This window comes from Paenibacillus sp. J31P190 (assembly GCF_059692075.1).
In genome coordinates this window covers 519,042-574,577 of sequence record NZ_JCAUAS010000002.1, presented here as the reverse complement: position 1 = coordinate 574,577, position 55,536 = coordinate 519,042, and the positions used below count along the sequence as shown (strand labels likewise).

Below are 55,536 nucleotides of genomic sequence, written 5' to 3'. Positions count from 1 at the left end.
GTTCAGAAAAGGAAATTCAAGCTTGGAAAGATGCTTGCGGACAGTGGAATAGAGGAGAAAGAGTGGTTTGTGAAGGTTCTCATAGATGGTTGGTTGATTCCGAAGGAAAAGTTATGGGAACGGCAACCGTATCTAGTTTCGGAATTGGTATCTACTTTTGGGACGATGAGGAGGAAGAGAGCGCATGAACGATCACATGCTGAAAAATCACTTTAAAGGTTGGTCAGACGAACGTCTTGAGGAACAAAAGCTGAATATCATGTGCTTCGATGGCTCGAAAATTGAACTGGCTTGGATCGAAAGAGAAATCGAACGCCGTAAGGAGGCTGAGGAAGTTGCCTAGTGTTAGCGAGTGTTGTCACAGAACAGTTGTAGCCGGTTCATTCAGAGAGTATCCGTTAGGTGGTAGCACATGGTACCAGAGTTTTAAGGTGGACGTTTGCGAGTGCTGCGGCAAAGAGTGTGATGAAGTAGAAGCGTGTGAAGTTTGCGGAGTAGTTGGCTGTGGTGAATGCGATGTTTGAGGACCAGGAAGAGGAACAATACTGGCATGAGCATGAGCTGCCACGTAAGCGGCGTAAGAGTTACGACGATATCACTGAATCTGATCGAGGAGGTGATAACGATGAGTGAAGCAGACGTGTTTGCAAAGCTGAGATGGTACCAATTACGCGCAATGGAGTCACCGCTAGGCAGCGAGGAAAGAGTAACATGGACAGCTATTTTGAGGGATTTAGAGGCGCTTAAACAAAGATTGACCACTGCGTCAACAGTGGCCATTCAGGTAAATTAGTAAGTCTAGTTGATTCTTATTATATCCAGTGAAGGTGATTATATGCAAACAAAGATTAAAATTGCACTCGCCCATAAATCATACAGTGGCTCTTACATCAACAGAGGGGCGAATAACCTAACAACGGACCTCGACAAAGCAATCACCTTCTCAAGTGAAGAAGAAGCGTCAGAATGGCTTCTAAACGCGATATACGCACCCATAGACAAGGAATGTTACAAATTAGCGCAGATCGAGATAACAAAACGCGATTTAGAGGAGGACAAGCTTAATGGAGAACTACTTCGAGAAATTAGCTGAGATCAATGTAAATGAGCATGTCGAGAAGAAAGGTAAATTCAGTTACTTATCATGGGCATGGGCGGTTGATGTGTTACGGAAAGCTGATCCAACAGCTACATGGGAAGTAATCAGATTCAACGGAATGCCATTCATGGAAACGAAGTTTGGAATATTCGTTGAAGTGGCTGTGACGGTTCAAGGGATCACGCTCTCGCAAATTCATCCGGTACTCGACAACAACAATAAACCAATTGCTCAGCCATCATCATTCCAGATTAACACAAGCATCCAACGTTGCCTTGTAAAGGCGATTGCGCTACATGGGCTTGGATTATACATCTATGCAGGAGAAGACCTTCCAGAGGGCGCGGAGGAGCCTCAGAAGGAGCAAAAAACTGACATACCTCCTGGGACTCTGAAAGCTAAGTATCAAACTTTTAAAGGAAGTATGGAAGGTTTCGAGGACTGGGTTAAATCTCAGCAAGATAAGCGCCGGAACTTCAAAGATATGGAGAGCATTCTTACGGAAGCTTTGCTCAAGAAAGCGCAAGAACTCAAGGAGGCTAACTAACCATGAACAGTGTAAACCTAGTGGGTCGCTTAACACGCGACCCGGAACTTAGATATACAGCAAACGGAACTGCAACATGTGGATTCACAATCGCGGTGGATCGTCCAGTCAAGGAAAAGGAAGCTGATTTCCCATCAATCGTAGCTTGGAGGCAACTGGCTGAAATATGCGCAAACAACTTGAAAAAAGGCAGATTAGTCTCAGTAACCGGAAGAATTCAAACGCGCAACTACGATAACAACGAAGGCAAGAAAATTTTCGTAACGGAAGTTGTTGCTGATAATGTACGGTTTCTCGATTACGCCAAAGATGCAGAGAAACAACCAAGTGCTGAACCTGTATTCGAAGGCAGCAAGCCGGTCCAATATGATCCAGACGATTTGCCTTTCTAAGGTGACACATGAACGGATGGAATTAAATATAAAAAGATCACTGTGCGAAACCTAAAGCTCCGTACATTAGCTTAGTGTAAGCAAATAAAAAACGAGGAGCTGGCTAATATGCAAAAAGTAATCTTACCTAAACGAGTAGCAGAAGCAATTGAATCATTGAGAACAAGAGGAATCAGCAACAAGAAGTTGCTCAATTATCCTAGCCTAGTAGCACATGCAACATCTGATCCTTCATACCAAACTCTCTGCGATTATATATACCCTAATACAAACTTGAACGAGGATACACTCGAACTTTATGTGCAAGCCATCGCCGTTGGTTACATATCTGATAAATCACCGGAAGAAAAGTTAAGAGACTTTTACGAGTATCACAAAGAACGTCGCCTGCATGTTGGCAAAAGTGTTATCGAGGATACTCTCGAGATACTTGAGATCAAAGTGAAGGGAATTAACTCATAGGCCGAAGGCCTCCGAAACGACCGCATTACCTAGCGTAGCGGAGGCCGTATGAGATTTTTATTTTAGGAGTGAATACCTATGACGGAAGAACTAAAGCTATGCGAACACAACAATTACCATTGTTACCGATGTGAAGTGAAGTTACTGAAATTCGCGATAGATGAGTTAGAACAGCAAAATAAGCAGCTTATAGAGGCACTTAAATCAATAAGTGAGACTGAAAATAAGAGGATGGACGTAGTTCGGACAGTTTCTCAAAGAATCGCAGAGGAAGCCCTCCAACAAATACAAGGGAACAAATAAACCCTCTACGGCTGCCGTTTCACTGGGTAGTTCGGTCGGACTCGATGCCCTCCAACTTCAAAATCAAAGGAGATAAGAACGATGACAAGAGTGACATTTGAAGTAGGAAAGTTCTATGAGCATACAACGGGAGAAAAACTAGCAGTGATTTGTGAGGCAGAAACGACATTGTACGGGAAAACGATGATCGCGGAATCTAGCAGCATGGGAAATTTCATTTCAGTTGGTGGAACCGAAGATCACGGATTTAACTGGAAAGAAATCAGTCATGAGGAATGGATGAAAAACTTTAGTTTATAGGCCGAACAAGGGAAGGATGAAGAGAAATGATAGACAAACAAAAGTTACTCCAGTGGGTTGAGGATCAAAGGTACATATACGGAGATGCACCAGAAGAAGAAGATACGCCTGAGGAGATCGGAATGTGGAAGGGTAAGGTACAGCTGCTTAACAAGCTAGATATGCACATTCGCGCTGGCAGTCTCGATGTAGAGGAGGTTGCACATGAACGAAGTGAAGCGTCTAGCCCGTCAGCTGCCCGTACATAAGCTCCGAATGACACCTTGGGACTATGTTCGCTACTTTAGGATCGCATTGGCTACAGCCGTTTGGGAGCGTGGCAAGAAGATACTGAAATGGGTGGGTGCGGAGCTATGAGAGAGATTAAGTTTAGAGCATATAACATGGCAAAAGATGTTATGTACCAATGGGATGATCTGCGAAACAATTCACTCCAACTTTTCAATAGCAAGCACACTGTATCTTTGCAGTTCACTGGATGTTCTGATGCAAATGGAAAGGACATCTACGAAGGCGACATTGTTAGATCATTGCAATATAAGAAAGATGGTAGACCTAACGGATCTAGAGGAAGAAGGGTAGTTTCTTGGAGCTCAGGTCCGGGTCACATTGGATTCAATCTAACGGAAACAAGGAATTTGGAAGTCATCGGCAACATATACGAGAATCCAGAACTTATAAACTCATAGTAGGAATAGGGAGAGTTACTTCTCCCCCTCTACGTATTCTAGTAAGTCAGACAGTGGACATTCGAAATACTTGCACAGAGCATCAAGCGTTGAATAGTCGATCCTTACATTGGTCCCATCATAAATGCGGTACAGAGCTGGAGCACTAACGCCAATTTCCTTAGCTAATTTGTTAATGCTCCGGATCTTTTTATCAGCCATAAGCAAATGTAATTTATTCTTAATCATTTTCATCACCTAAATTTATCATAACCGTAACGAGTGAAAAGTAAATCAAATGAATATATTTTTAACGTTAACGTTACTAATTTAACGGTAACGTGATATAATTAAATCATGATATCAGATAAGGAGGACTTCACATGAAGGAAAAGCCGTTTTTACTAAGATTGGAACCGGACATGCATAAGGCTTTGAAAATCTACTGCGCTGAAAAAGGTCAGTCCATGCAGGACTTCATCATGAAAGCCATTGAGGACAAAGCAGCACAGAAGGTATTTACGCCAGAACGAACGGCGGTGTAAAAGTGGCCAAGGATATATTCTACTTTTCCCACGATTCTAACGCCAGAAGAGATCCTAAAATTACAGCAATGCGCGGTGTTTATGGGAGTCTCGGATATGCTTGGTACTTTATGTTTATCGAAATGATGCGAGAAGCAGATGGATATAAGTTGGAAATGAAAAGTAAATACGCTTTTAATGCGTACGCATCGGAATTTCAATGCGAACGCAATACGATTGCAGAATTTGTGCATGATTGTTTGACTGAATTTAACTTATTCACCTCTGATGAAACTCATTTTTGGAGTGAATCTTTGATGAGAAGAATGGACAAGGTCCATGAGAAGTCTCAAAAAGCTAAAAAATCTGCTGAAACTAGATGGAAAAAAAGCGACCGTAATGCGAATGCATCAAAAAGCGATGCTATAAAGGAAAAGAAAGAAAATGAAATAAAAGTAAATGAAATAAAAGAGAGGGATATGCCCTCACCCGATTCTAATCCTCATAAAGATCATCTTTTAAAACTTATTAACGAATGTGAAATAAAGGAATACAACCTTTACGACTTAGATGTCATTTACTCCTACATCGGAATTGTAGATATCGAAGTAATCGAAGCAGCGATTAAGAAGGGTCAGAAAAAGGAAAGTATCAAATACTCAATTAGAACCTTACAAGGCATGGTCAAAGACGGTATCACAAAAAAAGAACAGGTTATTCCTAGACCGGAGGTAGGAGAGTATGACGCTAAAAAGCATGAAGGACAGCTTCAATCTGGAAGCGCTCAGACAGAAAATAAGTCAATTACAGGTGGTGCAATCGGATGGCTCCCTTCAAAAGCAAAGTCCGATTCCGCAAATGTCGTACAACTGCATCAAGTGTCGGGATGAAGAGGGTTATGTCGTGAAGCTTGACGATGGCTTTGAAGTGTACAAGCAGTGTGATTGCGTGGATAAGAAAAAGATTGATCGAGCGTTTAAATCAAGCAAGATCACATGGGAGTTTCAGAAGAAAACGTTTGATAACTTTGGATTAGCTGATGTTTCTCCAGTAGTGAGAGACGCTTATCACTGTGCGAGACAATACCTCGTCGACTTTGAACAAATCAAAGGTGAGCGGCAGAACAGCATCGCGCTACTCGGTCGACCAGGATGCGGAAAGACACACATTCTCTGTGCAATAGCCAATGAGCTCATCTCGGAAGGTAAGAGGGTGCTGTACTTTCCATGGGTGGAAGGATTCAACGAGATCAAAGACGATCTGAGCATGACAGAAGAACGGATTAATCGCATGCAAAAGGTGGACGTGCTGTTTATCGACGATATGTGGAAAGGCAGAGAAAAGCCGACACCGTTCCAAATTGAGCAAATGTTCGCTGTGATCAATTACCGCTACATGGAGCATAAGCCTGTACTGATCTCCAGTGAGCGCGACATTGACCAAATGTGTGATATGGACGAAGCACTAGGAAGCCGTATCAACGAAATGTGCAAGGACTACCGAGTCATTCTCAAAGGCGGACGAGAACTCAACTATCGGCTTAAGGATGGCGCTTGATGGATGAATGGGAATTCGACGCAGAAGCATGCTGCCAAGCCATGGCCGAGGAAATGCAGTGGGAATATGACCAAATGATGCAAGAACGGCGAAAGGAGTTTACCGAATGACCAAACAACGTGTGTTGCAACGAATCAACACCATCATTGACGGTAAGTGCGGATCCTGCCCGAGACGAATAAGTTTTTACCAAAGCAAGGCTGACAGAGGTAAATTCAGCATGTTAGATACATTCTGCAATAAGCAATGCCATGTGGGTACAGAACTACAGATGCTCGGAAAGATGCTTTAACACAGGTTTTGTACGAAGTGCCATCGAGTCCGACCGAATTACTTAGCCGTAGGCGGAGGCCGACACAGGTTTTTGGAGTCCATAAAAAGGAGAGATGAACGATGAACAATCTTTTTAACATCGCAATTGATCCAGACATACCCCTTGAAGACCGTTACGCCGCAATACGAGTAATGCAGCTGATGCACGAACAAGACCCAAGAGACTACAGAACGATGGCTAAGCAAAGAGAGTGGAGACGGAAATACAGGAAACTACAAAAACAAGCATAGGAGAACGAAATGGATGATAAGAACTATGTGGAAATGTTCGCCGGACTCGGTGGAATGGGTTACGGACTAACGGAAGCCGGTTGGAAATGTGTCGGATATGCCGAATTAGATAAATTTGCTCATAAATCCTATGAAATACTACATGACCCCAATAGAAGGATGTGGAATAGATACAATGTCAGATATGTTTCAAATCGATCTCTTCGAAAGCTTAGGAGAAAGCGAGGATCAATACGTTTACTCGTTGCCGGATTTCCTTGTCAAAGTTTCTCAATCGCTGGCAATCGCGAAGGATTTAAAGACAGGACTAGAGGAACTTTATTCTTTGAAATCATTAGGTGGGCATTTATTCTCCAACCAGAGCATTTACTTCTTGAAAACGTCGAAGGACTACTCAACCACGACAATGGAGCAACTTTCGAGGTCATCCTCGGCGCGTTGGATGAGTTGGGGTACGATGCAGAATGGCAAGTGCTTAACAGCTCGGCCTACGTTCCTCAAAACCGAGAACGCATATTCATTGTCGCAAGTCTTAGAGGATCAAGTAGACGAGAAATATTTCCTTTCGGCGGAGAAAACGCAAACACTATCCAAGTCGCAGGCAGAATCGAAGGGAATCACGATCAAAATTCCAGAGTTTATGGAATTAACGGCTTAGCGCCAACTCTTTCAACGATGCAAGGCGGAGGGCAAGAGCCCAAGATTTCTATAAACGGAAGAGTGAGGAAGATAACGCCGTTAGAAGCATTCAGGCTGCAGAGTTTTCCGGATGAGTGGTACTACAAACTCAAGGAATCAGGTATAAGCGATTCGCAACTATATAAACTGGCAGGAAATGCAGTTACATCGGTAGTTGCTTACGAGATTGGTAAAAGGTTGATCAGTTAGGTTTTGCGCGTAGCGCCTCCGTCCGACAGCATAATCCTAGCCGTAGGCGGAGGCCGTATAGCGATTTAATAATCATTAAGGAGCTGATAACACATGAAAAAGAAACCACAGTACCAATTCAACAACCCAAGAACTCTGGAAACCAAAGGAACAGCAAACGGAGAGATAACCAGTTACATCATGGACCCCGTGGAATTAGCCAAGTATAGAGCGATGCCGAGACCTGATTGGGAGCTAGAGAAGAAACTGAACCGATCGTACAGAGGGGGAGGGGATATAGCATGACTATAGGCGTATACCACAAACATTGGCTGCTATTCGAAACGGACAACGAAACGAAAGCATGGGAAATGGCGCAGCAGTATTCGAAATGGTTTAGCAGAATCGAGGTGAGGAAAGTTGAATCAGACGCTGAGAGTCAATGAGTTTCCACCAACGCTGAATGAACTTAACAACCTGCACTACCGCAGCCGAGCTAAGAAGAAAGAGTACTGGGAGGAGTTGATCGAAAAGGAATGCCTGGTACAGCGAATCAAGCCAATGCTTAAGATATCCATCACCCTAGAGTTCTACTTCCCAGACAAGCGCAGGAGGGACCCAGACAATTACGGATTTGCATGTAAGTTCATTGCCGATGGATTAGTAAGAGCCGGGGTGCTGACAGACGATAGTTTCGAAGAGGTGACGGAGCTCCGGATAGTCAAAGGTGGTATATCGAAGCCGAAGCACATCCTAATTCACTTGATTGAGGTGAGCGCATGATCGAAGGAGAAGGTAACGCAGCAGTAGGGTTATTCAACGGAATCATACTATCGCTCATAATTTGGACAATCTTAGGAATGGTGGTGTTAGCAAGATGAAACCAATAGCCGTGGTGCACTGGACAGATAAGAACGAACTGGAAAAGCGCAAAGACTTTTATGACATGCTGACGTTATCCAATTTTGTGAACATGTTAAACCGTCAAAACTTGGTTTCCTGCACAGTTATGTGTAGCCTTCATGCAAAGATACCCACCAGAGAGCCTAGAAGCCACATTACAGCCGTTTGAATGGTGAGGACGATAATAAGTTAGTCGAAACTACTAAACGTCTGAGATAGGCGTATACGAGGTGATAGAGTGGACATTGCGAGAATATCAAAAGTACATGAGCAGATTACTAGGGATATCCTTTGGGCACATGAACAGGAAATACGAAGTTTGAGGGAAGAGATTGAGGCGCTTAAGAGGCCGACACCAGCTATCAGATTCCATACAAAAGAAGGTGAGAAACAGCTGGGAACAGCGTTCAAAAACGTTAAATATAATTTATACGATTGAGCGAGAAAAACGGAGAAAAAACGAGCATTAATAGTGGTTTTGTGGTATAATTGACATAATATAATATGTGAAAATATGGGAGGTAAACATGCAAACTTTACAAGAACAATTGGACGAAGTGACGAACCAAATTGCAAGCGAAACAGATCCTTCTGTATTAGCAGGACTTGAGCAAAAAAAAGCCGTTCTAATTATGAAGCTTGAAGATGAAAAGGTGACGCAGGAGCAAGAACGAGCTGCGCAGGTTAGAATTCAAGATGCAACAGAACAGGCTGCTTACTTCTTGGACAACCTTGTAATCGAAGGATTGACCATGCGTGAATTGTGCGTGGATGAGCCTCAGTATCAAATGCTCCGTATCGCGGTACAGAATAAGATCATCAACTTGGCTGAGGATTGCAGCAAACAGATCAGCGATGTGCAAGCTGAGGAAAACCTCCAGAGAGTTCTAATCAAACAGCAGTTGAATAATGCGCTTAAAAAGATCGAAGATAACGATAAAGAAGCTTACGAGGATCACGAAACAATCAAGCAGCTTCGCGTGGATCTGAGCCAATCACGAAGCGAGGTTGCGGATTACCAAGGGAAGTTGAAGAATGCCACGGATGAGATTGAACGCTTAAACAGTCACGTTGACGATCTCCGCAAAGAAATTGCAGTCGGTGCGCGTAATGCATATAAAGTGTCAGACGTTGAGCAAACGCAGCAGCTTAAACAATTGGCCGATCAAATCAAAGCAAGCCGCATTCATGTGTATGACGTAGTGCCTGACAATGAGATTAACCCGAAGAATTACACAGCAAAACGTGCCGATACAGGCGCAGAAGTTACATACAACTGGACGCAAGCGAAAAATTACATCGAGATCAAAGACCCTAACGAGGTGCAGCAGTTTCGAGACAAATACGCATCCAATCAAGAAACTGTTTCAAATCCTCCACTGGTTCAACCCGTTCAAGACAGCGTAACGCCACCGACAGCAACGGAGGCAATGTTTCCCGAGCTGCCCAGTGCAAAACCACCAGAAGTACCGGCCATACCAGTTGCAGTGGTTGAAGGACCATCTAGCGATAATGGACAAGGCCAAACGGTTGAAGAAAGAGTAGCAGCTTTGGAAAAGCGTGTGATTGAACTGGAGAAGGTTTGCAATGTGAATGAAGAGGCGGCCTAGTGCTGCCTTCTCTCTATAAGGGGAATGAACATGAATAGGACAACAGGAATATTCGTCGTCGATCCACCAGGAACTACAGGTGAAACATGCAAGTGTGGCAAAAATGCTATGTTCCTATTAGGAATTCACGATCACCAGATTCACGTATGCGAAGTATGTGCAGCGGAAGTGGCGAAAAGAATCATTGACGGACTAACTTAGTTGAGCGAGGTGATACAAATGAGCAAAGTGGAAGAATTACTCAAACGATATCTGCCCTACAAACATGCGGTAAACGTGTATGAGAGACACAAGCCCATGCCAAGCGCGGGGATAGCGAACTATTCAGGAATGCCAAGTGGATCAGGTGCACCGGAGAGATTCTTCTCAATCGTCGGTAAGCCAGCTGATATGGGATATGTAAGCGATGAGGACCACGAGGACTACCAGAAGTATAAAAACATTGTGGTAGAAATTGAGGGAGCACTCGAGACATTACCAGAGGAGCAATATTCCATCATCAAGCTGAAATGGATGCAGGATGTGACTCTGAAACAGATCGCAGAGCGTAAGCATTGCGGACTTACTACAGTCAAGAAGAATCACCGCTTAGCAATGTCTAGATTGAATGATGCGCTCAGATTCACCAAGCTAGAAGAGATAGAAACGCATGTTTTCGCTAAAACGAGTGCATTTTAATGCTTTATGCGACCTTTATCTGACCCTTACCTAAAGTATAGTAATAGTATCAGGAGAGTGTTGCTAACGTATTGATAGCTAAGTGATCAGTCGTGCGTTACAACTCTCTTGTTAAATTAACTGCATGGAATGATAAAAGGAAGTGCGAACCATATGGCAGATCTTTTAGATATGCTGTGTTGGGTAGCGCCTCCTTTTTTGTTTTGGTGGAATTGGTTTTGGTACGTTTATTATTTGGATGAAGAAGGTGAATGAAATACAAATATTAGCGCTATTCTTCTTTGTTATCATCATTTCCGTAAGAGAGTATTCACATTACATGGAGATAAAGCAACTACATAGCACCATAGATACATTGACGGATAAAGTGATGGCGAAAGATTTGGTTGAGTATAAGGAGCTTACACAGCCAGTTAAGACATATGAGCCTGTAGATCATAGTGAGGAAGCAGAATGGTTAAGAGAACAGGAAGAGAGGAAGGTGAGATAAATGGCATTGACGGATAAGCAAGTTAAATTCATTGATGAGTACATGATTGATATGAACGCAACCGCTGCATATCTTCGTGCTGGGTATAAATGTTCAGAAGCAGCTGCTCGTTCTAGTTCGTCGGATCTCCTAACAAATCCTAACATTTCCGAGGAGATCGCAAAACGACAACTAAAGATGCAAGAGGATTCAGGAATTAGCGTTCAATGGGTTCTCAATAACTTCAAAACAGTTGCTGAACGGTGTATGCAGGCCGAGCCCTTGTACGATAAAGAAACTGGAAATATCGTAGAATATAAATTTGATTCATCTGGAGCGAACAAAGCTCTCGAAAACATCGGCAAGCATTTGGGCATGTTCACCGAGAAAGTGAAGGTTGACGTGAATGGGCAGGTGAACCACGAGCATGAGTACCATATTGAGCAAACTATCACAGCGGACCCTGATACAGCCGAGCTCCTCAAACAACTCTACAAACGTCAAAGTTCCGCTTAGTCGTCAATGGCAGATACTCGCCAAACACGACTTTTCTTTTTTTATGGACTTCGACAGTGAGAACAGAGACGCTGACGGTAAGCACCTTGACGTTCTGGATGCAACCTTGATGAAAGTATCATCCGGCGAGCTCAAGCGCGTTATCGTGACAATGCCTCCGCGTCATGGAAAGTCGGAGCGAGTGTCGAAGAAATTCCCTGCCTGGCATATTGGGCGCAACCCAGCTGATGAAATCATATTAGCCTCGTACTCAGTTGACTTGAGTCGGGGCTTTTCTCGTATCGCTAGAGACACGCTGAATGCTCATAAGGGCGTGTTCGGTGTGAACGTGGACAAGAACAACCAGTCAGCAGAATCGTGGGGTACAGACGGTTATAGAGGCGGTGTAACAGCAACGGGCGTAGGCGGTACGATCACTGGTAAGGGTGCACGTATCGCTATCATCGACGATCCCGTAAAGAATGCTGAGGAAGCCAACTCAGAGGTAATGCGTGAGAAAGTATGGGACTGGTATCAATCCACTCTATACACGCGGTTGACTCCAGATGGCCGTATTATCGTGGTTATGACACGGTGGCATGAGGATGATTTGGTAGGCAGGCTGCTTAAGAAGGAAAAAGATGAAATCGAAAACGGCACTCACGTAGGCGAACGTTGGACGGTCATTAACTTTCCTGCTCTTGCCGAGGATGATGATTTACTTGGCAGAGAAAAAGGTGAGGCATTATGGCCTGAGCGCGGTTTTGATCGTGATCGCATGCTGCAGATATTTAGTGACGTTGGTCCTTATGTAGCCAATGCACTCTATCAGCAGCGACCAAGTGCAGCGGACGGAACAATCTTTAAGCGCGATTACTTCCGTTACTTCGAAGTCGAAAGGTTCGGTGATCACACTTATCTGCTCTTAGGTGGTAAGAAGTACGACTTCCGAGACTTATGGGCGTTTCAAGCAGTGGACACAGCAAATAGCATCAAGACGATCAATGATTACTTCGTGGTGTCTACGTTCCTTGTAACCAAGGACAATGATCTTCTGCTTTACGATGTATTTCGAACGCATATCGAGGGACCTGATCAGAAGCCACTACTCAAGGAACAATCCAAGCGGTATGACCTAGAGTTTCAGGCCATCGAGAATAAGACATTCGGCACGAACCTCATTCAAGAGTGCATCCGTGATGGAATGGTCATCATGCCGGTTGAGGTAGACACGGATAAGGTGACTCGTTCCCTCCCTATTGCTGCACGTTATGCAAGCGGTAAGGTATGGCACAGATCCGGAGCTCCGTGGCTTGCTGATTTAGAAGATGAGTTATTGTCATTCCCACGCGGCAAGCATGATGACCAAGTAGATACACTCAGCATGGCCGGCGAGCTCAGCCAAATGGGGCTCACATACGGCATACGAGACAACAACGCTTTATCGCATTTGAAGCGAGTAGATAAACAGTTACCGCATGCACTACAAGACAACAAACCGACTTCCGTATCATGGCATGACTTATAACAACTAGACTGGCAGAAGGAGGAAAAATAAGGAGGGCGGCTATGCCAAACGTAACAGCGCCGACTAGACAGATGGGTAATGGAGATGTAGTCACACAGTTCATTGATTCAGTCGGTACAACGCCAGTTACTTACACATACCCGAAGACACAAGAAAAGTTCATCATGAGGAATATGGGTCCAACTTCATTGAGTGTAACAATAGCAGGAGTAACACAGGTGATTCAGAGAGGCGAGAAGTGGCAGAAGATAGCTGACTTCACCTCATTCAGTATTAATGCAGTGAGTGGGCATGTGGCGTTTGATGCATGGGCAGACGAGAAAGGATCAACGTTTGATACGGCGGAGGGGCAGTACTTCCAGAGTAATGGTGGTGGGACTGGTGGTGGAAGTGGTGTCCTGATTTATGCGGATCTCACCGCTTTACAGGCTGCAATTCCAAATGGAAGTACAGCACCTGTATGGGTTATTGCTGATAATTGTTGGTACTACTGGAACGGTGTGGTTTTAGGTGACACCACAGCGCCAACAGTAACAGCAAACCCAGCAGCAGGAACATACATGGGAACACAGAACGTACAGCTTACAGCTAATGAAGCAGCAACAATATATTATACGACTGATGGTTCAACACCTGCTACTAGCAGCGCAGTTTACAGTTCAGCTATCCCAATTGCTGCTACAGGCACGATAAAAGCAATTGCCAAGGATACAGCAGGAAACACAAGCACACCTGTAAGTTTTGCATACACGATTACAGTTGTCACGATTCCTGCAACACCATCAACTCCTACTGCTACGGCTGGCAACAACAAGGTTGATCTTACTTGGACAGCGGTAAGTGGAGCGACGTCATACAAGGTATATCGAGGCGGCACGCTTCTCGCAAGCCCTGCGACCAACAGTTACAGCGATGCAACAGCATTAAACGGTACGACTTATTCATATACGATATCAGCGGTAAACAGCGCCGGAGAATCTGCTCAAAGTAGTTCAGCTAGTGCAACACCTGTAGTTGCAATTCCAGCAACACCGACAGGGCTTTCTACAACTGCTGGAGATACACAAGTGGCATTAACTTGGGCAGCCGTAAGTGGCGCAACTGGTTATAAGATTTATCGTGGCGGCACACTTCTCACAAGTCCAACAACAAACTCTTTCACAGATACAGGACTCACCAATGGTACGTCCTATTCTTATACAGTTTCTGCAACAAATGCAGCAGGTGAGTCTCCACAAAGTGGTGCAGTTAGTGATACGCCAGCAGTAATAGTTCCGAATTTACAATTGTATCTAAACTCTGCTGACTTGGTTGGTACAACAATGCCAAATTCTGGACCTGACTTAACTCAGGGTGTTGTTTGGCCTGATCGAAGTGGAAAAGGTAGATCTGTAACAATAACTCGTCAATACAATTGGTCGCCGTCACAATGGCCTACTTACACGACAGCAACAGGTTTGACACTGAATGAATTTAACTCCAGTGCCCTACCAAGCTTTGCAGAACTGAATGCCGGAATATTCACATGGGAATTTTGCGCGCAGATAGATGCGGCATCAAATGCGGACTATATATTCTTCAACTCTGGTGCAGGTGGAAACCCGTGGTTTAAACATAAACCAGCTGCTACAGGCGCTTTAAACTATCAAACTGGTACAGCTAACTATTACTTTGACCAAGCGCTTTCTGCTAAGTTAAGCGATGGACTTAGACACCATGTTATGTTCATTGCTGATGGAACAAACGTTACTGCTTATGTTGATAATGTGCAGGTTCACACTCACGCACAAGCTTCTGCAGGGCAAGGTTGGACTAACGTTAAAGTGGTGTTCGGTAAAAATGGTATGAGTTCTGGTACTTCGTTTATTAGTAAAATGACCGTAGTTAGATACTACGACAAGGCATTATCATCTGCTGAAAGAACCGCAAATTATAACGAGTGTATGGTGTAGGGGGTGGTGATCTAAATGGTGTGGGAAAAATCAAGTACTGGTAGCGGTCCTCAAGGACCACCCGGACCGCAAGGGCCGCCGGGTGGTGGTGGAGGCTCAACCTATCCCAATATGATTATCTATGGAACATGTAAATTCACCATCGACATGGGAACGAGAACAATCTCATGGACAGCAGGGGAAATTACTTCTCCTTACGCCACTTATTCACTCGTTGCAGGTTCCACAGGAGCGCTTTCAACTACTGTATGGAACACAGGTAACGTGCAACATTACCTAATCTGTTATAACCCTACATCTGGAACGATCGAGGTAAAAAAAGATTCAGATATGCCGACGTATACCGGATTGATTCTATTCGCATCAAAATATGCGGCGGTTTCCATACTCACATACCCGAAACACTTAGTAAATATAGCAATAAACGCTGATACAGTAACCACAGTGGATACGGCTAAAATTATTGGTCAGTATGAAATCGATATACGTGACATGGTGATTATCGGAGACAGTTTATCCGCGTTAGATCGATGGGCAGCAACTTTAGATAATTTGTTGTTCATCCCTAAAAGAACCAACTTGGCGGCATCAGGAACAAAAATGTCAACGTACATGTCAGGCATTTATGCTAACGCGAATATTACAGCAACCACACAACTGGTTTATATCATGGCAGGAACAAACGACTGTGGCTTCCAAGTTACAGTGGGAACGTTAAAGCAAGGCGCTCCCTACGATGTGAATACATTCTATGGTGCATACCAAACATTGATCGAGGGTTTATACGGTAAGAATCCAAATATGAGGATTATGCTTGGAGTTCCCCCTAGAGCATGGTTCCCTGCAGGTACAGACACGGGAAATCCAACCTACTCGGTGACCAACGCTCAACTTGCTCCATATCAGCAAGCTGTGAAAGACATTGCTAACTATTACGCTCTTCCATGCTTCGACACACCAAATGTAATGGGGATAAACGACTTTAATTATAATTCGTGGTATACGGATAAAATGCACTTCAATACATGGGGATATGAGAAATTGGGTAGAAGAATTGCTGAATTTATCATAGCCAATTTTTAAGGAGGTGACGAATGGAACAACTAAGCGATCAAGCGTTATTCTCGCAGATCAAGAGTCGATTTAAAGAGTCGTTAACATCACTCGCTCAGGACCATAAAGATTGGATCGAGTACGACAACCTGTATTTAGCCAAGCACTGGAACTCTCAGCGCGTATCGTGGCGGCCTGATCCGGTTATCAACTACATTTCCTACGTTGTAGATCAGAAAGCGCCACAGTTGACCAACAACTCGCCTACAGGTCTCATACTTCCAACGAGTCAAGGTGACGATGAAGTGGCGAAGATGTTCACGCAGGTAACTGAGGTGATCACGGATCGAGCTGACTTCGTAGATAAGCTGGATGAAGTGGTGAGAACTGGTCTATTGCTCGGTACGGGATGGTTTAAAGTCTATTGGGACAACTCCATTACCGGAGGAAGCGTTGCAAAGAAGAACCTTTACAAAGGTGACGTATGCATCGAGTGTCCCGATCCAGCAAACATTTACCACGATCCGCAAGCCAATGAGGTCGATGATTGCAGATATATCATCTATGCGATTCTCAAACCGGTCGAGTGGATTGAAGAGATGGCTAAGAAGATGTTCGGCAAGACGATCAAGGTTGAGCCTGAGCAGGAGTTTCAGACGGAAATATATGATCGTCCCGGCAAGAACGCACCTAAGCAGAATTGTGCCATGTGGTACGAGTACTGGACGAAGGATACAAATGGTGTGCATTGTACGTATGCAGCAGGTGGAAACATCCTTAAGCGTATTGACAAGGCATCGCCTAACGGTAGATACCCATTTGTCACGTTCATTCCTAAGAAGAAGCGCAAGAGTCTTTTAGGTATTGGTGAGCCGAAGAACTTGGTTAACAATCAGAAGCTACTTAACAAGCTCATTGAGATGCCAACAACATCGGCCATGTTCACATCTAACCCTATGTTAGTTGTAAAAGCTAACAACGGGATTGATTCTGAGTCGGTATCTGCAGTGCCGGGTAGAGTGTACACGGCGAGAGAGACCGAGGGAGCAATGGTATGGGTGCAGCCTCCTGCAAACGGGACAGATGTATATAAGCTGGTTGACCTCATGACGCAATACATCGAGAAGATTGGCGGCATCTACGACTCCAACACAGGAGCCACGCCAACAGGGGTAACAGCGGCAGCTGCTATTCAGATGCTACAGGACCAAGCGAGTATCCCAATCAAGGGTATCGGTCGTAACCTGAACGATACGATCAAGGATATATACGAGCTCATCATCGGATTGGTCAAAGAGAACTACACCGAGACGCGCTATATCCGCATCATTGATAACAAAGGCAATCCACAGTTTCAGCCGTTCCTTGGAGCTCAGTATGCTGAGATTGATCTTGATGTAAAAGTATCCGCTGGATCATCCACGCCAACGAGTAAGGCGTATATCGCACAGATGAGTGCTGATTTGTTCGCTAAAGGGCTGTTGCTACCTAGCGAATACGTGAATATGCAGGACGGCATCCCTGATAAAGACAAGATTGTACAGCGCTTGAGGGACAAAGAGCAGAATCAGGAGCCTCCGAAGGATGTTCCAAACATTAGTATTGCGTTCAAGGATCTACCGGCAGTCGCAAAAGCTCAGTTACTTGGTCAGATTGGTATCCAAGTTGATCCGCAGCAAATTATGAACGAAATGCAGTCTCAGCAACCGCAGCCGACCGTTCCGCAAGAACAGCCAGTTGATGTACATAGCCCAGCGCTTGAGTTAACGAAGCTACAACTTGAGCAACAGGCGAAGCAGGAAGCCCGACAGCACGACTTGCAGAAGATAGCCTTACAACATCAGTCTAACGCAGAGTTAAGCGCACAACAGCACCAGCAGAGCGTTCAATCGGCGCAGTTGCAAGCAGTGTTATCAGCAGCAAATCAGAAAGAACCAGTAACAAATAAATAACGGGCCATTGGTGAGAATCCAGTGGCCTTTGTTATACCCAAAATCATCCGAACTACCATATTCGGACAGGAGGAATCACCCATGAGTGAAGAATTCGCCAACCAAAGCGAAACAGTAGTAAACGAAGCACCTGTATCAACCGAATCAGCACCAGATATTTCTTCCCAATCATCCGAAACGCCTGTAACCACGCAGGAAGAGTACGACACGATCAAGTACAACAAGGAAGAGATTAAGATACCTGTTTCGGAGCGTCAAACGTACCTGCAAAAGGGCTATAACTACGATAAAGTGCAGACGCAGCTGGAGGAAACGAAAGCTCAAGCACAGCATTTGGAGTATCTAGCCGAGATTAACGGATTTTCTGATGTAAAAGAGTACATCCAAGCGATTGCCGAGCACAAGTCACAGCAACAGATTCGTGCAGAGGCCGCTAAATTAGGCGTAGATGAGCGAGTTATCAAAGAACACCTACAGCCAATGAAGCAAGAGTTAGATCAGCTTCGCCAAGAGCGTGAACAATTCCGCACAATGGAGCAACAAAGACAAACAAAAGCAGAGTTAGACCGCGTTATGGCTGCTAACCCTGACTTTGAACAGTATCTACCGAAGATTGAAGAGTTTTATCAGAGGGGCTACAGCATCGAGGATTCATATCGGCTAGCTTCGTATGAAGACAAACTATCGAACATTGGTATACAGAAAGAACAGGAAGTGCTTGCCCGGGTAACGGGTAGAGATGAAAAGCAAGTGTTATCAAGTAATGACAAACCAAATAACCTAGCGTTTACCCCGTCCAACATGTCGACCAAAGATATCATGGATATCTCAGCGCGTGTGCAACGAGGGGAACGCATCACATTCAAATAATAGGAGCTGATTAGCAATGGCAACAACTCAAACAACCGCGATAGTAACAAATGAAATGCAAACGTATTATGACAAGAAACTCTTGGCGCGTCTTATCCCCAACTTTATTCACATGCAATGGGGCCAAAAACGTCCGATTCCGAAAGCTGGCGGTAACACAATCAACTTCCGTAAGTTCGCATCCCTTACGGCTGCTACAACGCCAATGACAGAGGGTGTAACACCTGCCGGTAACTCCATTACTGTGACTGCATTGACTGCATCTCCTTCCCAATACGGTGACTTTGTGCAAGTGTCTGACGTGTTGGACCTTGAAGCGATCGATCCTGTATTGGATGAAATGGCAACTGTGTTAGGTGAACAAGCTTCCGACACATTGGATCAGGTGACGCGTGATATCCTTTCTGCCGGTACGACAGTGCAATATGCTTCAACAGCAGTTTCTCGCGTAACGGTAGCAGCTGGCATGAACTTGACTGTACTTGAGATTCGTAAAGCAGTCCGTACACTCAAACGTAACAAAGCTAAGCCTATCGAGGGCGGTGACTTCGTGGCCATCGTTGAACCAGGTGCAACATTCGACTTACAAGGTGACGCGAACTGGATCAGTGCTAACCAATACGCAGGTTCAAAAGCCATCTTTAACGGTGAGATTGGTCGTTTATACGGTGTTCGTTTCGTTGAATCGGCTAACGCGAAGAAATTCACAGGTGCAGGTGCATCGGGTATCGATGTATATTCCACTGTTATCCTTGGTGAAGGTGCTTACGGTATCGTTGACGTAGCAGGAAGCGGAGCTGTACAAAACATCATCAAACCAGTAGGTTCTGCAGGTTCTGCCGATCCATTGAACCAACGCGCTACAACTGGCTGGAAAGCACTCTTTACTGCAGTTATTCTTCAACAAACCGCAATGATTCGCATCGAACACGCAGCATCTTAATAACCAATCATAGAGGGGCTTCGGCTCCTCTAATCTAATTTATGGAGGTTTTTGACAATGGCAAAACCAGTTAACGAATCCGATATGGATCAAGTATCAGTAGACACAGGCGCAATACTTGCTGCACAACCGAAAATGAAAGTTAAGCTTTATCTAGCTCCAGAAGAAAAGTCCCGTCTACAAAGCGCGGTAGAAAACGGCGTTACCGTACCATGGCCGTCTGAAACAGTGATCGTTAACGGATACACATATGTATTGAAGCGTGGTCAAGAGTGTGAAGTACCGCAGACAGTTCATGAGATTTTGGAGCAAGCTGGGATGATCTAATCCCGGCTTTTTCTTTATGTAAAGGGGTGAAACGATGAACCTTGGAACAGCTAAAACAAAAGCATTACAGTTGATGCGTGAGTACTCAACAAATGGAATTATTAACTCAACATCGCAAAACGCAGACTATACGTTAGCATTTAACAACGCAGCAGATACCGCACAGAAGAAAATAGCCACGATCAAGAAAATTATAGCCATATACAGCATCAGTCAGAACCCTATTTTGAATCAGTTGGGGTTATTGCAAGGCTTTGATATACAGCAGCACCTTGACCAAGACTTGATTGACACACAGGCGACAGGATCACGCGCCTATTACTTCGAGGTTGACCGTCAATGTACGGTTTATATCGAGGAGAATGTGAGCGGTGTGTGGTCGATTCTAAGCACTATTACTGTCCCAAATACCGTAACATCATTCACGGCTTACAAAGGCCTAATAACCCCTGCCAATACGTCTAACACGGTTCGAATTCGTTTTAGCGGATCATACCCCTATAACATTCGTAATCGGTTTTTATGCCAATATACATTTCCAACGGTTAACGACATTCCTGACTACACGCCATACGTAAAATACACGGTTCCAGCTGACTTTATGAAGCTGAAAGGTGTTATACATCGCACAGATCCAAGGGTTTATACCCATTTGAGTGACTTTAAGTGGGAAGGTAAACGCACAATAGTTGTAAATTACTACTACACCGGCAGTTTTGACCTCGAATATTACAAATATCCGGTTGATATCACTCCTACAACAGATGATTTGTATGAATTTGAGGTAGATGTCGAGGCTTGCGAGGCTATTCCTTACTTCATGGCTTCAATGGCGTTGGTTGAAGAGAATCCGTCGATTTCAACGATACTTTTAAACCTGTATCAAGCGGAATTAGGCAACTTAGACCCGATAGATAGCGGAGTTTCAACGATCACACTAGACTCTAATCGGTGGTGGTGACATGTTTCGACCTACTACATTTAATGTACCGCCACAGCCGCCAAGCAATATTATCCGTATTAAGCGATTTAAAGGCATCAATCAGAACACCACACCGACACAGATCGACGATGCTGAGTCTCCGGACATGCTCAATAAGGTACTCGATACAGAGGGTGCATTAGATAGCCGGTTCGGATACTCGAAAGTGTTCCCGACTTCCTTAGGCGCTGGGCAGATTAACGGCATGTATCGCTTTAAAAAGCAAGATGGCACGATCTTCTTCTTTATCCATTGGGGGACCGCACTTTACACACAAAGCGGATCCGCGCAGCCTGTTTCCATTTACACGGGACTAGCGAACACAAAGAGCCGCTTCTTCACGTTTGGCAACTACTGTTACATCATGGACGGCACAAACTTTCTTCGAACCGATGGAGTCACGACCGTTGATGTATCGACTGTTGCCTACGTTCCGACGGTTACATTAGGACGTACGCCAACTGGTGGAGGTACAGCCAATGAGAATTTTAATCTAATTGGCTCAGGATTCAAGGATAGCTTTACTTCTCCTGGTGCGGTAACGGCCTATCAGTTATCCCTTACCAACCTAGACGCTACAGCGGTCACAGCGGTAGTTAATGGTGTGAACAAGGTAGAAACAACGGACTTCACAGTTAACCGCGCTACAGGGCTTGTGACGTTCACGGCAGCACCTGCAGCAGGAACTAACAATGTAGTCATTACCGCTTATAAAACTCCTGCAGGTTACGCTAACCGCATCAAGCAGTGTACAGGCTTCGAGATATACGGAGGCACTAACGATGCGAGGGTGTTTGTATTCGGTAATCCGAACTATCCGAACGCGCTAAGACGTTGTGGAGTCACAGACCCAACGTATTGGCCGGAACTCGCTTATGCCAACGTGGGAAGTGATGCAGGGGTTATCAAACGATTGGTGAAGCAGTTTAGCCGCTGTAACATCATCAAAGAACCCACGCCGAATGATACGACCATTTATAGCATGAGCTACACCACGGATAGCAATGGATTAGCGTTGTTTCCTATCATTCCGCTGAACTCCAGCACAGGATGCAACGCGGCTGATAGTATGCAGCTTATCGAGAATGTTCCCACGTTCCTTAGTCCTAAAGGCGCATACGAGATCACAGGATCCAATGTATCTGACGAACGTAATATTCAGCGGATCAGCGACGATATCAATCCTTCCTTACTTGCAGAAGCAAACTTACAAAATGCGGTGTCAGCCGACTTCGAGAAGAAGTACATTCTGTGTGTGAATAACAAAGCCTATGTGATGGACTATCGCATTCAATACACTGACGGCAATGGTGTTCTTAAGTCACCATGGTATATATGGGACAACATCCCTGCTTCCTGCTTCTTAGAGAAGGATGGGTACTTATACTTTGGCTCTAACACATCAGGGCTTGTATACCGCTTTAACAAGGCTACTGATGCCAATCCATATTCGGATGACGGTACCGCTATCAACGACTATTGGAAATCAAAGATATTCAGTTTCAACGATGACGAACACTTGAAGACGATTGAAAAGATATTTGTGAGTCTCAAACCGGCGCTCACAACGTCTGTTGATGTGTACTATTCCACGGATAAAGGTGGAGAAAGCGCGATGATTGCGAGTTCACGCATGGACTTGTTTGACTTCACCACACTGGATTTCAGCAAGTTCAGCTTTACAATGTCTTACTTTCCTCAAGAAATATCTATTAAATCCAAGGTTAAGAAGACGATTTACTTTCAATTGATACTCAAGAACCCAAGGGATAATGAAAGCATGGGGATTTTATCGACTGGCTTCAAGGTTAAGGGGGGGAGAGAAGTAAAATGACGTTAGCAACAAGGAAGATCAACGCATTTCTTAAAACAATCGGAATGTTAGCGGACCATCCTTCGTTAGGGAGCACCACACTGCTAAAGGCACAGTTTGACAGTTCCCCGGAGGAGTTACGGGTGGCCTTAAATGGACTCATTGACGACCTATTATCGACGGTAGCAGGTGCAAGCGGTGCGGAGAATGTGGCTTCTGCTCCAATTGCAGGGGTTGCAGGTGGAACTGCTAGCACAGTTTATGCGCAGATTGCTGATATTAAAGCACAGTTAACCGCAATTGTACTAAATCAGATACCAGACGGAACGATAACGGCAGCAAAGCTGGATACGACCACTCAAACTAATTTAATCGGCGGTCAAATATACACCTACAAAAACATGGGAGGTTTTTAAATGCCGGCAAACAGTCAACCAATCTATCCATTAACGCAAAATGTAAGTTGGGGCAGCGTAACAACAGCAAACACAGCAAAAGATGGTACAGGCGCAGTGGTCACCGTCTTCACCGCAGGGGCTAACGGTTCTAAGCTTGATCAAATCAAGGTGAAAGCAAAAGGCACAAACGTTGCTACAGTTCTACGATTCTTTGTTAACAATGGATCAGATCCTACTGTAGCAGCGAATAACACATTAATTCATGAAACAACAATCGCTGCAACGACTCTTTCTGAGGTTGCCGCTTTAGCTGATAATGACATTACCGTAATCAAAAACACCACGGAAACAGCCGTGCCTATTCCTTATCTCCCTCCTGGATACAAACTAAACGTAACCATTGGTACAACCGTTGCTGCTGGATTACAAGTGACCGTACACGGATCGAATTACTAGGAGGGGTTTACATGGCTCAATCTAGTTTCAATGGATTTGTTTCTAACAAGCTTAATAAGGGTGGCACAAATACAGGGGATGCAACAGCAACAGCGGCTGATATTGCAATCGGGAAGACTGCCTATGCAGTAGGTGTGAAGCTAACAGGTACAGGAAGCAATATGAGAACATCACAATCTGGTATCGTGACATGGACGGATACCAATCTAACGAAGGACATTACTATTTCTTCCGTAGTTACTGGAGATAGTGTAGCTGTTGTCACTTTAAACCCTCAAGGAACAACAGCGCAAAATGCCGCAATTGCTGCTACAATCATCAATTCAACAACCATTCGACTTACCAGAAATACCGGGGCTTCTCTAGGTACGGTTGTTATTTTTTGGGATGTGTACGAGTTTAATAATGTGAAATCCAAACAGACGGGAACTTTCACGCCAGGCGGCGGTACAGGTGGAGAAAGCGCACAGTCTGTAACGTCGTATAACGTCAATAAGGCTCTTTTGTTTGCTTCCTCGACGAATTCCAATGCATCAAATAGCGCACAAGCATTTATTACTGCAAACAGAACTGTAAACTCGACACAAATAAGTTTTGCGGGCGAGACAACATCAAGCATATATTGGCAACTTATCGAGTTCAACTAAGGAGGTACACCATGCGATACTTCGCATCGATAGGATCTAATTTTATTTGTCACGGAGTTCAAACATCTGAAAACGAGGTTATTTCAGACAATATTATTGAAATTACAACAGAAGTTGAGTCAGGAATAGATTACTTCGACTTCCTATTTAAAAAATATGAGAACGGTCAGTGGAGCGCGGAAAGGTTCCCTCCGCCTGTAGGCTCTACCGGTCCGTCAGCTGAGGAGCAAATAAAAGTTCTGGATGAACGTACGGTGGGTATGCAAGCAATCGACGATTTCACTCTTCAAGCACAAGCGACAATTGACGACCGCACACTAGGCATGCAAGCAATCGACGACTTCACTTTGGAAATGGTGACAGATCTACAAACTCAAGTGGCACAGCTTCAAGCGGATATCGCCCAACTCAAAGGAGGCGCTTAACATGTACGAATACCCTTACCCATATGATCAGCCTAACTGGACCGCAGGAGATCAACGTTATTGGTGCAAAATGGTGAACGTGTATAAATTCCCTGTAAGTCGTGCTCCGATTGTCTATCAGTACATCATAACTAGCGGAAAGTCGGCAACATGGGAAGCTGAATATGCGCAGTATCTAACTGAAATATAGGAGGTGTGACGTATGGCTACTTTCGCAGATTTTCCTGGGTTCGATCCAAGAGCTGCAAGTTTAAAGAACGCTGATGGTTCATGGGATTCAGGAGCATTATGGAAACAGATAGCACCTAAATTTAAGCCATCGTCAAATGATTCTATCAACAACAATCAAAATACGAGCAATGGTTCAGGCGGATCACTTACTGCTTCAGCCTCATATAAACCAGAGTGGCAAACAGGCACAGCTGTGCCAACTTCCGGGAATGGATCGGGAGGAGGCGGCTCCATCTCCGATCTGATTAACAACATGTATAACAATAATTACGCTTCCCAATCGCAAAAGTTAAAATCGGCACGTGATCAAGCCTTATCTGGTTTGGTTGGGCAAGAGGATGTCATCAATCAAAATAAAGTGAGCGGACTGAACAGTAATGATGTGATGGCGAATCAGCGCTTACAAGGTCTGAGAGAAGCGATGGCAAGCCAAGGACTCGCGAATGGCGGAGATAGCATATCCGGACAAATCGGCATCGGCACATCTCAGCAGCAGGGGGCAACAGAGGTTAACAATAACGCAACTAACCTTCTTTCCTCATTGATTGCTAAACGAAACGCCATCAACGACAACGCTTCTGCTGATGATCTAGCGTTGATGCAACAACTACAGGCTGCTAGAGATGGACAATTAGTAAATCAATCGAATGCGGATCGCACATTCAACTATCAGGCCGGTAGAGATGCTATAGGTGATTCACAATGGAAAAGTTCGTTTGACTTACAGAAAAATGGGCAAGACTTCAACCAAAATAGAACACTTAACCGCGATGCAGTTGGTGACTCTCAATGGGATAAATCATTTGGCATCCAAGAAGGTCAGTTGACTGGGGATTACGATAAATACGCAGCGCAAAAGCAGGAAATGGCAGCAAATAGTGCAAATTGGTTTAATGCCTCCGATGCAGATAAACAAAAACTTGCTGCAAGAAATCAACAGTTAGGCGCTCTCATCGGCGCTAAACAGGATGGTAGTGGTGATTGGGTCATGCCAAACTCAAGCACAAGAACACTCTCCGGTAAACAATTCGATTCACTGGAATCGCAACGTTTATGGGATAACGAGTTCAAAGGTAAGACGTTTGATTATCAGAAGGCCTCTGATCTATGGGAGCGGACGTTTAAGGAGAAGACGTTTGATCAGAATGTTAAACAGTTTGCGGCTAATTTAGGCCAAGATTACGCTAAAATGAGCCAATCTGCACAACAATTTGCAGCTGAAATGGCATTCAAGAATAAGTCTCTTGACATGCAGAACAATCCAAATAGTTTAGATAACAAATACAAGCAAGCTCAGATTGATTCTCTTACTACTAAAACCGATCAGTCAATAAATAAACAAACCCAGCTAGACGCTAAAAGTTTTGCGACTGAACGCGATGGGATGATAAATTCAATAAGAAACGGAAAACTTCCGGTAACTGATGCGATGGATCAAATTAATCAAGATGAGAGTTTGGGCATTTATACTACAGATTTAGCGGAGAAATTACGTACAGCATTACGAGTTTTATCTGGTTCGGCAGCCATTCCAAACGATCCAAAGAACAATATCCAAGTTGATTTAGGCGGATTATTTAGACCTAACAGCGGCGGTTCATCGGTAACGCAAAACGTATTCGGAGGGTGATTATATGCCATTTTCGAACTATAGCGATAAAAGTATCGGAGGAACTTCCCGATGGGGTGGTTCCTCTTCTTCTGATCAAGACTTTTCAACGTCATCAATCGAAAAACAGATTGGCAATGCAAACATGCGCATTCAAGATGCTGGATATACTCCAGAGGACGCGGATAAGCGAAATTGGTTTGAGAAACTTACTAATTTACCACAAGGACAGAATGGTTTCTTAGATACGCTTGAGATTTTAGGAAGACCCGGGAGTGCAATAAAAAATGTGTTGGATAAGTCAGTGCTGCAAAACACCAGCGATATGACTGCTGAGAATCCGTTAACAGCTGCTTGGAAGGGTTTTAGCGGTCAAGACAGAATAACTGGCGCGGAGTTGTCTAAGTCGATGTTAGGTGATAACGGAGGCGTTGGGAATTTCCTTTTAGGCACAGCGTTAGACATTGGACTTGATCCTGTATCTTACATTCCTGGCGGCGTGATTGCTAAAGGTGTTGGCGCAGTTGCTAAGCCGATAGGAAGCCTCGCCAAAGGCGCTTATAATGCCGTGGAGTCCGTTTCACCTGCATTACAAGGCATACGTTCAAACGTGCTAGAACCTGCCTTTAACGCGACTAAGGACACGTTAGGAAGGGCTTTTGTGCCGCAATATAAATGGGACGAAACCTTAACAGGCGGCTCGGATGATACGCTTAAGAATCTGTATCGAGATACAAACAATACTAAAGACTTCATGAACGAAGAATCTTTGAAGAATATCGGTAATATCGCAAAAACAACAGGAATTGATGCAGGAACAGACATTGGCCGGTTGATGGAAAAGGATTTAGTAGCGAATGGTCCTAGACCGTTTAGACAATTATCCAACGAACCAGAACATTTACAGGCTACGCAAGATTTAATAAATAGTAACGATGAATTACGCAAGTGGGCGACTGACAACGATATTCCAGTAGGTGAAATTGACGGTTACATGCGCCATATTTTAAGTCAAGAAGAACGGAATTTCCGCAAGACGACAATGGGTAAAAATATTGACCGTCCAACTGGTAGTTTGAACAATCCTGATAAGCACGTTTTAGATGGTCGTAAATATACAGGTAGCGCAGAGGACGCAAATGACCAAGTGGGAAGAAAGATGTTTGAAGATAACGCTTATTTCGCAACCGCCATTGGTCAAAAGAAACTTATTGATTATGGAAATGCAGTAAAGTTTCGCCGTGACATTCTCAGTAATCCTGAGTTTGCTCAAAAGTATACGAGTGGATCTGTCCCTGATCATCTAGAATTGATCGATACAAATAACTATAAATTCATGAAGAATCCAAACAATGCTCTGCCTGATGAAATAGGTGGTCAGTATGTCGTCACCAAAGGCGTTAAACAGGCGCTAGACCGCTATCAAGGACTTACCACTGATGAAGGTACAAAAGGCATGATAAAGGCTTACGATGCCTTGCAGAACACGTGGAAAAAGATGGCTTTGTTTAGCCCGGGCTTTCACATTCGTAACGTTGCAGGGGCCATGTTCAACAATACCGTAGCCGGTATGAACCCATACCAGTTAATCAAGTATACAAAGAAAGCTGGTAACGAAGTTTTCGACGCGATAAAAGGCAACGAAAGCGCCATGTTTAGAGAGTATCGCTCGCATGGTTTAGGCTCATCTAATCTTTCTAAGGTAGAGTTTGCGAGGATGGGTGAAGAACCGGAGTCAGCGATAATGAAGACGGTAGATAACATGAGCAAAACAGGGATGAGCAAGGCTATTAGCAAGGTTAAAAGCCCGTTCCAAACGTCTCGTGAGATTGGCGATACTGCCGATCAAGTCAATCGTTTTGCATTGTACAAGTGGGCTAGAGAAAGTAAAGGTATGACACCAGAGCAAGCCGCAGCCAAAGTAAAAGAGGTTCAATATGATTACTCTGATCTAACGCCATTTGAGCAAAATGTAATGAAAAGAGCGGTCCCCTTCTACACATGGAGCCGTAAAAACATTCCGTTTCAGCTCAAGTCGTTCGTCAACGATCCGCGCCCATACTTGGGAATCGACAAAATTAGTAAGAATGCACAAACCTCTGCCGGTCTAGATGAAAACAATATGCCTGACTTCATGAAAGAAAACTTCACGATACCGGTGAGTAAGAGCCAAATGTTAGGGTTAAACCTACCATTGGGTGATTTAACCAAGCTTACAAATCCTCTTAAATTGGCAGTTGATGGGATATCTCCACTTGTGAAAACGCCAATAGAACTTGCTACGAACTATAGCATGTTTAAAGGTAAGCCTATTGAAAAGTTCGCAGGACAAGACAAAAAGTATATCGGCGGTCTTGGTATCCCTGCCAAGCTAGATTATGCCATTCAAGCAGCTACAGGGCAGATAGGTAAGGGGCTTTCTGGGTATCTAGGAGACGCAGGAAATACGGATCTAGACAACAAATTCCGTACTCCATCATTAGGGTTATCCGTAGTTAAGCCATATGATGCTGAAAAATCAGCTTACTATAAGAAGTTAGATGAATTGAAGAAACTGCAGGACTTGATGCTATATATCCAGCAACAAACAGGAGAAAAGCCGCGAACAACAGCGGAGATAAAGAAAAGTGGCGGCTCGGGTCGGTGGTAATTACTTCTTCCCGAATAAACTATCACCGACAAGTCCACAAACGTAATATACGCAAAATCCAAAGAAAAGCATAGACACGCCTACGACAATAGTCCATAAGTCCTTACCAAATTGCACCACATAATCCGTTATCCATTCCAACATATGATCACCTCAAATCTAGTATATCACAACTAGAATTTGTCCTATGTCACAAAACTAAGCCACTCGCTAAGAGTGGTTTTTCCTATGAAGGGAGCTGATGCAATTGATTGTCTTTGATGAATCTATGGAACTGGAATCGGACGTGTCAGACATTACCCTTCAATTCATACAGGCTACGTATGGTCCTATGGTGAAGGATTGGCTTTTATTGCCCGGACCTGTTCCAATACTGGGGGTAGTAAAACATGTTGATAGAGTGGCTGTTAGAGCTTAAAGATAGCATAGATCGCCATGGCATACGGTGGGGGATTTTATTCGCGTTGTATGCAGTCTATCGCAAGGAACGGCGTAACTACCTCCTAGATAAACGTGACGAGGCCATTTTTCATAATCAACGTATCATCATGGAGAGATTGGAGTGTTCTGATCAATGGCGTGGACAAGTAAAGGCATCGAACTACGAGGATCTTCTGAACTTAAGGAGATCCTTTTCATCGTCACAAATGGATATACGCCAGGGAAACCAATTAAGGAGAGTGAGAAGGATGTTAAAAGCTCTACTATCAAGTTTCAGTAAGAAATTAGCAGCATTAATCATTGCGGCAGCAGTTACAGCACTTAACAATAAGTTTGGATTTGAACTCAACACAGATGCTATCTACGGCCTATACGCTGTGACCATCGCCTATATTGCTGGGCAATCGCACGTAGATGCTAAGAAAGCTATTTCCAAAGCGGCCAACTCTATAGCTGCAGCTGTAACGGAATCAGCAGCCACGACAGACGGTTCACCAATTCAAACAATTACCGCTATGCCAATGAGCTACAATGAAATGCTCCCATACCTTCAAGACATAAATAAAGACCTCACAGACGTGTATGACGCATTGAAAAGCGGTAGGTATAACGACCAGACACAACGTGCGTTAAACATTGCCATGACCGTACATGAGTACCTTAAAACCCAGAACAAGGGGGCATAAATATGCAGCAAAGAAACCCTCAAAACGCTCAGGGTATCGACGTTTCCCACTGGCAAGGGTCTATAGATTGGGCAAAAGTAAGAGCGGCTAATTACTCCTTCGCCATCATGAAAGCGACAGAAGGAACAGGCATGATTGATGATACCTTAGCAGTCAATGTCGTGGCCGCTAGGGAAGTCGGAATGGCTGTTGGTGTGTATCACTTCTGCCGTGCTTCCAACGTCTCAGAAGCCATTGCAGAGGCCAAGGTGTTTGGTAATGTGCTGGATAGTTTAGGTGGCATTGCAGCCATCGACATACCGCCTATTTTGGACATTGAGACTGTACATGCGAAGACTCAAGCGGAGATCGTTGCCATATCCCATGCATGGCTAGAGGCTATTGAGAAGCGTTTTAATGTGCGGGCAATGATCTACTCGTTCCCATTCTTCATGGATCAGTACCTTGACGAATCATTATCGAAGTATCCGCTCTGGTACGCCAATTACGGAGACACATTAGGCCAAGATCGATGCGGCTGGAGTGAGTGGACATTCCAACAATACACAGACAAGGGCGCGGTGCCGGGTATTAGCGGATATGTAGACTTGAACGAATACAAAGGGAGCGTGGAAGAGTTGATGAATCGTATTAGTGCTGAGGATGCGAATAAGATCATTGAACGATGGCTATCACATGCATATGAGCATGCATCTGAGGCAGATAAAGCAGAACGTCACAGGTTAGCAAATGAATTGCGAAAAGCTTCTGGACAACCTACACAATAAATGGTAATATTTAGTCAATCGCAAAGCATGCGTCGAAGAAGCCTAGTATGGGAAAGCATCCCTGCTAGGCTTTTTTGTGTTTAAAAATCCTTATTCTCCAGCATACTCCTCTGTATCACCACGACCTGACCGTCCTCGTAAATGTCCACAAAGTAGTCTACACCATTGTTGCGCTTATACGTATATACCGCATAAGGCCGTTCTCTGCCATTCCAGCCGAAGAAAGTGAGTTTGCCGTACCGGTTGAAGTAATCCTTTGCTTCCTCCAGCGATGTGAATTTAGGTAGTTTGGATATGTCTACGTTGCTTTTTTTCATCTAATCCTCTTTTAGAATTTCCTTAATTGTATCTAATGGACCGTATTCCATGCGATCATCCAAAACCTTTTTAGCGTAATCTAACGCTTCCTTTAACCGTTCTACTTCATTGAGTAGATATTCGATATCATCTTGCGTGGTTGAATCGTGTTCGCTAAACATTGAGTAAAAATAATGTTGTTTACGTTTTTTAATCTCTTCCAGTCTGCTCATTGGTTATCTGTCTCCTTTACCACTTTAACTGTTCCGCATTTTGGACAAGCGAATAACCAGACTTGTTTTCCATTTATCATCGTCATACCATTAACTGGGGAATTGTAAATATATAAATCAATTGGTAAAAACGGATCATCTCCGACATTTAATGTGATACCGTCGCCCCAGTCCTCTTGTTTGTGTTCGTATCCGCATAAACATTTCATATTTCATCATTCTCCTTTACCCAAATTTTTCTCAAATCCGTACCTGTTACTTCCTCGATCATATAAACCTTATCCAACGTAGGCAAGGACCCTTTATTCCACGCGCTCACAGTGGACTGGCTTACACCCATTTTTTCCGCAAATTCCAATTGACTCATATTTATATCAGCAAGCACAGCTTTAAGTCTGCATCGTAAAATCATCGTTATCACCTCTACATATATATTCGCCAAAAGACAAGTGAATCCTCTAATAAATAAAATAAAACTCAAATAAATTAAAGTGGACACGCATAGTTCGACAAGCTTCCCTAATATGTTATAACAAATGACTAACAAGGAGGCTATCACATGATCGTTGACGTTCTATTCGCGGCATTCCTTGCAGAGTTGGCGCGCGCTGCCTATTACACCAGAAAGGAGCAGAAGAGGAAGGAGCGCACACTGGACAGTTTCGGAGAGATCCTGCAGAACTCCAGCACAATGGAGGAGCTATCGAGTAACCTCTACGCTGACAAGGCGAATAACCCCGTGTTATACAAGAAAATCAAGCAAACGTGGATGATTAGGCTGTATAACAAATTGGCGAAGGAGTGAGCAACGTGGCTGAAAAAAGATTATACATGATGTGTCCATTCAGAAAAGAACTTGACGACGATATTAAACAAAAGTATTTCGCCATCCCCGAAGGTAAGCGATCAGATGCCCTACGCGATGCATTCCGACTATACTGCGGCATAGATAAGAAACTCGTATACGAAGCATCAGAGAAGCCGATCAAACCACCAGCACGACCACCGCTTATCACGAAAGGAGGGGTTACCAATGGAAATAGCGTTCACAATACTCGGACTTGGCGCCCTTGACGCGATTATCACCGGTGTTCTAAAGGAAGCTAAGCAGCAAAACAAGATAATCTTCGTGCGGATATCGATGTATCTCACTGTAGCTATAATCGTGTTAGTTGAGGTGTCAAAACTCATAAACTACGCGAGGGTGGTGTTTGGGATATGATCCTTTTTGCTTTGGGAGCTGCATGTATGGTGGCGAGTATAGGGAGCGCGGTGGTGCTCTCCAAGGCTGGGGGCTCGACTCCGAAAGATACGCTTCACACTTGCTTCACTCGGGCCCGACTATTCATCAGGCAGCGAAACGATAAAGATTGGGTGTACACGTACCCAGCGGTCAACGGGCATGAGGTGTTTGAGGATCGGCAAGAGTACACGTTTACTTTACCCATCGGCGTAGATCCAGAAAGGCTGCATAGGCATTTTTGGGTGTTTGAACAGGGGTACGGACCGCATATCGATATTACCGGAGACACCGCAACCTTTACTCTTAAGGTGTTTAACAAGGGGATAAGTCAGTTCTCTTACAACGTGTTAGACATTCCGTTAGATGGCATGCATCTACCTATTGTCGTCGGCCGATCGAGAGCCGGTTGGGAAGTATACGACATGGTGGAGAACCCTCATTTGCTTATAGCTGGGGAAACGGGCAGCGGTAAGAGTACGCAACTACGGGCGATCATTACGACGCTTATTCTGACGAAGACACCAGATGAGTTGGAGCTGTACCTTGCGGACCTAAAGCGAAGCGAGTTCCACGTGTTCAAAAACTCTCCACATGTTAAGGCCGTAGTTGTGGATAAGGATGATCTCAAACAGGTACTTGGATACATTTCAGTAGAGATGAAACGGCGCGGTGATTTGTGCGATGAGTACGGAGTGTCACACGTTACAGACTTAGCATTTAAGCTGCCATTCATTATCTTAGCGATAGATGAAGTTGCATTGCTGAAAAAGGATAAGCAGCTCATGCCGCTGATTGAGGATATTGGAAGTGTTGGCCGGGCATTAGGTGTGTTCCTCATCATCTCCATGCAAAGACCTGATGCTCAACTTTTGGGGGGCTCCATCAAATCTAACTTAACTGTACGAATGGCGTTTAAGCACGCAGATGGAGTCAATTCGCAGATAACACTTAACTCGACTGGTGCTGAGGATATCAAGGATGAGGAACGAGGGTTGATGCTGCTTAAACATAATGGGTTGAAGAAGGTACAGGGGCCGTTTCTGAGTCTGATGGAGGCTAAGAAATTGCTGAAAGGTCGTGAGTAAAATTCCATATTGCATTCCTTCATTATATAGATTAATCTCTTATGGTGGATATGTCTTCATAAAGCAGGAAAACACACGCGTCAGCCTGGTAGCGCGCACCCTTGGGGTGGGTGAGGTCGCACGTTCGAATCGTGTTACTCCGATTATGACAAAGACATCGAATGTCCGATGTCTTTTTCTCATGAAGAGGCTTGTTCCATAACAGATAGAACTTCTTAGAAGATTTAGGGGGAACGGTCTTGAATAAGTTGAAATTGAACACGCTCGTGAAATCGCAAGATTGGACGATGTTTGGCATTATCGCTTCTATTTACTTGGTTTGGCGCATCGGTACGGTCGGGAACTGGAGTAAGGAATGTTGGATCCTGCTGTTAATTTGTTTATTAGGTGTCCGTAAAGACCAAGTTGACGTGGATTGGACACGATTCTTTCTTTTTGGTATTCCATTACTTGGCGTATTTTATTACTTCTACGGAACAGGAAATGGTTTCTGGTGGAGAATCGCCAATTGGATGTTTGAGAATAACCGCCATCCGTGGCATTGGGATCAGTATATGAACGCAATTCCGTTGAATACGGGCGGATGGGCGAGATGGATTGCAACCCCTTTTCTAGATAAAGCGATGGTTTGGATTTATAATTACGGCTTTGTCTTATCTTTGTGGATCTGCATTGTGCGGAGCTTCTGGACACGCAGTATTAAAAAAATGCTTTCTTATGCATTATCCGGCCACATGCTGCAATTCCCGCTTATTTTGCCCTTTTACAATTTAATCTTATTGCATGAAGTCTGGTATGTTAATAAGCAGCCTGATTTATTACACCGAGTTTTTGCGGATGAAAACTCATTACTAGTGGCTACGATGAACTGTTTTCCTAGTATGCATACGTCTATTTCTTTTGCTATGCTTCTTCTCGCCCTACGAGAAAAGGACCGTATATTCAAAACGATGATGGTCACATACTGCGCGGCAATTATTTTCTCAACCTTGTACCTACAAATTCATTGGCTGATTGATGTATTCGCGGGTATGCTATTTGCTTACGGCACAGTTAAGCTTTCTGATTTTCTCATTCGCTTAGGATCCAAAAATGTGCTATCAACTGCATTTAAGAAATTTTACCAAAAGGGAACGAAATCAGCTTCAAATGAAATTACGGTTTAAGGCTGGTTGACTTCCCGATGCTTTTTTTGGCATCATGATGTATAGGATTGTAGTTAAGGCAAGAACGGAGGATGGAAATGGAACAATCGAATAAATCGAATAATCCGAATACGAATGGCAATGAATATTTCGTTATTAAAGCTAAGGATAATGGTGTACATGTCATTGGTTTAACTCGTGGTCAAGATACTCGCTTTCATCATACAGAAAAGCTGGACAAGGGCGAAGTCATGATAGCTCAGTTCACGGAGCATACATCCGCAGTAAAGGTTAGAGGCAAGGCAATTATTATGACCAAGTACGGTACGATTGACACAGAAGAATAATTTATAATTGTTAAAGCAGGCATAGCCTGCTTTTTTTCTTTGTACAATGGTGTATAGGGCTTGGAACTATAGAATGCTTAGTTGTTTCGTTTTGTGCTTGCAAAGTGTAGGAGGTGCTTGTTCATGAAATGGTCGATGCGTGTTGTGATGACGTTAGGTCTATCCATTATTATGGTCGTCTGTCTATCTATACTTCCAAAGATGGATCGTTCCACAGGGTTAGGCTCGCCTTATAATTGGTCAAGCAATCGTGCAGGGGAGCTCACAAATAATAATATGGTAGATTTACTGGTGCAAGTCCCACTTCAATTGCGAATTCGCAAAGTCGAGCTGAGCAGCTCCCGCATGTCCCTTGATTTGAGCTTACCGAAAAACGCGGATTCAGCAGCTGTCTATCGAGATTTATACACAATCGCACAAACCATGATCACCAAAACAAAAAATGTCAATCAAATATGGGTTCGTGTCATCGATTACTCGGGTGTTACAGATTCAACCTCTACACAGCTTGTGCTAGCAATGGTTGCTGAGCGTGAATATGGGAAGGATATGGAGAAGAATGCGAATGAACTCAGCCTTATTCAACTTGAGCAGCAATTACAAAACCGTTTTCGTATCACATACACCTCTAAATGGCAGCAAAGATATCCCTTATAATTAAATGTGCTTCTATGTACGTGTTATGATATAATGACTTGAATTGAGCATGTTTTGAACATAAATGATTTGGCACACGGTTACGGAGGCTTTTGCATGAATTCTTATCGGATCCCAGAGATCGCTAAGCAATACACAGAGTATGATATGATTCAAAATCACACAGACTTGCCCGATTTTCCGGAGCTTCGCACACGTCTGTTGTTTGCATTCTTGAACGGAAACAGTAAATTTAGTTCTTCAAGCGAGTTGTATACGCTAGCTACGTCGCTTGTTCAACTAGCGCTCGATACCCACGATTTGGTTACGGCTTCCAATGATATCAAAGAGAAAAAAGCAGCAAGATCAAGGCAGTTAAAAGTTCTTGCAGGGGATTATTTCAGTTCCCGCTTTTACAATCTCCTTGCTCAGGCAGGCCAGATCGATATGATTAAACAGTTATCGAATGCAATCTGTGAAGTCAACCGTCTTAAGATGAATATCTACATGAAAATGAAGCAATTGAAATTGACGGCAGAAGATTACATCCACCTAACCGTGGAAATTAAATCTCAGCTGTTTTTGTCTTTCTCTGAATTTATGACTGAGGTGTATGATCAAGCATGGCCTGATATTCTGAGAAGCTATGCAAAGTGCGAGGTTTTATTTGAAGAAATTTTCCGCGTTGAATCTGCGGCGAATTTCAAAGACAGCTGGGGATTCTGGCACATTCTACAGCATGGTACGAAAGAAGAACGGAAGCAGCTGCATGCGGAAGAAGCCGATCAAGCCAGACTTCGTACACTCATTCATAAATATAATATTACTTCACAGCTTTATCAGATGCTGGAATCCCACACCAAGCAATTACAGTCCAAAGTACAGCAACTTGAATCAGATAAACTAATAAGTGAACTGTTTCACATTGGGGAGCCGTTTCTTCGATTCTCAGCGAAGCAGCCCAAAGTGCTAGAAGAAATTTGAGGTGACAGCCAAGATGAATATGACAAAAACAAATAGCAAAACGAATACAACCAAAACCAAAGAAGAGTTCGTGCACTCTGTCTTTGAAAGTATTGCACCCAAATATGATCTTATGAACAGTATCCTAAGCTTTCGTAGGCATAAAGCATGGCGTAAATTCACAATGAAGAAGATGAACGTGAAGCCTGGGGAGACAGCTATTGACTTGTGCTGTGGTACATGCGACTGGACGATCAGTCTTGCTCAGGCGAGTGGAAGCGGTAAGATGGTTGGGCTGGATTTTAGCCAAAACATGCTGGATTACGGTGCTGAGAAAATCAAGCAGCTTCACTTGGATCAGCAGATTGAGCTAATTCAAGGTAATGCGATGAGTCTTCCGTTTGACGACAATACGTTTGATTACGCAACTATCGGATTTGCTCTTCGTAATGTTCCCGATTTGGAGCAGGTCATCCGTGAAATGCAGCGTGTCGTTAAGCCAGGAGGGCTAGTTGTCTCTTTAGAGCTCTCTAAGCCAACTTGGCAGCCATTCAAGTCCATTTATTATTTTTATTTTCAACGTGTACTGCCTTTTTTGGGCAAGCTAATTGTAAAGAAGTACGAGCAGTACAAGTGGCTGCCGGAGTCACTAATCCATTTTCCGGATCATAAACAGTTAGCCGCTATTTTTACGAACCAAGGATTGGAACATGTACAGGCTTACCCATTAACAGGCGGGGTTGCTGCCTTGCATATAGGTACCAAGGGGAAAACGAAATCAGGAGTGTAGTCAGCATATGTTTACTAAATTGAAAATCTTTTTGGAAATGATTAAATTTGAGCACAGTGTGTTTGCATTGCCTTTTGCTTTCATGGGAGCAATTCTAGGCTCAGTCGTATTAAATGGACATTTACCTAGTTGGGCCCAGATCGGTTGGATAACACTAGCTATGGTTGGAGCGAGAACGGCAGCGATGGCCTTGAATCGTGTGATTGATAAAGCCATTGACAAAAGAAATCCAAGGACGGAGAATCGAGCCATTCCCGCGGGGCTTATCTCCATTCAGCAGGTTATTATCTATATTATCATTTCGTTTGCAATGCTTTTCTGGGCAACCTCTAATTTAAGCTCTTTATCCATGAAACTGCTGCCTATTGCAGTGTTTTTTCTTGTCTTTTACTCGTACACCAAAAGATTTACATGGACTTGCCACTTTGTCTTAGGTTTGACATTAGGGTTAGCTCCGCTTGGGGGCTGGATTGCCGTAACCGGTCAATTTACATGGTCTTCTATTATTTTTTACTTGACGGTAGTATGTTGGAGCGCTGGTTTCGATCTGATTTATGCTTGCCAAGATGCCGAGTTTGATCGGAATGAAGGTCTGCATTCCTTACCAAGCCGATTTGGGATCAAGGCAGCCTTGAATACGGCTCGTGTCCTACATGTACTCACAGCTGTTGGTTTAGTCACTTTGTTTTTCATTACACATTTGAGTTGGTTCTATTTAATTGGCCTCGTTATCGCTTATTTTATTTTGTATAAAGAACATCGGCTTGTTTCACCGCAAGACTTGTCCAAATTAAACACAGCGTTTTTCACTATGAACGGTGTACTGAGCTTAGTGATGTTTGCCTTCACGTTACTTGATGTGTTAGTGAGTCAGCATTCATGAGCGGCAACTGGGTAGTAGGAATCACTGGTGCTAGTGGTGCTATCTATGGCGTGAGGCTTAGCCAAGTGCTGCTGGATCAAGGTTTAAACGTGCATCTCATCGTTACGGATGCAGGTTGGAGAGTACTGCATGATGAATTGGATTGGAATGCAGGCAAACGCCAAGAAATGCTGCAGGAACATTTCGGCGGACGAGCAGGTTCCTTTGACTATCATCCAATTGCTGATATTGGAGCAACCGTGGCCAGTGGATCTTTTCGGACCAAGGGCATGGTTGTTATTCCTTGCTCAATGGGAACTTTATCTGGGATCGCTCACGGTTCATCAGATAATTTATTGGAGCGAACAGCGGATGTCATGCTCAAAGAAGGAAGAAAATTAATCCTGGTTCCAAGGGAAACGCCATTACACGCCATACATTTGGAGAACATGTTAACCTTGTCGAGAATGGGCGTACGCATGCTTCCGGCTATGCCGGCCTTTTATAATCGTCCGCGCTCAATCGATGAGATGGTCGATTTTTTGGTGGGTAAAGTACTGGATAGCATGGACATTGAACATTCCTTGTACCGAAGATGGGGAGATAACAATGAGCAACCTAGACCCTAAAATACGAATTGGCCGAATTAATTATACAAACGTTTGGCCGATCTACTATTACTTTCCTGAACTTATGAATAGCTCAGAGGTCGACATTATTGAACAAGTCCCAACCTCACTTAATCAAGAAATGGCTGCTGGGAACATCGATATGGGGCCCATTTCTTCCTTTGCTTACGGAGAATCCTTTGAAAATTACGTGCTGTACCCGGATCTTTCAGTTAGCGCCTATGGAGAAGTGAATTCCATTCTATTATTCCATGAAAAGCCGTTACGCGAAATTGCGAATGGTCATATTGTGTTGCCAACAACCTCAGCTACGTCGGTGAATTTACTCAAAATCATTCTCCAAAAATTCTATAATGGGAATCCGACATATGAATACGCGAAACCCAATTTAGAAGAGATGATGGAAAAAGCAGACGGGGCTTTATTGATCGGAGACGATGCAATTAAAGAGAGTTGGCGCAATAAAACGTATATGATTACGGATCTTGGGCAAGAATGGGCCAAATGGACAGGACAATGGATGTCATTTGCTGTATGGGCGATTCGTAAAGAGACAACTGAGAAGTATCCGGAACTAGTTGCTGCAGCTTTTGAAGCCTTCATGGCGAGTAAAGCCCAGGCACACCAAAATCCGGAAGAGATGATACTCGAAGCACAAAGTACAGTAGGTGGAACATCTCAATATTGGCATCATTATTTTCATACGCTATGTTATGATTTTGCATCGGAACAATGGGAAGGACTAGCTACGTATTACAAGTACTGTTATGAGCTTGGTTTCCTGCCGAAGCCGGTAAGCATTGAGTTATGGACAGAGAAAAAGAACGCACGGGTGACAGAATGAAAAATCTAATGGAAATCTATACACGAAAGAAAAAGGATATAGCGGCAATCGAAAAAGAGCTCGAAGAAAGCGTGTATACAGATCATGCGATGCTTCGAGAAACTTCTATGCACTTACTGAAAGCGGGAGGGAAGCGGATTCGCCCCGTCTTTGTTCTGCTTTCAGGCGAGTTTGGGAGCTATCAGCTCCAAACGATGAAGCATGTCGCGGTACCGCTCGAGCTCATTCATATGGCATCGCTTGTTCATGATGATGTGATTGACGATGCAAACACAAGACGTGGACAATTGACGGTTCGATCCAAATGGGATAATCGAATTGCTATGTTCACGGGGGATTATATTTTTGCCAAAGCTTTAGGTGTCATTACTCAAATTCATAAGCCGGCAGTCCATCAAATTATGTCTAAAGCCATCGTAGAGATGTCAATTGGGGAAATGGAACAAATTCGTTTCTTTTTCCAATCAGAGCAGACAATTCGAGATTACTTATTACGGATTAGACGTAAAACGGCACTGTTAATTGCTATTTCATGCCAATTAGGGGCTATGGCGGCGGATGCACCTGACTGGATAAGCAGCAAGCTGTATGCTTTTGGCTATAACGTAGGTATGGTGTTTCAAATACGAGATGATATTCTGGATTTAATCGGTACGGAAAAGCAAATCGGTAAACCGCCGGGCAGCGACGTCAAACAAGGAAACATAACGTTACCTGTCCTGCTCGCGATGCAGGATCCCTCCTTGAAGCCGCTCATTTTGTCTGAATTAGACCGTATACATAAGCTGGATGGACAAACGGATGTCAGTCGATTCTTGGATATGATCCGTGGCAGTGAAGGGATAGATAAAGCAGAAATACTTTCTCAGAAGTATCTCGATAAGGCCATAGCCTCTCTGGACAAGCTGCCAAATGTACAAGCCAAGAAAGACCTCATTGAAATTGCACATTTTATTGGAAATCGTTCTTATTAATGTATTGTTTCTTCGATTTGAGAAAAGCTGCCAAAAAGTGTAAACTAGTGGAGAATACATAGATTGAAGTTGAATAAGTTTATGCACAAGTTTTCTTGCGAAAACTATAAGGAGGAAGTCCTTACATGGAAAAAACATTCTTAATGGTTAAACCGGATGGCGTACAACGCGGCCTTGTAGGCGAAATAGTAAAGCGCTTTGAACAGAAGGGCTTTCAATTAATCGGCAGCAAGCTAACTGTTATCTCGAGGGAGCAAGCCGAGCTTCACTATGCGGAGCATAAAGGCAAAGATTTTTTCGAAAGACTTGTGACGTTTATTACGTCTGGACCCGTATTCGCGATGGTATGGCAAGGGGAACAAGTCATTGCCCTATCCCGAACAATGATTGGGAAAACGAATTCTCTTGAAGCCGCTCCGGGAACAATACGCGGTGACTTTGCGGTACATACGCATTTAAATCTCATTCATGGTTCGGATTCACCTGAAAGCGCTGAGCGCGAAATTAGCAATTTCTTTAAATCGGACGAGCTTTTTGAATACAATAAAGTCATTCAACAATGGATTTAGTTAACAAAAATCAAAGAACCTGACATCTTTAATGATGTGGGTTCTTTTTTTTGTCGTATTATAAAGGATTTTGATATTTGCTTACAGAATGTATGTTACTTCAGGATAAACGACTACGTCGTCCCTAGGGACGAGCGCGGTTGTCAAGGTTGATGCGAAGCAAAAGTATATAACGTATACTTTCTTATCAACAGAAATTGACCAGGGTGGGTGGACAGCATGGAAGACCAAGATTTTTTGTTATTTATAAAAAAAGTAAAAGACCACACGTCGATTGATCTTGCTCTTTATAAAGAAGCGCAAATGAAAAGACGTCTAACAACTCTACGAATGAAGCGTGGTTATAATACGTTTGTCGCTTTTTTTGATGCGATGATGAAGGATAAAGAGCTGTTCTATGAATTTTTGGATCGTATGACGATTAATGTCTCTGAGTTTTGGAGGAATCCGAATCGTTGGGAGCTCGTTGAGCAGAAATTTGTACCCGAGATGTTGAAGAAGAACAGACGCTTAAAAGTATGGAGTGCGGCTTGTTCAACAGGCGAAGAGCCTTATACCCTAGCGATGATTTTGGCAGAACAGGGAGCGCTGAATGAAGCTCATTTACATGCGACGGATATTGACGATGGCGCCTTGGAAAAAGCGCGTAAAGCGATCTACCTCGATCGTTCATTACGAGATGTGCCTGAAAAGTACGCGAAGAAATATTTCCGACAAGAGCAAATGATGTATCATATTACGGACGATCTGAAAAAGTCCATTAAATTTCAAAAGCAAAACCTGCTTGTTGATACATTTGATACGGGATATGATCTGATCGTTTGCCGCAATGTGATCATTTATTTTACGGAAGAAGCAAAACATGTCTTGTACCAGAAGTTTTCTAAAGCGTTGAAACCAGGTGGGTTGTTGTTCGTTGGTTCTACAGAGCAAATTTTCTCCCCAGGGCAGTATGATCTAGAACCGGCGGATACTTTCTTTTATCGCAAAAAGGGTGTATAAGATCTTCCATATATTCCAATACTAAGATGTAGCAGAAACTTATGCTTATCATGCAAGATTTCACGCTACAGAATCTTAGTAACGCTTACGATGCAAGTTATTGCTAAGGCAATAACTCTTAGGAGGCAATTATGGACAAACGCAAAGTGATTACCGCTTATCGCAGGGGAATGATCTCCATTCAGGAATGTGCGCAGATATTGGGAGTCGATTCGTCACAAATCGTGGGTCTTATGAATGATCCACAGCTCTCCGAACTCCCAAGAGTCGTCCAAAAGCAGCCTATGCACGGGTAATCTTTGCTCATGACTAGATGTAGACACGCTCTCGCTAAGGGGATTCTCCCTTAAGTGCGAAGCGTGTTTTTGCGTTTGTGCTGTTGCCAAACCCGAGTACCTATACTATAATGACAAAAGATAATCGCGCGTCAAAGCGCTAAAGTGTTTAAACGAAAGCAACAACTCAAAAGCGGATGCTTATGAAGTTCGTATTGCTAAGCAAATCTTTATAGTTAATACTTACGAAGTTAGTATGATTTTGTAATACTCAAAAGTGTATGCTTACGAAGCTAGTGACGCTTCGCAAAACTCATAGGGGGTAACAGATTGTGAGATATTTAACAGCAGGTGAAACGCACGGCCCGCAGCTCACTGCGATTATTGAAGGGTTTCCAAGTAATGTAACTCTAAACTTTGAAGATTTGAACTTCCAATTACATAGACGTCAAAAAGGCTACGGCCGCGGTCGTCGGATGCAGATTGAGAAAGATACAGCAACCATTGCAGGCGGTGTACGCCATGGCAAAACCACAGGAGCTCCAATCGCGCTTGTAGTTGTTAATAACGACTGGAAGCATTGGACAACGGTAATGGGGATTGAGCCGGTAGAAGAAGATAATGAAGGCAAGCGTCGTGTAAACCGTCCTCGTCCGGGACATGCAGATTTAAACGGCGGTCTCAAATATAATCAAAAAGATTTACGCAACATTTTAGAGCGTTCAAGTGCGCGTGAAACGACGATGCGTGTAGCTACAGGAGCAGTAGCGCGCCAATTGTTGGCTGAGTTCGGGATTAAAGTAGCAGGACAAGTCATTCGTATCGGTGATGTAGAAGCAAAGCGTCAAGAACTTCCGCTGGATGAGCTTATTCGAATCACGGAAGAATCTCCAGTACGAGTCGTTGATAAAGAAGCAGAAGCCCAAATGATAGCAGCGATCGATGCAGCCAAGGAAGATGGCGATACACTAGGTGGGATCGTTGAAGTTATCATTGAAGGTGTTCCTGTGGGGCTTGGCAGCCATGTCCAATGGGATCGTAAGCTGGATGGTAAAATTGCGCAAGCAGTTCTCTCCATTCAAGCCTTCAAAGGTGTTGAGTTCGGAATCGGCTTCGAGGCTGCAGAGCGTAGAGGCTCCAATGTACATGACGAAATTTTATACACCAAAGAAGATGGCTTTAGCCGCAGAACGAATCGCGCAGGCGGATTCGAGGGTGGTATGACGACAGGCGAGCAAATCGTCGTACGCGGTGTGATGAAACCCATCTCAACACTCTACAAACCGCTGCAAAGCGTTGATATTGATACGAAGGAAGTATTCACGGCACAAGTTGAGCGTTCTGACACTTGCGCGGTTCCGGCTGCAGGCGTAATTATGGAAAATGTAATTGCTTGGGAAGTAGCGAATGCTTTCTTGGATAAATTCGGCGGCGACTCGATCGAGGAAATTCGTGCGAACTTAACCAACTTCTTAGCCCAAGTGGAGAGCTACTAATATGAGAGAGCTCACCGTAGATCTTGGAGAACGGTCTTATCCTATTTATATCGGCCAAGGCATTCTTAACGATATCACGGCTCTGTTTGACCGGGCGAAGCTTAGCCGCAAGTCGCCACTACTCGTCGTCACCGATGAAGCGGTGGCTGCGCTGCACCTGGAGCGCGTCTTGACGATGCTCCGTGAGGGCGGCTTCGCCGCCACGGCCTGCGTCGTGCCCGCTGGCGAAACGTCCAAATCCCTCGCGCAGCTCGAGGGAATTGTTACCGCCGCCCTCCAGGCGGGCCTCGATCGCAGTTCTGCGATCGTCGCCCTTGGAGGAGGCGTGGTCGGCGATCTCGCCGGCTTCGCTGCGGCGAGCTTCATGCGCGGGATCCGCTTCGTGCAGATCCCGACAACGATCCTTGCCCACGACAGTTCTGTCGGCGGCAAGGTCGCGGTCAACCATCCGATGGCGAAGAACATTATCGGGGCGTTCCACCAGCCCGAGCTCGTTCTCTTCGACATCGACTTGCTTCTAACATTGCCGCCCCGCCAGGTGAAGGCGGGCCTCTCGGAAGTGATCAAGCATGGCTTGATCTGGGATGCTGTTTTCACAAAGTGGTGCGACGACAATGCGGAGAAGCTGCTTGCCTTAGATCCGGAAGCGCTTATTTACGCGCTTTACATAGGTTGTAAAGTCAAGTCTATCGTTGTATCCCAAGATGAGCGCGAGAATGATTTACGTGCCATATTGAATCTCGGCCATACGATTGGTCACGCTTTGGAAGCAGTCGCGGGTTATGGCGAACTGCTGCATGGTGAAGCAATTGCAATCGGCATGGTGGGTGCTGCTAAGTTAGCTCAGCAGTTCGGTTATGCCGAGGATATCCATACAGTGACGAAGGGTCTCTTCGAGAAATATGGATTACCTGTCAGCATTCCGTCTCATTTGGACACGGATAGCATCATGAGCGCCATGATGCACGATAAGAAATTTAAAGAAGGCACAATGGTCTACATCATCCCGACGGAAATCGGCAAAGTAGAAATCCGTAAGGATGTTACGGTAGAGCAAGTCAGACAAATTGTTGAGCTTTTAAAAGGGGAGAGTTAGCCGATGTTCTTAAGGGGAATTCGTGGAGCGACGACGGTTGAACACAATGAGGCTCAGGAGATTTTAACCGCTACCGGTGAACTGCTTGCAGCAATTGTAGACGCCAATGATTTTCGTCCTGAAGATATTTGTTCAGTTTTCATTACAGTAACAGAGGATATTACAGCTACATTCCCGGCTCGGGCGATCCGTACGATGATCGGTTGGGAACTAGTCCCGCTAATGTGTTCACTGGAAGTTCCAGTTGAGAACTCATTGTCTAAGTGTATCCGATTAATGGTGCAAGTCAACACAACCAAAAGCCAAGCTGAGATCAACCATATTTATTTGAAGGAAGCTAAAGCGCTGCGGCCTGATATTGTTAAATTGACAAATGAAGCAACACGGTAGTATAGTGTGATTAGATGAGTTTAGGTAAGTAGAGAAGCATTTAGTCGAGTAGAGCTTAGCCCAGTTGAGATGAGAAAAGGTAACATAGGTTTGTGTGAAGATAAGAGCGACTCTATTCGAGGGCGTCTGTTTATTCATACGTAGCCATGGCTTCTTTTTTCATATTCTATTGAACTTCTACTTTCACTAAAGTCAACCTCTACTTCGGTAGAGGTTTTTTTGTTATTCGAATAGAGTTTTGTGCACCACTGAGATCGACGAGTCGCACAAGCTGAGAGGGGATGTTTCCATGTATACACCTGAAATTCAAGAAGTTATTCGTTTGGCTAAAGATTATAATCTCATTCCTGTTGTGCGCCATTTATTAGCAGATACTGAAACCCCGATACGAGTATTTCAGCATCTTTACCAAGAACCGCGTGCGTTCCTCTTAGAAAGTGTTGAGGGCGGCGTGAAATGGGCCCGATATTCCTTTATCGGCAGCGATCCCTTCTTGATGATTAAAGCGAAGCATGGGAAAACCATGGTTGAAATACAATCTGAGAATAAGGTTTTGGACGAGAAGCCAATCGATGTGTTGAAAGCCTATCTGAGATCCTACTCCAGTCCTCAGCTTGCGGACTTGCCGCGTTTTACAGGCGGTGCTGTCGGATTCTTCGGATACGATCTGCTTCAGTACTATGAGAATCTCCCAGCTCATCAAATTGATGATTTACAAATGAATGACATTCAATTCATGTTCTGCGATCAAGTCATTGTTTTCGATCATTTCAAACAGCAGATCAAAGTGATTGCCAATGTTCACGTAAAACCTTTTGCAACGGATGCTGACATTGTAAAAGCGTATCATGCGACTTGTGAGAAAATTGATGCCACTATCGAGAAGATCAAGCGCCCGCTTGGCTCCGAGACGATGACGCACAACCCGATAGTATCGGAACCGGATCTCGGTGATATTCGATCCAACATCACAAAAGAAAAGTATATTGCCAATGTGAATAAAGCAAAGGAATACATTCGAGCCGGTGATATTTTCCAAGTCGTGTTGTCGCAGCGTTTTGAAATGGAAACGACCGTTTCGCCTTTGCAAGTGTACCGTGTATTGCGTACGATGAATCCTTCTCCCTACATGTATGTACTCAAAATGGATGATGAAGTCGTCGTTGGCACATCGCCGGAGCTGTTGGTTCGCGTTGAAGAAGAGAAGGTAGAGACGCGCCCCATTGCTGGTACAAGACCGAGAGGAAAGACACCAGAAGAAGATCTTGCTCTGGAAAAGGAATTGCTCGCAGATGAGAAAGAACGCGCTGAGCACTTGATGCTGGTTGACTTAGGTCGCAATGACATCGGGCGTGTATCGGAATTCGGAACTGTGAAGTGTGATACGTTCATGGACATTGAACGGTATTCACATGTCATGCATATCGTTTCAAATGTTTCTGGTAAAATTGCAAAAGACAAAGATTTCTTCGATGCTTTTCTTTCCTGTATGCCTGCAGGGACGGTGTCTGGAGCGCCAAAGCTGAGAGCTATGGAGATTATTGCTGAGCTGGAACCAGAATCTCGCGGTGCTTATGCCGGAGCGATTGGTTACCTAGGTTTTTCGGGGAATTTGGACACTTGTATTACGATCCGTACGATTATTTTCAAAAATGGCAAAGCCTATGTGCAAGCCGGAGCCGGTATTGTATGGGATTCTGTTCCTGAAAGTGAATACCAGGAGACGGTTAATAAAGCGACAGCTTTGCTTAAATCAATTCGGATGGCAGAGGCCATGTTCAGCCCTGAGCCAAGACCTGTTAGCGATATTAACAAAGATTACTTTGTTAACTCTTAAGGGAGAGAAGGAAAGGAGACTCTAGTCATGAGTAGACTTATTCATATACAGCAAGCGCTCGGGAAAGTCATTAGCGGTAGTCATTTGTCGCGTGAGGAAGCGCGCGGCGTCATGTCTGAAATCATGGACGGTGCAGCAACTTCGGCTCAAATCGGCAGCCTGCTTACAGCACTCCGGATCAAAGGAGAGACGCTGGAGGAGATTACGGGCTTCGCAGAAGCGATGCGGAGCAAAGCTGTTCAGGTTAACGTACTGCAGAATGATCTACTGGATACATGCGGAACTGGCGGAGATGGGGCAGAGACGTTCAATATCTCCACAACAGCAGCGATCGTCGCATCCGCTGGCGGGATTCGCGTAGCGAAACATGGCAATCGGGCGATGTCGAGCAAAAGCGGAAGCGCAGATGTTCTTGAAGCTCTTGGCGTAAAGATTACGTTAAGCGGTGAACAAGCGGCTAAATGCTTAGATAAAACAGGCATTTGCTTTATGTTTGCTCAGGCGTACCATCAATCCATGAAGCATGTGGCGGCACCTCGGCGTGAGTTGGGCTTCAGAACGGTATTCAACTTGCTGGGACCATTAACCAATCCTGCAGGCGCTGACCGTCAAGTGCTTGGTGTGTTCGACAGTACGAAGACAGAGCTGATTGCGCAAGCGCTGCAAGCTCTTGGACTGAAACGAGCATTGGTCATTGCAAGCGAGGATGGTTTAGATGAATTCAGCATTTCAGCACCTACGAAAGTAACGGAACTGAAAGCTGACACCATTAGTACTTATATCATTACTCCGGATGATCTTGGTTTACGCGCACATAGCATCAAAGATGTAGCGGGTGGAGATGCGATACTAAATGCTGAAATCATTCGTCATATTTTTGCTGGTGAGAAGGGCCCTTATCGCGATATCGTACTTGCAAACGCAGCAGCCTGCTTCTATGTGACTGGGCAAGTCGGAACCCTTCAACAGGGTGTGAAATTAGCCGCTGATGTCATTGATTCAGGTCGTGCGGAACAAAAATTGAACGATTTAATCCAATATACAGGAGAACTATGCCATGTTTCTTGATAAAATTGTTGCCACTAAGCGGGCTGAGGTTGAAGCGATGAGCAGCTTTTCGATCACGGATGCTGAGAGGTTAATTTCGGACCTGCCTCCGTGTTTAGGCTTTGAACAAGCGTTAACTACACGGAAAAACCGTGCGATGGGTCTAATTGCCGAGGTGAAGAAGGCTTCCCCGTCCAAAGGACTGATTCGTGATGATTTTGAACCGGTTCTATTAGCGCAAGCCTATGAAAGGGCTGGGGCAGATTGTATCTCCGTCCTGACGGATGTGGACTACTTCCAAGGCAGTAACGAGTACTTGAAAGCTGTTCGTAAGGCAGTGAATGTACCATTGCTTCGTAAGGATTTCACCATTGATCCGAAGCAAATTTATGAAGCACGGTTGATAGGCGCAGATGCAATCTTACTGATTGCTGCCATTTTAACGACAGATCAAATGAAGCAGTATCTGAGGCTTGCTAGTGATCTAGGTCTAGATGCACTCGTTGAGGTCCATGATCGTGAAGAGCTGGAACGTGCGCTGGAATTGGATACGCAATTGATTGGCGTCAACAATCGGAATTTGAAAACATTTGTTACCGACTTAGGTACAACTGAGGAACTGATTCAATTCATTCCCGAAGGGAAAACCATTGTCAGTGAAAGTGGCATTTCTACCGTTAAAGATATGGCTTATTTACAGCAAGTTGGTGCTCAAGCCGTTTTAATCGGCGAGCATTTCATGCGACAACCTATTGTTGAGCAGGCCGTTCATGATCTTATGGGGACGAGGGTTCAAAGGGCGAAGTAGTTGAAGAAGAAAGAGGCGAATTTGATGGCTGTGGGGACGGTTCCAACGGTAAAAATTTGTGGACTTCAAAGCGTTGAAGTGTTAAAATCAATCGTGCATTTGCCGATAGCACATATCGGTTTTGTTTTTGCACCGAGTAAGCGGCAAGTTACGGCAGAGAAGGCTGGAGAACTGATTTCTTTTTTGAAATCAGAAGAGGCTAAAGGGGTAGCTATCCCATTAACTGTAGGGGTATTCGTTAATCCGAGCAAGGAGCAGTTAACCAACATTCTAGCGGTGGCACCTCTTGATGTCGTACAGTTACATAGTCAGGAAACACCTGATTTTTGCCGATGGGTTCGTGAACATTTTCAGGTGAAAGTGTTCAAGTCCGTTTCGATTTCCAAGACAGAAAATAAAATCCCCAATTTGGAGGATGTAGCCGCGCAGCTTGATCCTTATATAGGGACTGTCGATGCTGTTTTGCTGGATACATTCGACCCTGTTTATGGTGGAGGATCAGGCAAAACTTTTGCTTGGGACTGCATTCCTGTTTATCAGGAGTGGGCGCGCTCAGCAGGAGTGGCGCTGCTAGTAGCAGGCGGGCTTCAACCTGATAATGTTGATCAACTAGTAACAGCCTATTACCCCGATGGCGTAGATGTTTCCAGCGGCGTTGAGACCGATGGCGTAAAAGATATAGCCAAAATTACAGCATTTGTGGAAAGGGTGACTCGAAAGTGACGCAAGTACCTGATCAGCATGGCAGATTCGGCAAGTTCGGCGGCCGTTATGTACCTGAGACGTTGATGAACGCTCTGATTGAGCTTGAAGAAGCATATGAACAATATAAAGATGATCCTGAATTTATTGCCGAGGTGCGCTACCTTCAAAAGCAATATTCAGGCCGGCCAACACCGCTTTACTATGCAGAGCGACTTTCTGAGCTTTTGGGCGGAGCCAAAATTTATTTGAAGCGTGAGGATTTGAACCATACAGGTGCTCACAAAATTAATAACACCATTGGGCAAGCGGTTCTCGCTAAACGAATGGGGAAGAAGAAGATTATTGCGGAAACTGGCGCTGGGCAGCATGGTGTTGCATCAGCAACTGTAGCTGCTTTAATGGGATTTGAGTGTAAAGTATTCATGGGTGAGGAAGACACGAAGCGTCAACAGTTAAATGTATTCCGCATGAAATTGCTCGGATCCGATGTCATTCCTGTTACGTCTGGTACACGTACGTTGAAAGATGCTTGTAATGAAACGCTACGTTACTGGGTTAGCAATGTTCAGGATACTTATTATATCCTAGGGTCCGTTACAGGACCGCATCCTTACCCTATGATGGTGCGTGATTTCCAACGTGTCATTGGCGATGAGTCACGCGAGCAAATCCTTGAAACCGAAGGCAGATTGCCGGATGCTGTAATTGCTTGTGTAGGCGGAGGCAGTAACGCGATGGGTATTTTCTACCCGTTCGTCCAAGATGAATCCGTGAAACTCATTGGCGTGGAAGCGGCTGGCCGCGGTATTCACACCGAGGAACATGCAGCTACAATGACCAAGGGAACTCCTGGCGTTTTCCAAGGCTCACTTAGCTATTTGCTGCAGGATGAGTATGGTCAAGTACTGCCGGCTCACTCAATTTCAGCAGGCTTAGATTACCCTGGGATTGGACCGGAGCATTCCTACCTCAAAGATATTGAGCGAGCAACGTATTTTCCGATTACGGATCAGGAAGCACTAGATGCACTTCAACTGCTTAGCCGTACAGAAGGAATAATTCCAGCCTTAGAGAGTGCACATGCCATTGCTCAAACGGTTAAAATAGCTCCTACCATGTCCAAGGATGAAATTATTATCGTAAATCTATCTGGACGTGGCGATAAAGATGTTGAATCCATTATGAGTTATCTCGGCATGGGGAGGGAATAAGCGATGAACCGTATTGATAGTCGATTTGCCGAGCTCAAAGAGCGCGGGGAAACAGCGATGATTCCTTTCTTGACCATCGGAGATCCTTCCCTTGAAGCATCTCTTGAGCTTATTCTGGAAATGGAGCGCGCAGGTGCCGACTTGATCGAGCTAGGTGTTCCTTATTCCGATCCGTTAGCTGACGGTCCTGTGATTCAACGTTCCTCTGAACGTGCTTTACAGCGCAAAATTTCAATCTTTGATGTCATGGATGTCGCTCGTCAGGCGAGAAGCAGAGGTTCTAAGCTGCCTTTCATTCTTTTTACGTATTATAATCCAGTTTTACAAATTGGACTGGATCGCATTTTCAAAGCGATGCAGGACAATGAAATCAGCGGTATTATTATTCCTGATCTTCCGTTGGAAGAAGACAGTGAGACAAGAGCGATTGCTGAAGCTAATGGGATTCATCTAATCCCGTTGGTTGCGCCAACATCCAATGAGCGCGTGAAGCGAATTGCTGCTGGAGCTCGCGGATTCGTCTATTGTGTATCATCATTAGGAGTAACAGGTGAGCGCGCCGAATTCTTCGGAGGCATTGAGGAATTCCTTGCAACGGTACGGGAAGCTGCTAGTGTTCCGATTGTCGTCGGCTTCGGTATTTCGAATCGCGAGCAAGTTAAGCGCTTTGAGAAGCTCTGTGATGGAGTCGTAGTAGGAAGTGCCATTGTACGAACGATTGAGAACGTACTGCCTCATCTAGAAGCCAATGCTGCACATCCGGAAGGACTCTTGCAAATTCGTAACTTTGTGGGACAATTAAAACGTTCGGACATATAATTGACGAGGTGACTATCATGAAACCGAAACAAACGATTGTACATTTACCTGTCTATCAACCAGGTAAACCTATTGAAGAAGTGAAACGTGAGCTAGGTTTGACAGAAGTAATAAAGTTGGCGTCAAACGAAAACCCTTTCGGCTCCTCGCCTAAAGTAAAAGCAGCAATTGAAGCGGAAATATCCAACATCAGCTTGTATCCTGATGGGGGAGCTGTGCAATTGACAGAAGCAGTTGCTGAATCACTTGGAGTGGCAACGAATCAGCTTATTTTTGGCGCAGGCTCTGATGAAGTCATTCTGATGCTCGCGCGGGCTTTCCTTGTGCAAGGTGACGAATCCGTTATGGCTACTCATACGTTTCCCCAGTACAAACATAACTGTGAGATCGAAGGCGCAGTGTCCATTGAAGTTCCTTTGAAAGAAGGAACACACGATTTGGATGGCATGCTTGCAGCGATTACGGAACGTACGAAGATCGTTTGGATTTGTAACCCGAACAATCCGACAGGAACGATGAATACCGATGCGGAGATTAAGGCGTTTTTGGCCAAAGTTCCAGATCATGTTTTAGTCGTTCTTGATGAAGCTTACTGCGAGTACAACACGACGGGGGAATTCCCGGATAGCATAGAACTAATTGGTCAATACCGCAATGTCATTGCGTTGCGTACTTTTTCAAAAATTTATGGGTTGGCTTCCCTGCGAATTGGTTACGGGATCGGACATCCTGATGTTATTCGATCGATTAATCAAGTGCGGGAACCTTTTAACACGACCAGATTTGCTCAAGCCGCAGCGCTTGCCGCAATTAAAGATCAAGATTTTATCCAAAGCTGTCGAGAAGCGAACACGGCTGGCTTACACTACTTAACAAAGCAGTTTGACAAGATGGGTCTGCAGGCATTTCCGGCACATGGTAACTTCATCATGGTGAATGTCGGACGGCCAGCAGCGGATGTATTTAATGGTTTGCTGCGCCGAGGTATCATCATTCGTGGAGGTCATATGTTGGGCTTCCCAACGTCGCTTCGGGTTACAATTGGCTCACGTGAACAAAATGAGAAATTCATCGCCGCTCTAACACAAGTGCTTGCTGAGGTTGCTGTTCAGGCCTAATTTAAATCATAAAGGTTGATTTCATGACGAAAATTGCGATATTCGGTGTAGGGCTGATCGGTGGATCACTTGCCTTATGCTATAAAGGAAAACCTGGTTTTACAGTCGTTGGCCACTCACCGAATCCGAAGTCAGTTGAAAAGCTACTAAAACGGAATGTTGTTGATTTGGCTACAACTAGCATGGCTGAAGCGGTAGAAGGAGCGGACTATATTTTTCTATGTGTGCCAGTTGGTATGTTAGAGGAATATGTGCAGCAGCTCATGCAGCTCCCTCTGAAAGATGGTTGCATCATCACAGATGTTGGTAGTACCAAAGCTTCAATCACGGAGAGCGCAGCATCCTTTGTCAAGGAAAACGTCTATTTTATCGGCGGTCATCCAATGGCAGGCTCTGAACGTCATGGGGTGGAGGCAGCTTCCTCGCACCTTTTCGAAAATGCGTTCTATGTCCTGACACCGGCAGAGGGTACACCACAAGCTGAGGTTGATCGTCTAACGGAGCTGCTCAGGAAGACGAAGGCTCAAATTGTCCAAGTAGGCGCACGTGAACACGATGACATCGTAGGAGCGATCAGCCATTTACCGCATATTATCGCGGTTGCATTGGTTAACCAAGTAAGAGGCTATAACGAAACAAATCCGTTGTATCAAAATCTGGCCGCTGGCGGCTTCAGGGATATCACACGTATTGCATCCAGTGAACCGATGATTTGGCGCGATATTCTTGTTAACAATAAAGATGTGCTGCTTAAACTGCTCACGGATTGGAATCTAGAAATGTCGCGCTTTATTAAGTTGCTGGAACAAAGTGACGGCGAAGGGATCGCTGAACAATTCCGTGTTGCAGGTGAGTTTCGCAGTCAATTGCCTGAACGCAGAAAAGGTATGATTACGTCCTTATTCGATATTTATGTTGATATTCCCGATCACCCTGGTATTATTGGCCAAATTACAACCTTACTTGGTAACGCTAGAATTAATTTAAGCAACATTCAAATTATTGAAAGCCGTGAAGATGTTCCTGGTATACTGCGTCTTTCCTTTCGAAATCAGGAAGATGCCGATCGGGCATCTGAGCTGCTCAGTGGGCCATACGCAGTGCATGTTTAATGCTCATAATTGTAGATAAATAAGCTGCTTTCTTTCCTTTTTTGGACAATTCGAAAAGAGGGAAGGGATCAGCTTATTTTATTTTTGTTAACAGATTCTCAAAGAAAAAGCTTCGTGATATAATGATATCTATTCATATATATATTACATATTTTATTGTGGGGCGAACGTGATGAAGATCCAATTGTTATGGAAAAGTATGCTTATTTTGTTAATCGCTTTCATGAATTTTTTGCCATCCTTAGTGCGAGCAAATGATGTTGTTTATTCAAATGAAGTTGTTGTACTTGTGTATCACCATATCGATGATCAGGTACAGGGCTCCGTGACGATTTCGACTAAACTGTTCGAAAAGCAGTTGGAAGCTATGCAGCGGAAAGGTTATCATTTCATTAGCATGGATGAGTTTAAAAGCTTCAAGTCAGAAGGGACGGCAATTCCTGACAATGCGGTGCTTGTTACGTTTGATGATGGCTACAAAAGCTTCTACACCAATGCTTTTCCGATACTCAAAAAAATGCGAATACCTGCTGTGAACTTCGTTATTACCAAAGATTTGGACAACCCGGGAGGAACACCTTTGCCTTCCTTGTCTAGAGAAGAGATTAAGAAAATGCGAAAAGAGTTTGCTGGCATTGATTTTCAATGTCATTCGGATGCGCTGCATGCGATGAGCAATGGCAAGCCGCTGTTAACCAACAAAATAACACAAAACGGTATAACAGAAACAGACGACGAACTCAAACAAAGAGTTCTGAACGATACCCGTACAGGCCTTTCTAAACTCATTGAAGTGAATGGCTCAAAGTCCGTCGATTCCTATGCGTACCCTTTC

Annotated in this window: 74 protein-coding genes (2 of these 74 running past the window's edge); 70 read left to right on the top strand and 4 right to left on the bottom strand. The window is 44.3% G+C overall.

The annotated features are described in order from the left end of the window. The 12 genes from AC58U0_RS06195 to AC58U0_RS06140 form a co-directional block, all read left to right on the top strand. Positions 1-188: the 3' portion of a hypothetical protein gene (locus tag AC58U0_RS06195; protein WP_497378120.1), read on the top strand. It extends 70 nt beyond the left edge of the window; only the last 188 of its 258 coding nucleotides appear in the window; its start codon lies beyond the left edge, outside the window; its stop codon occupies positions 186-188. Then, a complete protein-coding gene (locus tag AC58U0_RS06190; protein WP_497378119.1) occupies positions 185-343 on the top strand; it encodes a hypothetical protein in 159 nt (52 codons plus the stop codon). Before AC58U0_RS06195 ends, AC58U0_RS06190 begins: the two co-directional genes overlap by 4 nt. A gap of 161 nt (positions 344-504) precedes the next feature. Continuing rightward, entirely contained in the window at positions 505-633 is a 129-nt protein-coding gene (locus AC58U0_RS06185) for a hypothetical protein (RefSeq protein WP_497378118.1), read from the top strand. Next, positions 626-793 carry a hypothetical protein gene (locus AC58U0_RS06180; RefSeq protein ID WP_497378117.1) on the top strand — a complete coding sequence of 56 codons (168 nt, stop codon included), beginning with the start codon at positions 626-628 and terminating at the stop codon, positions 791-793. The genes AC58U0_RS06185 and AC58U0_RS06180 overlap by 8 nt, the downstream gene beginning before the upstream one ends. Positions 794-1,064: 271 nt before the next feature. Beyond that, a complete protein-coding gene (locus tag AC58U0_RS06175) occupies positions 1,065-1,646 on the top strand; it encodes a Sak single strand annealing protein (protein ID WP_497378116.1) in 582 nt (193 codons plus the stop codon). A 2-nt stretch (positions 1,647-1,648) separates the two neighbouring features. Next, positions 1,649-2,038 (top strand): single-stranded DNA-binding protein, encoded by a 390-nt coding sequence (locus tag AC58U0_RS06170; RefSeq protein ID WP_497378115.1) that lies wholly within the window; start codon positions 1,649-1,651, stop codon positions 2,036-2,038. A gap of 108 nt (positions 2,039-2,146) precedes the next feature. Beyond that, positions 2,147-2,500: a hypothetical protein gene (locus AC58U0_RS06165; RefSeq protein ID WP_497378114.1), complete on the top strand. Its 354-nt coding sequence runs from the start codon at positions 2,147-2,149 to the stop codon at positions 2,498-2,500. A 78-nt stretch (positions 2,501-2,578) separates the two neighbouring features. Next, positions 2,579-2,803 (top strand): hypothetical protein, encoded by a 225-nt coding sequence (locus AC58U0_RS06160; protein ID WP_497378113.1) that lies wholly within the window; start codon positions 2,579-2,581, stop codon positions 2,801-2,803. An 81-nt stretch (positions 2,804-2,884) separates the two neighbouring features. Continuing rightward, positions 2,885-3,103, top strand: coding sequence for a hypothetical protein (locus AC58U0_RS06155; RefSeq protein WP_497378112.1), 219 nt, complete (start codon positions 2,885-2,887; stop codon positions 3,101-3,103). 26 nt (positions 3,104-3,129) lie between these two features. Beyond that, positions 3,130-3,351: a hypothetical protein gene (locus AC58U0_RS06150; protein WP_497378111.1), complete on the top strand. Its 222-nt coding sequence runs from the start codon at positions 3,130-3,132 to the stop codon at positions 3,349-3,351. Next, a complete protein-coding gene (locus tag AC58U0_RS06145) occupies positions 3,308-3,460 on the top strand; it encodes a hypothetical protein (protein WP_497378110.1) in 153 nt (50 codons plus the stop codon). Before AC58U0_RS06150 ends, AC58U0_RS06145 begins: the two co-directional genes overlap by 44 nt. Beyond that, positions 3,457-3,792: a YopX family protein gene (locus tag AC58U0_RS06140; protein WP_497378109.1), complete on the top strand. Its 336-nt coding sequence runs from the start codon at positions 3,457-3,459 to the stop codon at positions 3,790-3,792. The genes AC58U0_RS06145 and AC58U0_RS06140 overlap by 4 nt, the downstream gene beginning before the upstream one ends. A gap of 15 nt (positions 3,793-3,807) precedes the next feature. On the opposite strand, the gene AC58U0_RS06135 is transcribed toward AC58U0_RS06140, so the two are convergent. After that, a complete protein-coding gene (locus AC58U0_RS06135; protein ID WP_497378108.1) occupies positions 3,808-4,020 on the bottom strand; it encodes a helix-turn-helix domain-containing protein in 213 nt (70 codons plus the stop codon). Positions 4,021-4,154: 134 nt separating this feature from the next. On the opposite strand from AC58U0_RS06135, the gene AC58U0_RS06130 reads away from it, so the two are divergent. The 31 genes from AC58U0_RS06130 (at position 4,155) to AC58U0_RS05980 (ending at position 31,168) form a co-directional block, all read left to right on the top strand. Continuing rightward, positions 4,155-4,316, top strand: coding sequence for a toxin-antitoxin system HicB family antitoxin (locus AC58U0_RS06130; RefSeq protein ID WP_497378107.1), 162 nt, complete (start codon positions 4,155-4,157; stop codon positions 4,314-4,316). Positions 4,317-4,318: 2 nt separating this feature from the next. Further along, positions 4,319-5,185: a DUF4373 domain-containing protein gene (locus AC58U0_RS06125; RefSeq protein ID WP_497378106.1), complete on the top strand. Its 867-nt coding sequence runs from the start codon at positions 4,319-4,321 to the stop codon at positions 5,183-5,185. Next, positions 5,106-5,852, top strand: a complete 747-nt coding sequence (locus tag AC58U0_RS06120) for a DnaA ATPase domain-containing protein (RefSeq protein ID WP_497378105.1) — start codon at positions 5,106-5,108, stop codon at positions 5,850-5,852. The genes AC58U0_RS06125 and AC58U0_RS06120 overlap by 80 nt, the downstream gene beginning before the upstream one ends. Before the next feature lie 106 nt (positions 5,853-5,958). Next, positions 5,959-6,144 (top strand): zinc-finger domain-containing protein, encoded by a 186-nt coding sequence (locus tag AC58U0_RS06115; RefSeq protein ID WP_497378104.1) that lies wholly within the window; start codon positions 5,959-5,961, stop codon positions 6,142-6,144. A 281-nt stretch (positions 6,145-6,425) separates the two neighbouring features. After that, positions 6,426-7,304 carry a DNA cytosine methyltransferase gene (locus AC58U0_RS06110; RefSeq protein WP_497378103.1) on the top strand — a complete coding sequence of 293 codons (879 nt, stop codon included), beginning with the start codon at positions 6,426-6,428 and terminating at the stop codon, positions 7,302-7,304. Positions 7,305-7,397: 93 nt separating this feature from the next. Next, a complete protein-coding gene (locus tag AC58U0_RS06105; protein WP_497378102.1) occupies positions 7,398-7,589 on the top strand; it encodes a hypothetical protein in 192 nt (63 codons plus the stop codon). Continuing rightward, positions 7,586-7,729 carry a hypothetical protein gene (locus AC58U0_RS06100; protein WP_497378101.1) on the top strand — a complete coding sequence of 48 codons (144 nt, stop codon included), beginning with the start codon at positions 7,586-7,588 and terminating at the stop codon, positions 7,727-7,729. The genes AC58U0_RS06105 and AC58U0_RS06100 overlap by 4 nt, the downstream gene beginning before the upstream one ends. After that, positions 7,704-8,066: a RusA family crossover junction endodeoxyribonuclease gene (locus AC58U0_RS06095; RefSeq protein ID WP_497378100.1), complete on the top strand. Its 363-nt coding sequence runs from the start codon at positions 7,704-7,706 to the stop codon at positions 8,064-8,066. Before AC58U0_RS06100 ends, AC58U0_RS06095 begins: the two co-directional genes overlap by 26 nt. Before the next feature lie 647 nt (positions 8,067-8,713). Beyond that, on the top strand, positions 8,714-9,796 hold the full coding sequence (locus tag AC58U0_RS06090) for a hypothetical protein (RefSeq protein ID WP_497378099.1): 1,083 nt from the start codon (positions 8,714-8,716) through the stop codon (positions 9,794-9,796). A 30-nt stretch (positions 9,797-9,826) separates the two neighbouring features. After that, positions 9,827-9,997 carry a hypothetical protein gene (locus AC58U0_RS06085; protein ID WP_497378098.1) on the top strand — a complete coding sequence of 57 codons (171 nt, stop codon included), beginning with the start codon at positions 9,827-9,829 and terminating at the stop codon, positions 9,995-9,997. Positions 9,998-10,015: 18 nt separating this feature from the next. Then, positions 10,016-10,474, top strand: coding sequence for a sigma factor-like helix-turn-helix DNA-binding protein (locus tag AC58U0_RS06080; RefSeq protein ID WP_497378097.1), 459 nt, complete (start codon positions 10,016-10,018; stop codon positions 10,472-10,474). Positions 10,475-10,793: 319 nt separating this feature from the next. Continuing rightward, positions 10,794-10,964 (top strand): hypothetical protein, encoded by a 171-nt coding sequence (locus tag AC58U0_RS06075; protein WP_497378096.1) that lies wholly within the window; start codon positions 10,794-10,796, stop codon positions 10,962-10,964. After that, positions 10,965-11,459 carry a terminase small subunit gene (locus AC58U0_RS06070; RefSeq protein WP_497378095.1) on the top strand — a complete coding sequence of 165 codons (495 nt, stop codon included), beginning with the start codon at positions 10,965-10,967 and terminating at the stop codon, positions 11,457-11,459. Further along, complete coding sequence (terL, locus tag AC58U0_RS06065) at positions 11,371-12,966, top strand: phage terminase large subunit (protein ID WP_497378094.1); 1,596 nt, start codon at positions 11,371-11,373, stop codon at positions 12,964-12,966. The genes AC58U0_RS06070 and terL overlap by 89 nt, the downstream gene beginning before the upstream one ends. Before the next feature lie 41 nt (positions 12,967-13,007). Beyond that, a complete protein-coding gene (locus tag AC58U0_RS06060) occupies positions 13,008-14,918 on the top strand; it encodes a chitobiase/beta-hexosaminidase C-terminal domain-containing protein (RefSeq protein WP_497378093.1) in 1,911 nt (636 codons plus the stop codon). 15 nt (positions 14,919-14,933) lie between these two features. After that, positions 14,934-16,001, top strand: a complete 1,068-nt coding sequence (locus tag AC58U0_RS06055) for an SGNH/GDSL hydrolase family protein (protein WP_497378092.1) — start codon at positions 14,934-14,936, stop codon at positions 15,999-16,001. 11 nt (positions 16,002-16,012) lie between these two features. Beyond that, positions 16,013-17,923: a portal protein gene (locus AC58U0_RS06050; protein WP_497378091.1), complete on the top strand. Its 1,911-nt coding sequence runs from the start codon at positions 16,013-16,015 to the stop codon at positions 17,921-17,923. 81 nt (positions 17,924-18,004) lie between these two features. Next, on the top strand, positions 18,005-18,793 hold the full coding sequence (locus AC58U0_RS06045) for a hypothetical protein (RefSeq protein WP_497378090.1): 789 nt from the start codon (positions 18,005-18,007) through the stop codon (positions 18,791-18,793). Between the two features lie 16 nt (positions 18,794-18,809). Next, entirely contained in the window at positions 18,810-19,736 is a 927-nt protein-coding gene (locus AC58U0_RS06040) for a N4-gp56 family major capsid protein (RefSeq protein WP_497378089.1), read from the top strand. 57 nt (positions 19,737-19,793) lie between these two features. Beyond that, on the top strand, positions 19,794-20,063 hold the full coding sequence (locus AC58U0_RS06035) for a hypothetical protein (RefSeq protein ID WP_497378088.1): 270 nt from the start codon (positions 19,794-19,796) through the stop codon (positions 20,061-20,063). A gap of 34 nt (positions 20,064-20,097) precedes the next feature. Further along, the gene (locus AC58U0_RS06030; RefSeq protein WP_497378087.1) at positions 20,098-21,024 is read left to right on the top strand and encodes a hypothetical protein; all 927 of its coding nucleotides are present in this window, start codon (positions 20,098-20,100) and stop codon (positions 21,022-21,024) included. Position 21,025: 1 nt separating this feature from the next. Further along, positions 21,026-22,879, top strand: coding sequence for a hypothetical protein (locus tag AC58U0_RS06025; protein ID WP_497378086.1), 1,854 nt, complete (start codon positions 21,026-21,028; stop codon positions 22,877-22,879). Continuing rightward, entirely contained in the window at positions 22,876-23,274 is a 399-nt protein-coding gene (locus tag AC58U0_RS06020) for a hypothetical protein (protein WP_497378085.1), read from the top strand. Before AC58U0_RS06025 ends, AC58U0_RS06020 begins: the two co-directional genes overlap by 4 nt. Continuing rightward, positions 23,275-23,712 carry a hypothetical protein gene (locus AC58U0_RS06015; RefSeq protein ID WP_497378084.1) on the top strand — a complete coding sequence of 146 codons (438 nt, stop codon included), beginning with the start codon at positions 23,275-23,277 and terminating at the stop codon, positions 23,710-23,712. It abuts the gene before it with no gap. Positions 23,713-23,723: 11 nt separating this feature from the next. Then, the gene (locus tag AC58U0_RS06010; protein ID WP_497378083.1) at positions 23,724-24,359 is read left to right on the top strand and encodes a hypothetical protein; all 636 of its coding nucleotides are present in this window, start codon (positions 23,724-23,726) and stop codon (positions 24,357-24,359) included. A gap of 11 nt (positions 24,360-24,370) precedes the next feature. Next, complete coding sequence (locus AC58U0_RS06005; protein ID WP_497378082.1) at positions 24,371-24,784, top strand: hypothetical protein; 414 nt, start codon at positions 24,371-24,373, stop codon at positions 24,782-24,784. Between the two features lies 1 nt (position 24,785). Next, on the top strand, positions 24,786-24,974 hold the full coding sequence (locus AC58U0_RS06000; protein WP_497378081.1) for a hypothetical protein: 189 nt from the start codon (positions 24,786-24,788) through the stop codon (positions 24,972-24,974). A gap of 12 nt (positions 24,975-24,986) precedes the next feature. Next, positions 24,987-26,645, top strand: coding sequence for a hypothetical protein (locus tag AC58U0_RS05995; protein WP_497378080.1), 1,659 nt, complete (start codon positions 24,987-24,989; stop codon positions 26,643-26,645). Positions 26,646-26,649: 4 nt separating this feature from the next. Beyond that, complete coding sequence (locus tag AC58U0_RS05990; protein ID WP_497378079.1) at positions 26,650-29,274, top strand: hypothetical protein; 2,625 nt, start codon at positions 26,650-26,652, stop codon at positions 29,272-29,274. A 389-nt stretch (positions 29,275-29,663) separates the two neighbouring features. Beyond that, positions 29,664-30,401 (top strand): hypothetical protein, encoded by a 738-nt coding sequence (locus tag AC58U0_RS05985; protein WP_497378078.1) that lies wholly within the window; start codon positions 29,664-29,666, stop codon positions 30,399-30,401. Positions 30,402-30,403: 2 nt separating this feature from the next. After that, positions 30,404-31,168, top strand: coding sequence for a glycoside hydrolase family 25 protein (locus AC58U0_RS05980; protein WP_497378077.1), 765 nt, complete (start codon positions 30,404-30,406; stop codon positions 31,166-31,168). Positions 31,169-31,248: 80 nt separating this feature from the next. On the opposite strand, the gene AC58U0_RS05975 is transcribed toward AC58U0_RS05980, so the two are convergent. The 3 genes from AC58U0_RS05975 to AC58U0_RS05965 form a co-directional block, all read right to left on the bottom strand. Continuing rightward, positions 31,249-31,485, bottom strand: coding sequence for a hypothetical protein (locus AC58U0_RS05975; protein WP_497378076.1), 237 nt, complete (start codon positions 31,483-31,485; stop codon positions 31,249-31,251). Then, on the bottom strand, positions 31,486-31,698 hold the full coding sequence (locus AC58U0_RS05970; protein WP_497378075.1) for a hypothetical protein: 213 nt from the start codon (positions 31,696-31,698) through the stop codon (positions 31,486-31,488). It lies immediately after the preceding gene. Between the two features lie 205 nt (positions 31,699-31,903). Continuing rightward, entirely contained in the window at positions 31,904-32,110 is a 207-nt protein-coding gene (locus AC58U0_RS05965; protein ID WP_497378074.1) for a helix-turn-helix transcriptional regulator, read from the bottom strand. Between the two features lie 147 nt (positions 32,111-32,257). On the opposite strand from AC58U0_RS05965, the gene AC58U0_RS05960 reads away from it, so the two are divergent. The 27 genes from AC58U0_RS05960 to AC58U0_RS05830 form a co-directional block, all read left to right on the top strand. Continuing rightward, positions 32,258-32,503 (top strand): hypothetical protein, encoded by a 246-nt coding sequence (locus tag AC58U0_RS05960; protein WP_497378073.1) that lies wholly within the window; start codon positions 32,258-32,260, stop codon positions 32,501-32,503. Positions 32,504-32,731: 228 nt separating this feature from the next. Beyond that, positions 32,732-32,920 carry a hypothetical protein gene (locus AC58U0_RS05955; RefSeq protein WP_497378072.1) on the top strand — a complete coding sequence of 63 codons (189 nt, stop codon included), beginning with the start codon at positions 32,732-32,734 and terminating at the stop codon, positions 32,918-32,920. A gap of 26 nt (positions 32,921-32,946) precedes the next feature. Further along, positions 32,947-34,026, top strand: a complete 1,080-nt coding sequence (locus AC58U0_RS05950) for an FtsK/SpoIIIE domain-containing protein (protein WP_497378071.1) — start codon at positions 32,947-32,949, stop codon at positions 34,024-34,026. A 239-nt stretch (positions 34,027-34,265) separates the two neighbouring features. Beyond that, positions 34,266-35,192, top strand: coding sequence for a phosphatase PAP2 family protein (locus AC58U0_RS05945; RefSeq protein ID WP_497378070.1), 927 nt, complete (start codon positions 34,266-34,268; stop codon positions 35,190-35,192). A gap of 77 nt (positions 35,193-35,269) precedes the next feature. Beyond that, positions 35,270-35,518: a trp RNA-binding attenuation protein MtrB gene (gene mtrB, locus AC58U0_RS05940; protein ID WP_056838064.1), complete on the top strand. Its 249-nt coding sequence runs from the start codon at positions 35,270-35,272 to the stop codon at positions 35,516-35,518. A gap of 123 nt (positions 35,519-35,641) precedes the next feature. Then, positions 35,642-36,175 (top strand): hypothetical protein, encoded by a 534-nt coding sequence (locus AC58U0_RS05935; protein ID WP_497378069.1) that lies wholly within the window; start codon positions 35,642-35,644, stop codon positions 36,173-36,175. A 96-nt stretch (positions 36,176-36,271) separates the two neighbouring features. Next, the gene (locus AC58U0_RS05930) at positions 36,272-37,138 is read left to right on the top strand and encodes a heptaprenyl diphosphate synthase component 1 (RefSeq protein WP_497378068.1); all 867 of its coding nucleotides are present in this window, start codon (positions 36,272-36,274) and stop codon (positions 37,136-37,138) included. A gap of 19 nt (positions 37,139-37,157) precedes the next feature. After that, a complete protein-coding gene (locus tag AC58U0_RS05925; protein WP_057301861.1) occupies positions 37,158-37,907 on the top strand; it encodes a demethylmenaquinone methyltransferase in 750 nt (249 codons plus the stop codon). Between the two features lie 7 nt (positions 37,908-37,914). Continuing rightward, complete coding sequence (locus tag AC58U0_RS05920) at positions 37,915-38,790, top strand: UbiA-like polyprenyltransferase (protein WP_497378067.1); 876 nt, start codon at positions 37,915-37,917, stop codon at positions 38,788-38,790. Further along, the gene (locus AC58U0_RS05915; protein ID WP_173184553.1) at positions 38,787-39,398 is read left to right on the top strand and encodes a UbiX family flavin prenyltransferase; all 612 of its coding nucleotides are present in this window, start codon (positions 38,787-38,789) and stop codon (positions 39,396-39,398) included. The genes AC58U0_RS05920 and AC58U0_RS05915 overlap by 4 nt, the downstream gene beginning before the upstream one ends. Then, positions 39,379-40,242, top strand: coding sequence for a menaquinone biosynthetic enzyme MqnA/MqnD family protein (locus AC58U0_RS05910; RefSeq protein ID WP_497378066.1), 864 nt, complete (start codon positions 39,379-39,381; stop codon positions 40,240-40,242). Before AC58U0_RS05915 ends, AC58U0_RS05910 begins: the two co-directional genes overlap by 20 nt. After that, the gene (locus tag AC58U0_RS05905; protein WP_057301807.1) at positions 40,239-41,216 is read left to right on the top strand and encodes a polyprenyl synthetase family protein; all 978 of its coding nucleotides are present in this window, start codon (positions 40,239-40,241) and stop codon (positions 41,214-41,216) included. The genes AC58U0_RS05910 and AC58U0_RS05905 overlap by 4 nt, the downstream gene beginning before the upstream one ends. Positions 41,217-41,341: 125 nt before the next feature. Continuing rightward, positions 41,342-41,785 (top strand): nucleoside-diphosphate kinase, encoded by a 444-nt coding sequence (gene ndk / locus AC58U0_RS05900; RefSeq protein WP_047674192.1) that lies wholly within the window; start codon positions 41,342-41,344, stop codon positions 41,783-41,785. A gap of 219 nt (positions 41,786-42,004) precedes the next feature. Then, positions 42,005-42,787 carry a CheR family methyltransferase gene (locus AC58U0_RS05895; RefSeq protein WP_057301806.1) on the top strand — a complete coding sequence of 261 codons (783 nt, stop codon included), beginning with the start codon at positions 42,005-42,007 and terminating at the stop codon, positions 42,785-42,787. 131 nt (positions 42,788-42,918) lie between these two features. Continuing rightward, entirely contained in the window at positions 42,919-43,083 is a 165-nt protein-coding gene (locus AC58U0_RS05890) for a hypothetical protein (RefSeq protein ID WP_164826741.1), read from the top strand. A 311-nt stretch (positions 43,084-43,394) separates the two neighbouring features. Next, the gene (gene aroC / locus AC58U0_RS05885) at positions 43,395-44,558 is read left to right on the top strand and encodes a chorismate synthase (RefSeq protein ID WP_497378065.1); all 1,164 of its coding nucleotides are present in this window, start codon (positions 43,395-43,397) and stop codon (positions 44,556-44,558) included. 1 nt (position 44,559) lies between these two features. Continuing rightward, positions 44,560-45,654, top strand: coding sequence for a 3-dehydroquinate synthase (gene aroB / locus AC58U0_RS05880; protein WP_497378064.1), 1,095 nt, complete (start codon positions 44,560-44,562; stop codon positions 45,652-45,654). Positions 45,655-45,657: 3 nt separating this feature from the next. After that, the gene (aroH, locus tag AC58U0_RS05875; protein ID WP_497378063.1) at positions 45,658-46,044 is read left to right on the top strand and encodes a chorismate mutase; all 387 of its coding nucleotides are present in this window, start codon (positions 45,658-45,660) and stop codon (positions 46,042-46,044) included. A gap of 289 nt (positions 46,045-46,333) precedes the next feature. Then, positions 46,334-47,881, top strand: coding sequence for an anthranilate synthase component I (gene trpE / locus AC58U0_RS05870; protein ID WP_497378062.1), 1,548 nt, complete (start codon positions 46,334-46,336; stop codon positions 47,879-47,881). A gap of 27 nt (positions 47,882-47,908) precedes the next feature. Next, complete coding sequence (gene trpD, locus AC58U0_RS05865) at positions 47,909-48,949, top strand: anthranilate phosphoribosyltransferase (RefSeq protein ID WP_497378061.1); 1,041 nt, start codon at positions 47,909-47,911, stop codon at positions 48,947-48,949. Beyond that, the gene (trpC, locus tag AC58U0_RS05860; RefSeq protein WP_497378060.1) at positions 48,939-49,736 is read left to right on the top strand and encodes an indole-3-glycerol phosphate synthase TrpC; all 798 of its coding nucleotides are present in this window, start codon (positions 48,939-48,941) and stop codon (positions 49,734-49,736) included. Before trpD ends, trpC begins: the two co-directional genes overlap by 11 nt. Before the next feature lie 24 nt (positions 49,737-49,760). Next, complete coding sequence (locus AC58U0_RS05855) at positions 49,761-50,459, top strand: phosphoribosylanthranilate isomerase (protein WP_497378260.1); 699 nt, start codon at positions 49,761-49,763, stop codon at positions 50,457-50,459. Next, positions 50,456-51,652: a tryptophan synthase subunit beta gene (gene trpB / locus AC58U0_RS05850; protein WP_497378059.1), complete on the top strand. Its 1,197-nt coding sequence runs from the start codon at positions 50,456-50,458 to the stop codon at positions 51,650-51,652. Before AC58U0_RS05855 ends, trpB begins: the two co-directional genes overlap by 4 nt. A 3-nt stretch (positions 51,653-51,655) precedes the next feature. After that, a complete protein-coding gene (trpA, locus tag AC58U0_RS05845; RefSeq protein WP_497378058.1) occupies positions 51,656-52,471 on the top strand; it encodes a tryptophan synthase subunit alpha in 816 nt (271 codons plus the stop codon). A gap of 17 nt (positions 52,472-52,488) precedes the next feature. Further along, positions 52,489-53,589, top strand: a complete 1,101-nt coding sequence (gene hisC / locus AC58U0_RS05840; protein WP_497378057.1) for a histidinol-phosphate transaminase — start codon at positions 52,489-52,491, stop codon at positions 53,587-53,589. A gap of 23 nt (positions 53,590-53,612) precedes the next feature. After that, entirely contained in the window at positions 53,613-54,701 is a 1,089-nt protein-coding gene (locus AC58U0_RS05835; protein ID WP_497378056.1) for a prephenate dehydrogenase, read from the top strand. Between the two features lie 172 nt (positions 54,702-54,873). After that, positions 54,874-55,536, top strand: the 5' portion of a protein-coding gene (locus tag AC58U0_RS05830) for a polysaccharide deacetylase family protein (protein ID WP_497378055.1). The gene runs 207 nt beyond the window's last position; the window shows 663 of its 870 coding nt (coding positions 1-663); the start codon lies at positions 54,874-54,876; its stop codon lies off the right edge, out of view.

Coding starts and splice junctions, on each gene's coding strand:
- AC58U0_RS06190 (WP_497378119.1), top strand. CDS start 185: ATGAACGATCACATGCTGAAAAATCACTTTAAAGGTTGGTCAGACGAA.
- AC58U0_RS06180 (WP_497378117.1), top strand. CDS start 626: ATGAGTGAAGCAGACGTGTTTGCAAAGCTGAGATGGTACCAATTACGC.
- AC58U0_RS06175 (WP_497378116.1), top strand. CDS start 1,065: ATGGAGAACTACTTCGAGAAATTAGCTGAGATCAATGTAAATGAGCAT.
- AC58U0_RS06170 (WP_497378115.1), top strand. CDS start 1,649: ATGAACAGTGTAAACCTAGTGGGTCGCTTAACACGCGACCCGGAACTT.
- AC58U0_RS06165 (WP_497378114.1), top strand. CDS start 2,147: ATGCAAAAAGTAATCTTACCTAAACGAGTAGCAGAAGCAATTGAATCA.
- AC58U0_RS06160 (WP_497378113.1), top strand. CDS start 2,579: ATGACGGAAGAACTAAAGCTATGCGAACACAACAATTACCATTGTTAC.
- AC58U0_RS06155 (WP_497378112.1), top strand. CDS start 2,885: ATGACAAGAGTGACATTTGAAGTAGGAAAGTTCTATGAGCATACAACG.
- AC58U0_RS06150 (WP_497378111.1), top strand. CDS start 3,130: ATGATAGACAAACAAAAGTTACTCCAGTGGGTTGAGGATCAAAGGTAC.
- AC58U0_RS06145 (WP_497378110.1), top strand. CDS start 3,308: ATGAACGAAGTGAAGCGTCTAGCCCGTCAGCTGCCCGTACATAAGCTC.
- AC58U0_RS06140 (WP_497378109.1), top strand. CDS start 3,457: ATGAGAGAGATTAAGTTTAGAGCATATAACATGGCAAAAGATGTTATG.
- AC58U0_RS06135 (WP_497378108.1), bottom strand. CDS start 4,020: ATGATTAAGAATAAATTACATTTGCTTATGGCTGATAAAAAGATCCGG.
- AC58U0_RS06130 (WP_497378107.1), top strand. CDS start 4,155: ATGAAGGAAAAGCCGTTTTTACTAAGATTGGAACCGGACATGCATAAG.
- AC58U0_RS06115 (WP_497378104.1), top strand. CDS start 5,959: ATGACCAAACAACGTGTGTTGCAACGAATCAACACCATCATTGACGGT.
- AC58U0_RS06110 (WP_497378103.1), top strand. CDS start 6,426: ATGGATGATAAGAACTATGTGGAAATGTTCGCCGGACTCGGTGGAATG.
- AC58U0_RS06105 (WP_497378102.1), top strand. CDS start 7,398: ATGAAAAAGAAACCACAGTACCAATTCAACAACCCAAGAACTCTGGAA.
- AC58U0_RS06100 (WP_497378101.1), top strand. CDS start 7,586: ATGACTATAGGCGTATACCACAAACATTGGCTGCTATTCGAAACGGAC.
- AC58U0_RS06090 (WP_497378099.1), top strand. CDS start 8,714: ATGCAAACTTTACAAGAACAATTGGACGAAGTGACGAACCAAATTGCA.
- AC58U0_RS06085 (WP_497378098.1), top strand. CDS start 9,827: ATGAATAGGACAACAGGAATATTCGTCGTCGATCCACCAGGAACTACA.
- AC58U0_RS06080 (WP_497378097.1), top strand. CDS start 10,016: ATGAGCAAAGTGGAAGAATTACTCAAACGATATCTGCCCTACAAACAT.
- AC58U0_RS06075 (WP_497378096.1), top strand. CDS start 10,794: ATGGAGATAAAGCAACTACATAGCACCATAGATACATTGACGGATAAA.
- AC58U0_RS06070 (WP_497378095.1), top strand. CDS start 10,965: ATGGCATTGACGGATAAGCAAGTTAAATTCATTGATGAGTACATGATT.
- terL (WP_497378094.1), top strand. CDS start 11,371: ATGAGTACCATATTGAGCAAACTATCACAGCGGACCCTGATACAGCCG.
- AC58U0_RS06060 (WP_497378093.1), top strand. CDS start 13,008: ATGCCAAACGTAACAGCGCCGACTAGACAGATGGGTAATGGAGATGTA.
- AC58U0_RS06055 (WP_497378092.1), top strand. CDS start 14,934: ATGGTGTGGGAAAAATCAAGTACTGGTAGCGGTCCTCAAGGACCACCC.
- AC58U0_RS06050 (WP_497378091.1), top strand. CDS start 16,013: ATGGAACAACTAAGCGATCAAGCGTTATTCTCGCAGATCAAGAGTCGA.
- AC58U0_RS06045 (WP_497378090.1), top strand. CDS start 18,005: ATGAGTGAAGAATTCGCCAACCAAAGCGAAACAGTAGTAAACGAAGCA.
- AC58U0_RS06040 (WP_497378089.1), top strand. CDS start 18,810: ATGGCAACAACTCAAACAACCGCGATAGTAACAAATGAAATGCAAACG.
- AC58U0_RS06035 (WP_497378088.1), top strand. CDS start 19,794: ATGGCAAAACCAGTTAACGAATCCGATATGGATCAAGTATCAGTAGAC.
- AC58U0_RS06030 (WP_497378087.1), top strand. CDS start 20,098: ATGAACCTTGGAACAGCTAAAACAAAAGCATTACAGTTGATGCGTGAG.
- AC58U0_RS06025 (WP_497378086.1), top strand. CDS start 21,026: ATGTTTCGACCTACTACATTTAATGTACCGCCACAGCCGCCAAGCAAT.
- AC58U0_RS06020 (WP_497378085.1), top strand. CDS start 22,876: ATGACGTTAGCAACAAGGAAGATCAACGCATTTCTTAAAACAATCGGA.
- AC58U0_RS06015 (WP_497378084.1), top strand. CDS start 23,275: ATGCCGGCAAACAGTCAACCAATCTATCCATTAACGCAAAATGTAAGT.
- AC58U0_RS06010 (WP_497378083.1), top strand. CDS start 23,724: ATGGCTCAATCTAGTTTCAATGGATTTGTTTCTAACAAGCTTAATAAG.
- AC58U0_RS06005 (WP_497378082.1), top strand. CDS start 24,371: ATGCGATACTTCGCATCGATAGGATCTAATTTTATTTGTCACGGAGTT.
- AC58U0_RS06000 (WP_497378081.1), top strand. CDS start 24,786: ATGTACGAATACCCTTACCCATATGATCAGCCTAACTGGACCGCAGGA.
- AC58U0_RS05995 (WP_497378080.1), top strand. CDS start 24,987: ATGGCTACTTTCGCAGATTTTCCTGGGTTCGATCCAAGAGCTGCAAGT.
- AC58U0_RS05990 (WP_497378079.1), top strand. CDS start 26,650: ATGCCATTTTCGAACTATAGCGATAAAAGTATCGGAGGAACTTCCCGA.
- AC58U0_RS05985 (WP_497378078.1), top strand. CDS start 29,664: ATGTTGATAGAGTGGCTGTTAGAGCTTAAAGATAGCATAGATCGCCAT.
- AC58U0_RS05980 (WP_497378077.1), top strand. CDS start 30,404: ATGCAGCAAAGAAACCCTCAAAACGCTCAGGGTATCGACGTTTCCCAC.
- AC58U0_RS05975 (WP_497378076.1), bottom strand. CDS start 31,485: ATGAAAAAAAGCAACGTAGACATATCCAAACTACCTAAATTCACATCG.
- AC58U0_RS05970 (WP_497378075.1), bottom strand. CDS start 31,698: ATGAGCAGACTGGAAGAGATTAAAAAACGTAAACAACATTATTTTTAC.
- AC58U0_RS05965 (WP_497378074.1), bottom strand. CDS start 32,110: ATGATTTTACGATGCAGACTTAAAGCTGTGCTTGCTGATATAAATATG.
- AC58U0_RS05960 (WP_497378073.1), top strand. CDS start 32,258: ATGATCGTTGACGTTCTATTCGCGGCATTCCTTGCAGAGTTGGCGCGC.
- AC58U0_RS05955 (WP_497378072.1), top strand. CDS start 32,732: ATGGAAATAGCGTTCACAATACTCGGACTTGGCGCCCTTGACGCGATT.
- AC58U0_RS05950 (WP_497378071.1), top strand. CDS start 32,947: ATGGTGGCGAGTATAGGGAGCGCGGTGGTGCTCTCCAAGGCTGGGGGC.
- mtrB (WP_056838064.1), top strand. CDS start 35,270: ATGGAACAATCGAATAAATCGAATAATCCGAATACGAATGGCAATGAA.
- AC58U0_RS05935 (WP_497378069.1), top strand. CDS start 35,642: ATGAAATGGTCGATGCGTGTTGTGATGACGTTAGGTCTATCCATTATT.
- AC58U0_RS05930 (WP_497378068.1), top strand. CDS start 36,272: ATGAATTCTTATCGGATCCCAGAGATCGCTAAGCAATACACAGAGTAT.
- AC58U0_RS05925 (WP_057301861.1), top strand. CDS start 37,158: ATGACAAAAACAAATAGCAAAACGAATACAACCAAAACCAAAGAAGAG.
- AC58U0_RS05920 (WP_497378067.1), top strand. CDS start 37,915: ATGTTTACTAAATTGAAAATCTTTTTGGAAATGATTAAATTTGAGCAC.
- AC58U0_RS05915 (WP_173184553.1), top strand. CDS start 38,787: ATGAGCGGCAACTGGGTAGTAGGAATCACTGGTGCTAGTGGTGCTATC.
- AC58U0_RS05910 (WP_497378066.1), top strand. CDS start 39,379: ATGAGCAACCTAGACCCTAAAATACGAATTGGCCGAATTAATTATACA.
- AC58U0_RS05905 (WP_057301807.1), top strand. CDS start 40,239: ATGAAAAATCTAATGGAAATCTATACACGAAAGAAAAAGGATATAGCG.
- ndk (WP_047674192.1), top strand. CDS start 41,342: ATGGAAAAAACATTCTTAATGGTTAAACCGGATGGCGTACAACGCGGC.
- AC58U0_RS05895 (WP_057301806.1), top strand. CDS start 42,005: ATGGAAGACCAAGATTTTTTGTTATTTATAAAAAAAGTAAAAGACCAC.
- AC58U0_RS05890 (WP_164826741.1), top strand. CDS start 42,919: ATGGACAAACGCAAAGTGATTACCGCTTATCGCAGGGGAATGATCTCC.
- aroB (WP_497378064.1), top strand. CDS start 44,560: ATGAGAGAGCTCACCGTAGATCTTGGAGAACGGTCTTATCCTATTTAT.
- aroH (WP_497378063.1), top strand. CDS start 45,658: ATGTTCTTAAGGGGAATTCGTGGAGCGACGACGGTTGAACACAATGAG.
- trpE (WP_497378062.1), top strand. CDS start 46,334: ATGTATACACCTGAAATTCAAGAAGTTATTCGTTTGGCTAAAGATTAT.
- trpD (WP_497378061.1), top strand. CDS start 47,909: ATGAGTAGACTTATTCATATACAGCAAGCGCTCGGGAAAGTCATTAGC.
- trpC (WP_497378060.1), top strand. CDS start 48,939: ATGTTTCTTGATAAAATTGTTGCCACTAAGCGGGCTGAGGTTGAAGCG.
- AC58U0_RS05855 (WP_497378260.1), top strand. CDS start 49,761: ATGGCTGTGGGGACGGTTCCAACGGTAAAAATTTGTGGACTTCAAAGC.
- trpA (WP_497378058.1), top strand. CDS start 51,656: ATGAACCGTATTGATAGTCGATTTGCCGAGCTCAAAGAGCGCGGGGAA.
- hisC (WP_497378057.1), top strand. CDS start 52,489: ATGAAACCGAAACAAACGATTGTACATTTACCTGTCTATCAACCAGGT.
- AC58U0_RS05835 (WP_497378056.1), top strand. CDS start 53,613: ATGACGAAAATTGCGATATTCGGTGTAGGGCTGATCGGTGGATCACTT.